This window comes from Streptomyces lanatus (assembly GCF_014655715.1).
Taxonomy (GTDB): Bacteria; Actinomycetota; Actinomycetes; order Streptomycetales; family Streptomycetaceae; genus Streptomyces; species Streptomyces lanatus.
The window spans coordinates 153241-210911 of record NZ_BNBM01000010.1 but is presented as its reverse complement, the minus strand read 5'-3'; the positions used below and the strand labels follow the sequence as shown (position 1 = coordinate 210911).

Annotated in this window: 50 protein-coding genes (2 of these 50 only partly in view); 28 read left to right on the top strand and 22 right to left on the bottom strand. The window is 69.9% G+C overall.

Annotated elements, in window-relative coordinates; genetic code table 11:
- Positions 1 to 759, bottom strand: partial view of a lipase family alpha/beta hydrolase gene (locus IE325_RS26170; RefSeq protein WP_190072501.1) — the 5' portion only. 114 nt of this gene lie to the left of the window's left edge; the window shows 759 of its 873 coding nt (coding positions 1–759); its start codon is at positions 757 to 759; its stop codon lies off the left edge, out of view.
- A 650-nt stretch (positions 760 to 1409) separates the two neighbouring features.
- Here IE325_RS26170 and icmB point away from each other — a divergent pair.
- On the top strand, positions 1410 to 1826 hold the full coding sequence (icmB, locus tag IE325_RS26165; protein WP_190072500.1) for a coenzyme B12-dependent isobutyryl CoA mutase small subunit: 417 nt from the start codon (positions 1410 to 1412) through the stop codon (positions 1824 to 1826).
- On the opposite strand, the gene IE325_RS26160 is transcribed toward icmB, so the two are convergent.
- Together IE325_RS26160 and IE325_RS26155 are read right to left on the bottom strand one after the other, a co-directional pair.
- Positions 1823 to 3490: a DUF5691 domain-containing protein gene (locus IE325_RS26160; protein ID WP_190072499.1), complete on the bottom strand. Its 1668-nt coding sequence runs from the start codon at positions 3488 to 3490 to the stop codon at positions 1823 to 1825. The two genes, icmB and IE325_RS26160, sit on opposite strands and share 4 nt — an antisense overlap.
- Positions 3491 to 3585: 95 nt before the next feature.
- Complete coding sequence (locus IE325_RS26155) at positions 3586 to 4941, bottom strand: SWIM zinc finger family protein (protein ID WP_190072498.1); 1356 nt, start codon at positions 4939 to 4941, stop codon at positions 3586 to 3588.
- Between the two features lie 154 nt (positions 4942 to 5095).
- Here IE325_RS26155 and IE325_RS26150 point away from each other — a divergent pair, with 154 nt between their 5' ends.
- The 8 genes from IE325_RS26150 (at position 5096) to sucD (ending at position 16595) form a co-directional block, all read left to right on the top strand.
- Positions 5096 to 6226, top strand: coding sequence for an ATP-binding protein (locus IE325_RS26150; protein WP_190072497.1), 1131 nt, complete (start codon positions 5096 to 5098; stop codon positions 6224 to 6226).
- 203 nt (positions 6227 to 6429) lie between these two features.
- Positions 6430 to 8970, top strand: a complete 2541-nt coding sequence (locus IE325_RS26145; protein WP_229912039.1) for a DUF5682 family protein — start codon at positions 6430 to 6432, stop codon at positions 8968 to 8970.
- Positions 8967 to 9131, top strand: coding sequence for a hypothetical protein (locus IE325_RS26140; RefSeq protein ID WP_190072496.1), 165 nt, complete (start codon positions 8967 to 8969; stop codon positions 9129 to 9131). Before IE325_RS26145 ends, IE325_RS26140 begins: the two co-directional genes overlap by 4 nt.
- On the top strand, positions 9128 to 10291 hold the full coding sequence (locus IE325_RS26135; protein ID WP_190072495.1) for a VWA domain-containing protein: 1164 nt from the start codon (positions 9128 to 9130) through the stop codon (positions 10289 to 10291). The genes IE325_RS26140 and IE325_RS26135 overlap by 4 nt, the downstream gene beginning before the upstream one ends.
- 233 nt (positions 10292 to 10524) lie before the next feature.
- On the top strand, positions 10525 to 11640 hold the full coding sequence (locus tag IE325_RS46685; RefSeq protein WP_190072494.1) for a hypothetical protein: 1116 nt from the start codon (positions 10525 to 10527) through the stop codon (positions 11638 to 11640).
- A 258-nt stretch (positions 11641 to 11898) separates the two neighbouring features.
- The gene (locus IE325_RS46220) at positions 11899 to 14037 is read left to right on the top strand and encodes a hypothetical protein (protein ID WP_229912037.1); all 2139 of its coding nucleotides are present in this window, start codon (positions 11899 to 11901) and stop codon (positions 14035 to 14037) included.
- A gap of 467 nt (positions 14038 to 14504) precedes the next feature.
- A complete protein-coding gene (gene sucC, locus IE325_RS26120; RefSeq protein ID WP_190072493.1) occupies positions 14505 to 15683 on the top strand; it encodes an ADP-forming succinate--CoA ligase subunit beta in 1179 nt (392 codons plus the stop codon).
- Positions 15684 to 15710: 27 nt separating this feature from the next.
- The gene (sucD, locus tag IE325_RS26115; RefSeq protein ID WP_190072492.1) at positions 15711 to 16595 is read left to right on the top strand and encodes a succinate--CoA ligase subunit alpha; all 885 of its coding nucleotides are present in this window, start codon (positions 15711 to 15713) and stop codon (positions 16593 to 16595) included.
- Positions 16596 to 16666: 71 nt separating this feature from the next.
- Here the strand turns inward: sucD and IE325_RS26110 are convergent, their stop codons facing one another.
- A complete protein-coding gene (locus IE325_RS26110) occupies positions 16667 to 17488 on the bottom strand; it encodes a SigE family RNA polymerase sigma factor (RefSeq protein WP_229912036.1) in 822 nt (273 codons plus the stop codon).
- Positions 17489 to 17649: 161 nt separating this feature from the next.
- Between IE325_RS26110 and IE325_RS26105 the strand changes: the two genes are divergently transcribed.
- Positions 17650 to 19350 carry a cell division protein PerM gene (locus IE325_RS26105; protein WP_190072491.1) on the top strand — a complete coding sequence of 567 codons (1701 nt, stop codon included), beginning with the start codon at positions 17650 to 17652 and terminating at the stop codon, positions 19348 to 19350.
- A gap of 7 nt (positions 19351 to 19357) precedes the next feature.
- Here the strand turns inward: IE325_RS26105 and IE325_RS26100 are convergent, their stop codons facing one another.
- Positions 19358 to 20137: a hypothetical protein gene (locus IE325_RS26100; protein ID WP_190072490.1), complete on the bottom strand. Its 780-nt coding sequence runs from the start codon at positions 20135 to 20137 to the stop codon at positions 19358 to 19360.
- Positions 20138 to 20403: 266 nt separating this feature from the next.
- Between IE325_RS26100 and purN the strand changes: the two genes are divergently transcribed.
- Entirely contained in the window at positions 20404 to 21039 is a 636-nt protein-coding gene (gene purN / locus IE325_RS26095) for a phosphoribosylglycinamide formyltransferase (RefSeq protein ID WP_190072489.1), read from the top strand.
- On the top strand, positions 21036 to 22604 hold the full coding sequence (gene purH, locus IE325_RS26090; protein ID WP_190072488.1) for a bifunctional phosphoribosylaminoimidazolecarboxamide formyltransferase/IMP cyclohydrolase: 1569 nt from the start codon (positions 21036 to 21038) through the stop codon (positions 22602 to 22604). Before purN ends, purH begins: the two co-directional genes overlap by 4 nt.
- An 18-nt stretch (positions 22605 to 22622) precedes the next feature.
- On the opposite strand, the gene IE325_RS26085 is transcribed toward purH, so the two are convergent.
- The 7 genes from IE325_RS26085 to IE325_RS26055 form a co-directional block, all read right to left on the bottom strand.
- Positions 22623 to 23186, bottom strand: a complete 564-nt coding sequence (locus tag IE325_RS26085) for a M23 family metallopeptidase (protein ID WP_190072487.1) — start codon at positions 23184 to 23186, stop codon at positions 22623 to 22625.
- Positions 23187 to 23274: 88 nt separating this feature from the next.
- Positions 23275 to 24630: a protein kinase domain-containing protein gene (locus tag IE325_RS26080; RefSeq protein ID WP_190072486.1), complete on the bottom strand. Its 1356-nt coding sequence runs from the start codon at positions 24628 to 24630 to the stop codon at positions 23275 to 23277.
- A complete protein-coding gene (locus IE325_RS26075) occupies positions 24627 to 25358 on the bottom strand; it encodes an FHA domain-containing protein (protein ID WP_190072485.1) in 732 nt (243 codons plus the stop codon). Before IE325_RS26075 ends, IE325_RS26080 begins: the two co-directional genes overlap by 4 nt.
- 94 nt (positions 25359 to 25452) lie before the next feature.
- On the bottom strand, positions 25453 to 27138 hold the full coding sequence (locus IE325_RS26070; RefSeq protein ID WP_190072484.1) for a protein kinase domain-containing protein: 1686 nt from the start codon (positions 27136 to 27138) through the stop codon (positions 25453 to 25455).
- 104 nt (positions 27139 to 27242) lie between these two features.
- Positions 27243 to 27599 carry a hypothetical protein gene (locus IE325_RS26065; RefSeq protein ID WP_190072483.1) on the bottom strand — a complete coding sequence of 119 codons (357 nt, stop codon included), beginning with the start codon at positions 27597 to 27599 and terminating at the stop codon, positions 27243 to 27245.
- Between the two features lie 71 nt (positions 27600 to 27670).
- On the bottom strand, positions 27671 to 28045 hold the full coding sequence (locus tag IE325_RS26060) for an ATP-binding protein (RefSeq protein WP_190072482.1): 375 nt from the start codon (positions 28043 to 28045) through the stop codon (positions 27671 to 27673).
- A complete protein-coding gene (locus IE325_RS26055) occupies positions 28042 to 28230 on the bottom strand; it encodes a hypothetical protein (protein WP_190072481.1) in 189 nt (62 codons plus the stop codon). Before IE325_RS26055 ends, IE325_RS26060 begins: the two co-directional genes overlap by 4 nt.
- 119 nt (positions 28231 to 28349) lie before the next feature.
- On the opposite strand from IE325_RS26055, the gene IE325_RS26050 reads away from it, so the two are divergent.
- The 3 genes from IE325_RS26050 (at position 28350) to IE325_RS26040 (ending at position 29899) form a co-directional block, all read left to right on the top strand.
- Positions 28350 to 29204 carry a helix-turn-helix domain-containing protein gene (locus IE325_RS26050; protein ID WP_190072480.1) on the top strand — a complete coding sequence of 285 codons (855 nt, stop codon included), beginning with the start codon at positions 28350 to 28352 and terminating at the stop codon, positions 29202 to 29204.
- Positions 29182 to 29379: a DUF397 domain-containing protein gene (locus IE325_RS26045; RefSeq protein ID WP_190072479.1), complete on the top strand. Its 198-nt coding sequence runs from the start codon at positions 29182 to 29184 to the stop codon at positions 29377 to 29379. Before IE325_RS26050 ends, IE325_RS26045 begins: the two co-directional genes overlap by 23 nt.
- A gap of 76 nt (positions 29380 to 29455) precedes the next feature.
- Positions 29456 to 29899 carry a peptidoglycan-binding domain-containing protein gene (locus tag IE325_RS26040; protein ID WP_190072478.1) on the top strand — a complete coding sequence of 148 codons (444 nt, stop codon included), beginning with the start codon at positions 29456 to 29458 and terminating at the stop codon, positions 29897 to 29899.
- Between the two features lie 72 nt (positions 29900 to 29971).
- On the opposite strand, the gene IE325_RS26035 is transcribed toward IE325_RS26040, so the two are convergent.
- Entirely contained in the window at positions 29972 to 30550 is a 579-nt protein-coding gene (locus IE325_RS26035) for an ALF repeat-containing protein (RefSeq protein WP_229912034.1), read from the bottom strand.
- Positions 30551 to 30810: 260 nt separating this feature from the next.
- On the opposite strand from IE325_RS26035, the gene IE325_RS26030 reads away from it, so the two are divergent.
- The 4 genes from IE325_RS26030 (at position 30811) to IE325_RS26015 (ending at position 43082) form a co-directional block, all read left to right on the top strand.
- Entirely contained in the window at positions 30811 to 34629 is a 3819-nt protein-coding gene (locus IE325_RS26030; protein WP_229912033.1) for a LamG-like jellyroll fold domain-containing protein, read from the top strand.
- Positions 34630 to 34752: 123 nt separating this feature from the next.
- Positions 34753 to 41751 carry a polymorphic toxin-type HINT domain-containing protein gene (locus IE325_RS26025; protein WP_190072476.1) on the top strand — a complete coding sequence of 2333 codons (6999 nt, stop codon included), beginning with the start codon at positions 34753 to 34755 and terminating at the stop codon, positions 41749 to 41751.
- Between the two features lie 54 nt (positions 41752 to 41805).
- A complete protein-coding gene (locus IE325_RS26020) occupies positions 41806 to 42462 on the top strand; it encodes a DUF6928 family protein (RefSeq protein ID WP_190072475.1) in 657 nt (218 codons plus the stop codon).
- 176 nt (positions 42463 to 42638) lie between these two features.
- Positions 42639 to 43082 carry a hypothetical protein gene (locus tag IE325_RS26015; protein WP_190072474.1) on the top strand — a complete coding sequence of 148 codons (444 nt, stop codon included), beginning with the start codon at positions 42639 to 42641 and terminating at the stop codon, positions 43080 to 43082.
- Between the two features lie 80 nt (positions 43083 to 43162).
- On the opposite strand, the gene IE325_RS26010 is transcribed toward IE325_RS26015, so the two are convergent.
- From IE325_RS26010 to IE325_RS25990, 5 genes are all read right to left on the bottom strand, one after another.
- The gene (locus tag IE325_RS26010) at positions 43163 to 44503 is read right to left on the bottom strand and encodes a serine/threonine-protein kinase (protein ID WP_190072473.1); all 1341 of its coding nucleotides are present in this window, start codon (positions 44501 to 44503) and stop codon (positions 43163 to 43165) included.
- On the bottom strand, positions 44500 to 45240 hold the full coding sequence (locus IE325_RS26005; RefSeq protein WP_190072472.1) for an FHA domain-containing protein: 741 nt from the start codon (positions 45238 to 45240) through the stop codon (positions 44500 to 44502). Before IE325_RS26005 ends, IE325_RS26010 begins: the two co-directional genes overlap by 4 nt.
- A gap of 107 nt (positions 45241 to 45347) precedes the next feature.
- Entirely contained in the window at positions 45348 to 46901 is a 1554-nt protein-coding gene (locus tag IE325_RS26000; protein WP_190072471.1) for a protein kinase domain-containing protein, read from the bottom strand.
- Entirely contained in the window at positions 46898 to 47656 is a 759-nt protein-coding gene (locus IE325_RS25995) for an FHA domain-containing protein (protein WP_190072470.1), read from the bottom strand. The genes IE325_RS26000 and IE325_RS25995 overlap by 4 nt, the downstream gene beginning before the upstream one ends.
- Before the next feature lie 151 nt (positions 47657 to 47807).
- Positions 47808 to 48434: a hypothetical protein gene (locus IE325_RS25990; RefSeq protein ID WP_190072469.1), complete on the bottom strand. Its 627-nt coding sequence runs from the start codon at positions 48432 to 48434 to the stop codon at positions 47808 to 47810.
- Between the two features lie 266 nt (positions 48435 to 48700).
- On the opposite strand from IE325_RS25990, the gene IE325_RS25985 reads away from it, so the two are divergent.
- The 5 genes from IE325_RS25985 (at position 48701) to IE325_RS25965 (ending at position 53884) form a co-directional block, all read left to right on the top strand.
- Positions 48701 to 49555, top strand: a complete 855-nt coding sequence (locus tag IE325_RS25985; protein WP_190072468.1) for a bifunctional methylenetetrahydrofolate dehydrogenase/methenyltetrahydrofolate cyclohydrolase — start codon at positions 48701 to 48703, stop codon at positions 49553 to 49555.
- Between the two features lie 10 nt (positions 49556 to 49565).
- Positions 49566 to 50048: a DUF3017 domain-containing protein gene (locus IE325_RS25980; protein WP_373315216.1), complete on the top strand. Its 483-nt coding sequence runs from the start codon at positions 49566 to 49568 to the stop codon at positions 50046 to 50048.
- A 208-nt stretch (positions 50049 to 50256) separates the two neighbouring features.
- The gene (locus tag IE325_RS25975; RefSeq protein WP_190072467.1) at positions 50257 to 50754 is read left to right on the top strand and encodes a helix-turn-helix domain-containing protein; all 498 of its coding nucleotides are present in this window, start codon (positions 50257 to 50259) and stop codon (positions 50752 to 50754) included.
- A gap of 387 nt (positions 50755 to 51141) precedes the next feature.
- Positions 51142 to 52452 carry a helix-turn-helix domain-containing protein gene (locus IE325_RS25970; protein WP_190072466.1) on the top strand — a complete coding sequence of 437 codons (1311 nt, stop codon included), beginning with the start codon at positions 51142 to 51144 and terminating at the stop codon, positions 52450 to 52452.
- A 442-nt stretch (positions 52453 to 52894) separates the two neighbouring features.
- Entirely contained in the window at positions 52895 to 53884 is a 990-nt protein-coding gene (locus tag IE325_RS25965) for a malate dehydrogenase (protein ID WP_190072465.1), read from the top strand.
- Between the two features lie 72 nt (positions 53885 to 53956).
- On the opposite strand, the gene IE325_RS25960 is transcribed toward IE325_RS25965, so the two are convergent.
- From IE325_RS25960 to IE325_RS25950, 3 genes are read right to left on the bottom strand one after another with little or no spacing between them, the layout of a single operon-like run.
- Positions 53957 to 54283: a DUF1048 domain-containing protein gene (locus tag IE325_RS25960; RefSeq protein ID WP_190072464.1), complete on the bottom strand. Its 327-nt coding sequence runs from the start codon at positions 54281 to 54283 to the stop codon at positions 53957 to 53959.
- Position 54284: 1 nt separating this feature from the next.
- Positions 54285 to 54644 carry a DUF1048 domain-containing protein gene (locus IE325_RS25955; protein ID WP_190072463.1) on the bottom strand — a complete coding sequence of 120 codons (360 nt, stop codon included), beginning with the start codon at positions 54642 to 54644 and terminating at the stop codon, positions 54285 to 54287.
- Positions 54641 to 54967, bottom strand: a complete 327-nt coding sequence (locus IE325_RS25950; protein ID WP_190072462.1) for a PadR family transcriptional regulator — start codon at positions 54965 to 54967, stop codon at positions 54641 to 54643. Before IE325_RS25950 ends, IE325_RS25955 begins: the two co-directional genes overlap by 4 nt.
- A 121-nt stretch (positions 54968 to 55088) precedes the next feature.
- Between IE325_RS25950 and IE325_RS25945 the strand changes: the two genes are divergently transcribed.
- Together IE325_RS25945 and IE325_RS47090 are read left to right on the top strand one after the other, a co-directional pair.
- Positions 55089 to 55412 carry a hypothetical protein gene (locus tag IE325_RS25945; RefSeq protein WP_229912032.1) on the top strand — a complete coding sequence of 108 codons (324 nt, stop codon included), beginning with the start codon at positions 55089 to 55091 and terminating at the stop codon, positions 55410 to 55412.
- 14 nt (positions 55413 to 55426) lie between these two features.
- A complete protein-coding gene (locus tag IE325_RS47090; protein ID WP_373315215.1) occupies positions 55427 to 55660 on the top strand; it encodes a hypothetical protein in 234 nt (77 codons plus the stop codon).
- Here IE325_RS47090 and IE325_RS25940 read toward each other — a convergent pair.
- Positions 55584 to 56459, bottom strand: coding sequence for a LysR family transcriptional regulator (locus tag IE325_RS25940; RefSeq protein ID WP_190072461.1), 876 nt, complete (start codon positions 56457 to 56459; stop codon positions 55584 to 55586). The two genes, IE325_RS47090 and IE325_RS25940, sit on opposite strands and share 77 nt — an antisense overlap.
- Positions 56460 to 56529: 70 nt before the next feature.
- On the opposite strand from IE325_RS25940, the gene IE325_RS25935 reads away from it, so the two are divergent.
- On the top strand, positions 56530 to 56898 hold the full coding sequence (locus IE325_RS25935) for a nuclear transport factor 2 family protein (protein ID WP_190072460.1): 369 nt from the start codon (positions 56530 to 56532) through the stop codon (positions 56896 to 56898).
- 497 nt (positions 56899 to 57395) lie between these two features.
- Positions 57396 to 57671: the 5' end (the start) of a Crp/Fnr family transcriptional regulator gene (locus IE325_RS25930; RefSeq protein WP_190072459.1), read on the top strand. The gene runs 411 nt beyond the window's last position; the window shows 276 of its 687 coding nt (coding positions 1–276); the start codon lies at positions 57396 to 57398; the stop codon falls past the right edge of the window.

The window sequence follows — 57671 nt, the reverse complement described above, 5'->3', positions numbered from 1 at the left end:
CAGGGCGAGATGGCCGACGCCGCTCACGCGGACGTTCTGCGCCAACAGGTCGGGGTGGTCGATACAGGCCGTCTCCAGCGGGTCCATCAGATGGTCGAGATCGCTCCAGAAGCTCACGAAGTGCGTACGGCAGCCGGGTGCGGGGCGGGACAGCTCCTCCAGGATCGGTGAGCCCGGGCGCATCTGGCGCACGATGGGGTGCGCGTTGGCCAGCGGGACGACTCGGGTGCCGGAGTGCGGTGTGCCGAGCGTGACAAGGGTGCGGACCCTGAGGTCGCCGCCGAGGCGCTGCACGTAATAGCGCGCTATCAGCCCGCCGAGGCTGTGTCCGACGATGTCGACCTGGGTGCTGCCGGTGCGCTCGCAGATCCCCTCGATGTGCCGGCCCAGCAGCTCGGCGGCGGTGCGGATGTCGCAGGTCAGCGGCGAGTAGTTGAGCGACTCGACCTGGTGCCTGCCGTGCTGGGCGAGGCTGCGGCGCAGCAGGACGAAGACCGAGCGGTTGTCGATGAAGCCGTGCAGCAGGACGACGGGGGGTTTGGTCTCCGTCGGCAGCCGGGCGGCGTCCGGCGGGGGGAGCGCGGGGGTGGTCCGGCGCTCCTGGGTGATGCCGGAGGGGTAGAGGAGCAGGTGTCCGGCCAGGATCGCGAGCTCCAGGGCGGTCGCCTTCAGCAGGGCCAGGGAGAGGCCGGCGAGCCTGCTCGGGAGCAGACGCCGGTAGAGAGGGAGAAAGGGGAGTGCTGCCCCGGTGACCTTCATGGCCGACCTCCTTGTGGCACGCGGGAGGACGGCTCCGGCCCCCGTGTGCCCTCGTGGGAGGTCGCGGCCGAGGTATCGGCGGGGGCATGAGGAGGGCGCGTGGGGCGGGCGAGGCGCGCGGTGTGTGAACCGGCCCTGGTGGCCGAGGTGCGCCGATGACCTGACGGGGCTCCCTGCCGGTGTGGCGACGAGGCTTCCCCGCTGTCGTGCCTTACCTGCCCTACGTGCCCTTCGTGCCACCGTCGATGCGCCGCACCTCCCCGTCGCGCGGCCCGGCGGCGCGGTGGTGCGGCGACCTCGTTGCGGCTCCCGTTGCGCTTGGTCCCGCTGCGACGCGTGCACCGCAGACTTCTGCGGCCCGTGTGCCGCAGTGATGTGGAACGGTGCGCGGCGAACGTGTCCCACCGTGTGATTTCCCCCTCGCTCTGCACCGCGAAACTGCCGGTTGCGGGATGCTGGCGATAACGTTCGTTCACTTCTCCGGGCGGCGTGGCCCGGGGCGTCCGTGCCGCGACGGCCCGTCCGGTGCGATGAGCAGCGGAGAGTGCGATACACGCACCATGTATGACATGTGCCGTGACTGCGGCATAACTCATAAATGAGCGGTGCTTTTCGGTACGGATGGATCTAGTCGCTTCATGGAGGCAGTGATGGGTGTGGCAGCCGGTCCGATCCGCGTGGTGGTGGCCAAGCCGGGACTCGACGGCCACGATCGCGGGGCCAAGGTGATCGCGCGGGCGCTGCGCGACGCCGGTATGGAGGTCATCTACACCGGCCTCCATCAGACTCCCGAGCAGATCGTCGACACCGCGATCCAGGAGGACGCCGACGCGATCGGCCTGTCCATCCTCTCCGGGGCCCACAACACCCTCTTCGCCGCGGTGATCGACCTCCTCAAGGAACGCGACGCGGAGGACATCCTCGTCTTCGGCGGCGGGATCATCCCCGAGGACGACATCGCCCCGCTGAAGGAGAAGGGCGTCGCGGAGATCTTCACGCCGGGGGCCACCACGCAGTCGATCGTGGACTGGGTGCGGGAGAACGTGCGTCAGCCGGCGGGGGCCTAGGTCGTTGTTAGGTGCGGGTGGGTGTCGTCGGCCTGTGTGGGGGCGGCTGATTCCAGTTCGCTGAGCATGGCCGCCCGCAGGCGCAGTGTCGTCACCAGCCGTTGGAACGCCTCCGCCCAGTACCCGCCCGCGCCGGGCGAGGCGTCCTCCGGCTCGTCCGGTACCGCGAGCAGTCCGTCGAGGCGGCTCGCCTCCGCCGGGTCGAGACAGCGCTCGGCCAGGCCCATCACTCCGCTGAAACTCCATGGATAACTCCCCGCGTCCCGCGCGATGTTGAGCGCGTCCACCACCGCCCGCCCGAGCGGCGCGGCCCACGGCACCGCGCACACTCCGAGCAGCTGAAACGCCTCCGACAGACCGTGTGTCGCGATGAACCCGGCGACCCACTCGGCCCGCTCGGCCGAGCCCAGCGTGCCCAGGAGCTTCGCCCGCTCGGCCAGCGACACCGCTCCCGGACCACCGGCCTCCGGGGCCGAGGGCGAACCGAGCAGTGCCCTGGCCCACTCGGCGTCCCGCTGCCGTACCGCCGCACGGCACCACGCGGCATGCAGCTCGGCCTGCCAGTCGTCCCTCACCGGCAACGCCACGATCTCCCGAGGCGTACGCCCGCCCAGCCGCCCCGGCCAGCTGCCGAGCGGTGCCGCCTCCACCAACTGGCCGAACCACCACGACCGTTCACCCCGACCCGCCGGAGCCTTGGCCACCACACCGTCGCGCTCCATGGGCGCGTCGCACTCGTGCGGTGCCTCGACGCCGATGGCCGGTCCGTCCCCCGTGTGATCCAGCGCCACACAGGCCCCGGCCCGCACCGCCATCCGCGCCGCCAGCGCCGAACCCGGCAGCGCCGACAGCAGCTCCGCCGCCGTCGCCCGGACATTGCGGCTCCGGTCGGCCAGCGCCTGCTCCAGGAACTGCTCGTCCCGCGGGCCGAGCCCCATGCGTAGCGAGTCGAGGAACATCAGCCGGTCCTCGGCACGCTCCGTCGCCCAGGTCGTGCTCAGCAGCTCGCGCGCGGCTTCGGGCTCACGCGCGCGTATCGCGGCGAGCAGGGCGACCCGCTCCGCGAACAGGCCCTCCTGCCACAGCTGTTGGATCTCGGCCGGGTCGTCGAGATGCGGCAGTGCCGCGCCGCCGCCCGGGGTCGCGCGCAGGGCGAAGCGCCAGTCCGGGTTCAGCCGGGCGAGCCACACCGCACGCGGGCCCGCGAACGTCAGCGCCGCCGGGCGCAGATCCGTACGCCCCCGCGCCGCGTCCAGCAGGGCGGGCAGTGCCTCGGGAGGTGGCGCGAAACCCCGGTCGTTCGCCCTCGCGAGCCACTCGGGCAACAGCTCCACGAGGTCGGGTGAGGTGCCCCTGCGGGCGCCGCCGGCCATGCCCGGACGGTCGGCCAGCAGCATCGCCATCCGCCGGGCCGCCGCCAGGGGCAGCGCCGGTCGCGTGTCTTCCGGGGCCGGCTCCGGACGCTGCGCCGCCAGCGCCGGACGCAGCCCGGCCCGCCGCCGTACGGTCTCCACGGCCGCCGCGTCCAGCAACGCCGCCGGCGCCTCCCGGCCCGGCGCGGAGCCCGGGGGTGTACGGCGGTCCGTCCCCAGCAGCGCCGCTGTGACGAGTTCCTCCCAGGCGTCCTGCGCCGGTGGATCCACGGGAACGGAGGGACTGTTCATGGGGTCGTTCCTCTCTGTTCTGTCTTCGTGCGGGGGGGGGGGGCTGGGGCGAGGCGAAGCTGGTCAATGCAGCGGCTGCTCAATACAGCGGCTGCTCAATACAGCTGTACGGCCTCGCCCGTGCCCCGCGGCCAGGCCGTCAGCGGCGTGAAGCCGCGGTGGCCGCATTCGCCGAACACCTTCACCGGTGCGCCGCCCGACAGGGCGACCAGACGCCACAGGCCCGGACGGGCGCGGGCGGCCGGGGTGAGCGGCAGGGCCGTGTCCGTGTCGGTGTCCGCGAGCTGCCATGAGTCGCCGTCCGGGGTGGGTATGACCCGGTCCAGGGTCACCGGGACGGAGTCCAGCCATGGATCGTCGCGGAGGGCCTCGCCGTAGCGGGCGGTCGCCTCGGTCGTCGTTATGCCCGGTGGGCGTATCGCCGCCGGAGCGGGCGGTGCGAACTGTTCGCCCAGGGACGCGCGCAATTGGCCAGCGCCCGGGTATGCCGTCAGCTCCGCCTCAAGGGCCAGGCCCACCGGTAGCGTCAGCTCGGGAGCGCGGCCCGCGGCGCCGTAGGAGAGGAGCAGCGCGGTGCGGCCCGAGTCGGCGCCGTGCAGCCAGATCCGGCGGGTCGTCAGTTTCACGTCGGCCGTGTCGTACTGGGCGAGGACCAGCCAGCGGTCCCGCAGGGGCGGGCCGTCCGCCGAGGCGGGCAGGCCGATGCGGGAGCGGACCGTGTCCGCCAGGCCGTCGGGCAGTGCCTCGCGGCGCAGCCAGCCCTGGTCGAGGAGATGGAGCAGGGCGCACTCCTCCAGCAGGCGCAGCGGCCAGCCGGGTCCGGAGGCCGGAATCGCCCCCAACTCCTGTACCCGCGCGGCCAGTCCGGGGGCCTGGGCGTCGACCATGCGGGCCGCCGTCTCCTCCCACAGTCCGTACCCCGCCTGTTCCGCACCGGCCAGACCGCCGCGCAGCAGGTCCGTCAGACGCTGCTCCAGCTCCGTGGCCCCCGCGGTGACCCGCACCGCCCGGCGCTCGGCCCTGCGCCGTGCCGCCTCCGGATCGGCGGAGCCCGGCGCGGAACCGGACGCGCCCGCCGTCCGCTTCTCCTCGGCGCGCTGCCTTCTCCCCTTTATCCACTGCTCCGCCCAGTCCGGCGGCTGCCCCGGCGGCACCGCGCCGTCGCCGCCGGCCCAGAGCAGCAGCAGCCCGAGCGCGTGTTTGCACGGGAACTTACGGCTGGGGCAACTGCACTTGTACGCGGGCCCGGCCGCGTCCGCGATGTCGATGACCGTCTGATACGGCTTGCTGCCACTTCCCTTGCACAGCCCCCACACCGTCCCTTCGTCCGCACTCCCCGACTCGGACCACGGCCCCGCCGCACCGAGTTTGCTTCCCGCTTTGCGTGACGCTGCGTCAGGCGCCAGTGCCAGCACCTGATCCGCAGTCCAGCGCACCCCCTGCTGAGTCATGTCATCGAAGGTAGATCCCACCACTGACAATCGGTCCGGCGAGCGGTCCCGTTTTGCCGTTTGCGCAGGTCGGAACGCGTTGTCAGTGGCGTGGTGCACGGTTGGTGCCAGATCCGAAACGGCTGAACCGGCCGAGCTGGAGGGGGACTTTGCCATGTCTGTTTCCGTAGCACCGAAGCCCGTCGAGACGGACGGGACGGAATCGACCGAGGCGTTGCGGCCGCATGCCGAGGACGCCTTCGCCGAGGAACTCGCGGCGCTGGCGGCGCAGGACGACCGGCCGCGACCGGCCCGCTGGAAGCTGTCGCCGTGGGCCGTGGCCACCTATCTGCTCGGCGGCACGCTGCCGGACGGCACGGTGATCACACCGAAGTACGTGGGCCCGCGCCGCATCGTCGAGGTCGCCGTCACCACGCTCGCCACCGACCGCGCCCTGCTTCTGCTGGGAGTGCCCGGCACCGCCAAGACCTGGGTGTCCGAGCATCTGGCCGCAGCGGTCAGCGGCGACTCGACGCTGCTGGTGCAGGGCACCGCCGGCACACCGGAGGAGGCGATCCGGTACGGCTGGAACTACGCGCAATTGCTGGCCAACGGCCCGAGCCGGGACGCCCTGGTGCCCAGCCCGGTCATGCGGGCCATGGCGGAGGGAATGACGGCGCGGGTGGAGGAGCTGACCCGTATCCCGGCGGACGTGCAGGACACGCTGATCACGATCCTGTCGGAGAAGACGCTGCCGATACCGGAGTTGGGGCAGGAGGTGCAGGCGGTCCGGGGGTTCAACCTCATCGCCACGGCCAACGACCGCGACCGGGGTGTCAACGATCTCTCCAGCGCTCTGCGCCGCCGCTTCAACACGGTCGTGCTGCCGCTGCCGGCGAGTGTCGAGGCCGAGGTGGACATCGTCTCCCGCCGCGTCGACCAGATCGGCCGCTCCCTCGACCTGCCTGCCGTTCCGGAGGGCATCGACGAGATCCGCCGGGTCGTCACCGTCTTCCGTGAGCTGCGCGACGGGGTCACCTCCGACGGCCGTACGAAGCTGAAGTCGCCGAGCGGCACGCTGTCGACGGCGGAGGCGATCTCCGTGGTCACCAGCGGCCTCGCGCTGGCCGCCCACTTCGGCGACGGAGTGCTGCGGCCCGGCGACATCGCCGCGGGCATCCTCGGCGCCGTCGTCCGCGACCCGGCGGCCGACCGCGTCGTCTGGCAGGAGTACCTGGAGGCGGTCGTGCGCGAGCGGGACGGCTGGACGGACTTCTACCGCGCCTGCCGAGAGGTGAGCGCGTGAACGACGAGGACGACCTGGGGTGGGGCCGCCCGAGCGGTGGATCGAAGTCCGGTGGCTCTGTGGTCGAGGCGCCATGACCTCGGGGTGAGGGCGGCGGCGTGATCGACGGTGGCAGCGGACGGTCGGGATCGAAACAGTCGGGATCGGGTCAGTCGGGATCGGGTCAGTCGGGTTCGAGGGGGACGGTGGTCGGGGTGACGGGGATGGACAGGACGGGGAGCGGCGGCCCGGAGGCGGGCGTCCAGGTGGCGGGCGAGGGGCCCGCGGAGGGGACGGACAGCGTGATCGCATCCGCATCCGCATCCGCATCCGCATCCGCATCCGTACCCGCACCGGCGGTGCGGGCCTCGGGGCCGCTGCTGCTCGGCGTGCGGCACCACGGGCCCGGGTCGGCGCGGGCCGTGCGGGCGGCGTTGGACTCGGCCAGGCCGCGGACCGTGCTGATCGAGGGGCCGCCCGAGGCCGATGCCCTGGTCCCGCTCGCCGGTGACGAGGCCATGCGGCCACCGGTCGCCCTCCTCGCCCACGCCGTGGACGAGCCCGGCCGCTCGGCCTTCTGGCCGCTGGCCGAGTTCTCCCCGGAATGGGTCGCGATCCGCTGGGCCGTGGAACACCACGTCCCGGCCCGCTTCATCGACCTGCCTGCCACGCACACGCTGGCCTGGGGGAAGGAGGACGAGGGCCGGCTCGATGCGGGTGGGGCCGAGGCGAGTGGGTCGCCTGTCGATGTCCGGGTCGATCCCCTCGCCGTCCTTGCCGAGGTCGCCGGTTATGACGATCCCGAGCGGTGGTGGGAGGACGTCGTCGAGCACCGGGGAGTGGGAGACGGGGACGCGTTCGCGCCGTTTCTCGGGCTCGAAGAGGCCATGGGGGCGCTGCGGGAGGCGTATGGCAGCGGGGGACATGAGCGGGATCTCGTCCGTGAGGCCCATATGAGGCTTCAGGTGCGGGCCGCGCAGCGGGAGTTCGGCGACGAGGTGGCCGTGGTGTGCGGGGCGTGGCATGTGCCCGCGCTGCGGCAGAAGAGCACCGTGGCCGCCGACAAGGCGCTGCTGAAGGGGCTGGCCAAGGTCAAGGCCGACATGACCTGGGTGCCATGGACGCATCGCAGGCTGGCGCGGGTCAGCGGGTACGGGGCGGGGATCGACTCGCCGGGGTGGTACGGGCATCTGTTCGGCGCGCCGGACCGGCCCGTCGAGCGGTGGCTGACCAAGGTGGCCGGGCTGCTGCGGGACGAGGACCGGATCGTGTCCTCGGCGCATGTCATCGAGGCGGTACGGCTGGCGGAGACGCTCGCGGCGATGCGCGGGCGCCCGTTGCCGGGGCTGAGCGAGACGACCGACGCGGTGCGGGCGGTGATGTGCGACGGCTCGGACGTGCCGTTGGCGCTCGTGCACGACCGGCTGGTCGTCGGGGACGTACTGGGGGAGGTGCCGCGGTCGGCGCCGGCGGTGCCGTTGCAGCGGGACCTCGACCGGATCCAGCGTCGGCTGCGGATCAAACCGGAGGCGCTGGAGCGGGAGTTGGAGCTCGATCTGCGCAAGGAGAACGACGCCGAGCGGAGCAGGCTGCTGCACCGGCTGCGGCTGCTCCGCGTGGAGTGGGGCGAGCCGGTCGCGTCGCGGGGGAGCACGGGCACGTTCCGGGAGACATGGCGGCTGCGGTGGGAGCCCGAGCTGTCCGTGCGGGTCGCGGAGGCCGGGGTGTGGGGGACCACCGTGTACGCGGCGGCGACCGCCAAGGCGGAGGGGGACGCCGTGGCCGCGCAGGGCCTCTCCGACGTCACCGCCCTCGCCGAGCGCTGCCTGCTCGCCGAACTGCCGGACGCCCTGCCCACGGTGATGCGGATCCTCGCCGACCGGGCCGCCCTCGACGCCGACGTCGGCCACCTCGCCCAGGCACTGCCCGCGCTGGTCCGCTCCCAGCGGTACGGCGATGTGCGCGGCACGGACATCGGGGCGCTCGCGGAGGTCGCCGCGGGGCTCGCCGAGCGCGTCTTCGTCGGCCTGCCCCCGGCCTGTGCCTCGCTAGACGCGGACGCGGCGGACGAGATGCGGCGCCATGTGGACGCGGTGCACGGGGCGGTGGGGATGCTGGGCGAGGCGGTGGATACGGGGGCCGCACCCGGGCAGGACGCCCCCGGAAACCCCGCCGCCACACCCGGGCACGGTGATCTGCGTGAGCGTTGGCACGGGGTGCTTCGGGTGTTGTCCGTGCGGGACCGCGTGCCCGGTGTCATCAGGGGCCGGGGCGTGCGGCTGCTGCTGGACGACGGGGAGGCGGCGCAGGACGAGGCGGCGCGGCTGATGGGGCTCGCGTTGTCGCCGGGCACGCCTCCGGCGGACGCGGCCGCGTGGATCGAGGGGTTCGTCGGGGGCGGATCGGGCGGCGGGATGCTGCTCGTGCACGACGAGCGGCTGCTCGGGTTGGTCGACGCATGGCTGACGGGGGTGTCGGCGGAGGCGTTCACGGATGTGCTGCCGCTGCTGCGGCGGACCTTCTCGGCGTATGAGCCGGGGGTGCGGCGGACCCTGGGGGAACTGGTCCGGCGTGGGCCGGGGGAGCGGGGCGGCGCGGGGATCGGGGGATCCGGGATACCCGGATTCGCGGCCGAGTTCGATGTCGGGCGGGCGGACGCCGTGGTGCCGGTGGTGCGGCTGCTGCTGGGGCTGGACCAGGTGGAGACGGGCGGGGGCGCCGACGGCGGCCCCGGGGACAACGACCTTGTGGGGGCGACGGGATGACGACCGATGTGGTGACGGAGCCGGGGGAGCGGGCAGTGGCGGTGGGCTGCGGGAGGCAGCAGCCGTACGGGTTCGCGGCGGCGCAGGGCGGCCGGCCGCTGACGACGACCGTGCCGGTGCTGCCGCTGTGGGAGCGGCCTCGCGAAGGAGTGTGCCGATGACGACCGAGGCGATGGACCAGGCCGGGGAGCGGCTGCGGCGCTGGCGGATGGTGCTGGGCGGGGAAGACGCCGACGGCACCGGGTGCGCGCTCTCCGGGAAGGACGCGGCGATGGACGGGGCGTTGACCTCGCTGTACGGAAAGGGGGACAAGTCGCGGTCGGGCAAGGACCGTTCGGCGGGACTCGGGGCCTCGGCGCCGTCCGTTGCGCGGTGGCTCGGGGACATCCGGACGTACTTCCCGTCCTCCGTCGTCCAGGTCATGCAGCGGGACGCCATCGACCGGCTCGGGCTGAACACGCTGTTGCTGGAGCCGGAGATGCTGGAGGCCGTGGAAGCGGACGTCCATCTCGTCGGCACACTGCTCTCGCTCAACAAGGCGATGCCGGAGGGCACGAAGGAGACGGCGCGTGCCGTCGTGCGCAAGGTCGTCGAGGACCTGGAGAAGCGGCTCGCCACCCGCACCCGGGCCACCCTCACCGGCGCCCTCGACCGCAGTGCCCGGATCAACCGGCCGCGCCACCACGACATCGACTGGAACCGCACCATCGCGGCCAACCTCAAGCACTATCTGCCGGAGTACCGCACGATCGTGCCGGAGCGGCTCATCGGGTACGGGCGGGCCTCGCAGTCGGTGAAGAAGGAAGTCGTCCTCTGCATCGACCAGTCGGGGTCGATGGCGGCGTCGGTGGTGTACGCGTCGGTGTTCGGGGCCGTGCTGGCGTCCATGCGGTCCATCGACACACGGCTCGTCGTCTTCGACACATCGGTCGTCGATCTCACCGACCAGCTCGACGATCCGGTCGACGTCCTGTTCGGCACACAGCTCGGCGGCGGCACGGACATCAATCGGGCGCTCGCCTACTGCCAGTCGCAGATCACCCGGCCCGCGGAGACGGTGGTCGTGCTGATCAGCGACCTGTACGAGGGAGGGATACGGAACGAGATGCTCAAGCGGGTGGCCGCGATGAAGGCATCGGGGGTGCAGTTCGTGGCGCTGCTGGCGCTGTCGGACGAGGGGGCGCCGGCGTACGACCGGGACCATGCCGCCGCGCTCGCCGCGCTGGGGGCACCGGCCTTCGCCTGTACGCCCGATCTGTTCCCGGAGGTGATGGCGGCGGCCATCGAGAAGCGGCCGATTCCGGTGCCGGACGCGGGGTGAGGGGCCGTGCGAATGGCGAGGAAATACCGGTGATTTGTCGACGTGGTGACGACCGACTTCGGCCAGCAAAACGGACATGAGTGCCCATCGGTAGCGGGGGGCTTGCGCGACCGCAGGAGGGGCGTGCAAGGATCGAACTCTCCTCAGCGGTGCGCCGTGGCGCCGCCCATCCGTACCGCGTTCGTCTGCTTCTTCGCCCACCTCGTTCCGTCGCACGGGAGGACCACTCCGTCTTGACCTGGCCAGCCACCTTGCCCGGTGCCGCCGTGCGCGTCCTGCGCGTCGCGGCTGGGCGGCGTGCGCTGCGACTGGCGCTGGTGGTGGGTGGTCTCTTCGCGATCGGGTTGCTCTGCGGGGAGCGGGCGTATGCGGCGGACGGGTTGTCGGTGGGGTCGTCCGTGGGATCGGTGGAGTCGGCGGGGGCTTCGGCCGCGACCGGCGCGACCGAGGGCGCGGAGCGTACGGAGGGTGTGGTCGAGGGGCTGCTGAGCCCGCGCACCAAGCCCGCCACGCAGGCCAAGCCCGCCACGCCCGTTGAGCACGCTCCCACGCCCGTTAAGCCCACCACGCCCGTTGAGCCCGCCAAGCCGGTCAAGCCCGGTGTGCGCGATGAGTCGGGGGTGCCGTCTGTCGAGGCGACGGTTCCTCAGGGCTCGGATCGTCGGCATCCCGTGGCGGATGACAGGGAGCCCCGGCATCCTCAACCCCTCACCCCCGTCGGTGCCCAAGTGGTGCGGCCGGTCGGTGATGTGGTGCGGACGGTGACCCAGGGGCTCGCCGAGGGGCTGGCCGATGTGCGGGCGAAGGTGCCGCCGCTGGCGGTGTTGCCTGTGCTGCCGGCAGCGCCCGAGTCGCCGAGTTGGCCGGGCTGGCCGGGGTTCGAGCTGCCCGCTCTTCCTGACGTCCCGGACCTTCCGGGGGCCGGGCTCCCGGTGCTGCCGGGGAATACGTTGCCGGCTCCCGTCACCGGGACGCCGCAGCCGGGGTCGGACACGCCCGGGGCCAGTGACGGACCCGCCGCCAAGGGACGTACCGGCAAGGAAATACCTCTCGGATACGGCCCCCACCTCGGCGCCGACGTCGCCGTGGCCCATGCCCCGGCGGTCGCCGTTGGGCACGGTATGGGGCCGTCCGGTCATGCCCCCGTTCACCAGGCGCCGGCCGATCACCCGGGTGGTGTGCTGGGCAGTCATGCGGCGGGTGACAGTGGTTCGCCGCGGCACGGGGACGCGCAGGCGGTCTCGTTGAGCCGGAGGGTGGCGTTGGGGCTGACGCCCGGTGCCGCCGTGCGAGTCGAAGCGGACGAGATCAAGGACAGGCACCGGGACATTCCGGTTTCCCCCGCATAGGGCAGTAGGCCTTCGGCCAACAGGTCTGCCCGTCCGTCCGGACACTCCCCAATTCCCGGATGTCCCTGGTGTCCCCGGACATCGGACATCCCCCGGATGGAAGCCACGGGGCCGTTTCCCGGCCCGCGGTCCTCAACTCCCCGGACCGCGACCGGAACGGCGCCGGAATGTCCCCAAACCGTCCGAAGCCCCGGAGTTTTCCTTCTCCGATACTCCGGGGGTCTTCGGAGCCCCAAGATCTAGGGATCCGACGCACGTATGAACAAGAACATCCGCCGTTCGATCGTCATAGCCGCCGGTGTCACCGGCGCGTGGGCGCTCGGTTCGGCCGCCGCCAGCGCGGACGAACTGCCCGCCTCCACCCTCTCCGCACCCGACCAGGCCACCGACACGGCCGACAGCGCCGATGCCTCCGGCCTGCTCGGCGGCGTCACCGACACCGTCAACGGCGTCGTCTCCGGGGTGACGGACACCGTCTCCGGAGCCACCGCAGGTGCCACGGCCGAGGCCGACGACACGGTCACCGACACCGCCGGTACGGCTCAGTCGGCGCCCGTGACGACCGTCGACCAGGCCCGCCGCTACGTCGACGCCAAGGTCACCGTCCCCTCCGCCACCCAGGCCATCCAGGGCGCGAAGGCCGCCCGCGCGGACAAGGTCGTGGCCCATGCCGGGGCCGACGTCAGGCACACGACTCGGCACGTCGAGAACGCCCCGGGTGTCCCGGGTGCCGTGGACGCTCATGACACCCCCCGCGCCCCGGAGCGTCCCGACCCCGTCGACTACCTCTTCGGCCCCCTCGCCGCATTCGCCCCCGAACTGGAGCAGGCGCTCGCCGCCGCGCAGACCAAGTTGCAGGGGACGCAGGCCGCGGCGCGCTCGCAGGTGCAGGGCGTCGAGGGCGTCGTGCGGACGAAGGCGCAGTACGCCGTGGCCGGTGCGGGGCGTACCGGGGCGGGTGTGGGGGATGTCGCGCACGGCGCCGTCGCCCACGTCGACGGCAGGACCGCGCACACGGCGACGAACGCCCAGGCCCTCGCCACCGGCCGGGCCACCGCCGTCACCGCGGCCGCCGAGGCCTCCGTCGCCGCCGTCCCGAGCCACGTCACCGGCACGGTGGGCGGCGTGGAGCAGCGGGTCGTCGGCACGGTCGGCACGATCCCCGGCACAGTCACCCCGGTCGTCGAGCAGACCGCCGACGCGGTCGTCCCGCCGGTCGCCACCGAGGCCGTGCACGGCGTGACCCCGGTCGCCGGCCGGGCCGTCGGGGGCGTCGTCCCCGCCGCCACCGGCACCGTGGGCGGGGTGACCCCGGTCGCCGGGAACGCCGTGGACAGCGTCCAGTCGGTGGCCGGCGGTGCCGTGGCCGGTGTCCAGCCTGTCGTCGGGCAGACGGTGGATGGCGTGATTCCGGTCGCCCAGGGTGCGGTGGACGGCGTGGTCCCGGTCGCCCAGGGTGCCGTGGGCGGGGTCGCCCAGACCGCCGGCTACACGGTCGGCGCCGCGAGCGCGCTGGCGTACGGCGTCGTCGCCGAGGCCCAGCCGGTGGCCTCCGGCGCCGTCGCGGGGGTTCAGCCGGTCGCCGGTGGAGCCGTCCAGGGCGTTCACTGGACCGCGCACAGCGCTGTCGCCGACGTACATGGAACCGCGTACAGCGCTGTCGCCGACGTGGACCACGCGGCCCACGGCACCTTCGCCGACGTGGACCACGCGGCCCACGGCACCGTCGCCCAAGTCCTGCCCGTCGCCTCGGGTGCTGTCGCTGACGTGCCGCCGTACGCCACGGGCCTCGTCGGCCATGTCGGCGCGGATGGGACCGGATCCGTCCTGCCGCCCGTCGCGGACGCGGCCGTGCACGGTGTCGTGCCGGTTGCCGGGCAGGCGGTCGGGGACGCGGGTGGGCTGGCGTATGGCGTGGTCGGCGATGTCCAGCCGTTCGCGGGGGGTGTCGTCGGTGAGGTCGGCCCCCTGGCGCACGGGGTGCCCGGGCAGGCCGTTCCCTTCGCCGAGGGTGTCGCCGAGCAGGTGCCGCCGTTCGCCTACGGGGTCACCGGTGCGGTGTGGCCCGTCGTCGACGAGGTCGTGGACACCGTCCGGCCGGTCGTGGACGGCGTCGGAGGCAGCGCCACCCATCTGGCGTACGGCGTCACGGATGACGTCCGGCCGTTCGCGGGCGGTGTCGTCGGTGAGGTCGGTCCCTTCGCGTACGGGGTGGCCGGGCAGGTCGCGCCCTTCGCCGACGACCTGAACGGAACAGTCCAGGGCTCGGCCGGTCCGCTGGCCGGCCACGCCGTCACCGGCGTTCACGACGTCGCCGGGTCGGTCACCCCGGGTTACGCGCAGGACCTGCACCAGGACCTGCAGCAGGACTGGCGGGGCGGCGCGTACCGCGTCTGATCCGCCACCGACGACTCCGCAGGGCAGACGCCCCCGGACGGCCGAAAACCGTCGGTCCGTCCGGACGGAACCCCGCGGACGGGCCGGTGCTCCCCATTGGGGTGGGGAGCACCGGCCCATGGCCCACAGGGGCGGCCCATTCGTGCCCCTTCGGGCTGTTCAAGGGACCTCACCGGGTCAACCCCAGCCCGGTGAGGTCCTGTCCCGACAGGTTCCCGGAACCTCACATTCGGCACCCCGTGCCAGTGATCCCCCCAGTTCCCGGCATCATGTGACAGGTATCACCGCTCAGGTGTGACCCGCGATTTAGAGGCCCCCCGCAAGCAGCGATAGCCTGCGATACGGACATGCCGCGCGCTCGGACACCGTGTGCGCCTCCCCTGTGACAGACGGCGGACGTCACGTTGCCCTCGCGGCACGCCCACGCATCCAACGAACCGCGAGATCACTGATAGGGACGGAAGCGCGTGGACCTGTTCGAGTACCAGGCGAGGGACCTCTTCGCCAAGCACGATGTACCGGTGCTGGCCGGTGAAGTCATCGACACGCCTGAGGCGGCCCGCGCAGCCACTGAGCGCCTCGGTGGCAAGTCCGTCGTCAAGGCCCAGGTGAAGGTCGGCGGCCGTGGCAAGGCCGGTGGCGTGAAGCTCGCCGCGACCGCGGACGAGGCGGTCGCCCGGGCGACCGACATCCTCGGCATGGACATCAAGGGCCACACGGTCCACAAGGTGATGATCGCCGAGACGGCCCCGGAGATCCTGGAGGAGTACTACGTCTCCTTCCTCCTCGACCGCGCCAACCGCACCTTCCTCTCCATCGCCTCCGTCGAGGGCGGCATGGAGATCGAGGAGGTGGCGGCCACCCGCCCGGACGCCGTCGCGAAGATCGCGATCGACGCGATCGACGGTGTGGACGAGGCCAAGGCCCGCGAGATCGTCGAGGCCGCGAAGTTCCCGGCCGAGGTCGCCGACAGGGTCGTGAACGTCCTTGTCACGCTGTGGGACACCTTCATCAAGTCGGACGCCCTCCTCGTCGAGGTCAACCCGCTCGCGAAGGTCGCCTCCGGTGACGTCATCGCCCTGGACGGCAAGGTGTCGCTCGACGACAACGCCGAGTTCCGTCACGACTGGGACGAGCTGCACGACAAGGCCGCGGCCAACCCGCTCGAGGCCGCCGCCAAGGAGAAGAACCTCAACTACGTCAAGCTCGACGGTGAGGTCGGCATCATCGGTAACGGTGCCGGTCTGGTCATGTCGACCCTCGACGTCGTCGCCTACGCCGGTGAGAACCACGGTGGCGTCAAGCCGGCCAACTTCCTGGACATCGGCGGTGGCGCCTCCGCCCAGGTGATGGCCAACGGCCTGGAGATCATCCTCGGCGACCCGGACGTCAAGTCCGTCTTCGTCAACGTCTTCGGTGGCATCACCGCCTGCGACGAGGTCGCCAACGGCATCGTCCAGGCCCTGCAGCTGCTTGAGGACCGTGGCGAGAACGTCTCGAAGCCGCTCGTCGTCCGCCTCGACGGCAACAACGCCGAGCTCGGCCGGCAGATCCTCACCGACGCCAACCACCCGCTGGTCCAGCGCGTCGACACCATGGACGGCGCGGCCGACAAGGCCGCCGAACTGGCTCACGCCGCCAAGTAAGCACTCAGGACGAGGACACAACACACCATGGCTATCTGGCTCAACAAGGACAGCAAGGTCATCGTCCAGGGCATGACCGGCGCCACGGGCATGAAGCACACCAAGCTCATGCTCGGTGACGGCACCGAGGTCGTGGGCGGCGTGAACCCGCGCAAGGCGGGGCAGACCGTGGACTTCGACGGCACCGAGGTACCCGTTTTCGGGACCGTCAAGGAGGCCATCGAGAAGACCGGCGCCAACGTCTCCGTCATCTTCGTGCCGGAGAAGTTCACCAAGGACGCGGTCATCGAGGCCATCGACGCCGAGATCCCGCTGGCCGTCGTGATCACCGAGGGCATCGCGGTGCACGACTCCGCGAACTTCTGGGCGTACGCGGGCAAGAAGGGCAACAAGACCCGCATCATCGGCCCGAACTGCCCCGGCATCATCACCCCGGGCCAGTCGAACGTCGGCATCATCCCGGGCGACATCACCAAGCCGGGCCGTATCGGTCTGGTCTCGAAGTCCGGCACGCTGACGTACCAGATGATGTACGAGCTGCGTGACATCGGCTTCTCGACCGCCGTCGGCATCGGTGGTGACCCGATCATCGGCACCACGCACATCGACGCGCTCGCCGCGTTCCAGGCCGACCCCGACACCGACCTGATCGTGATGATCGGTGAGATCGGTGGCGACGCCGAGGAGCGGGCCGCGGCCTTCATCAAGGAGAACGTGACGAAGCCGGTCGTCGGCTATGTCGCGGGCTTCACCGCGCCCGAGGGCAAGACCATGGGCCACGCCGGCGCCATCGTCTCCGGTTCGTCCGGCACCGCCCAGGCGAAGAAGGAGGCCCTTGAGGCCGCCGGCGTCAAGGTCGGCAAGACGCCGACCGAGACGGCGAAGCTCGCCCGCGAGATCCTGGGCGGCTGAAGGTACGCCGTTAAGGCACCTGGCTGAACCTTGGTGGGCCCGTTCCCTGCGTGGGGGCGGGCCCTCCGGCATTACGTGGACTGGGGCGCCAGTCGCTCCGGGCCCGCCTGTAGCTGTGAGCGCAGTTTCTCCCTCAGTTCCAGTTCCTTCTCCGACAACGGCCCCGGCGCCATCCTCGGCGGCACCCCGCGCACCGTCGCCCCCGGCGGCACCGGAGGCTCGTAGCGGGTGGGGGCGGTTCGCAGTGTCAGGGCCGTCGTGCCGATGAGGGTCACCGTGAAGGCGATCGCGGCCCGGGTCCAGAAGCGTGCCCGGCGTTCGCTGCCGCTGCGCACCGTCAGGGGTTTGGGGGCCCGCAGGCGCTCCGTGGAGGCCAGTTCCGCCAGTCGGCGGTGCAGTTCCGTGGGGTCGGAGAGGTCCGGGAGGCGGGCGGCGACCGCGGTGCGGGCGTGCAGCAGTCGGTTGGCGGTGGCCGGAGTGCTCGCCTCCGTCTCGGCCGCCGTCTCGGGCAGGTCGAGGCCCACACCGTCGTAGAGGACGAGCGTGCGGCGCTGAGGCGGCGGCAGTTGGAGGAGTACGTCCAGCAGGGCGCGGTCGAACGCGTCCGAGGGCGGCGGTTCGGGGTGCCGGTAGCGGGGGCGGAACCGGTGCCAGGGGGAGAGCGCGAAGTCGTACGCCGTCGCCCGCACCCAGCCCGCCGGATCCCGGTCCCTGGCCACTTCCGGCCAGCGCTGCCAGGCGGCCTGGAAGGCCCGCTCGACCGATTCGCGGGCGAGTTCGCGGCGCCCGCTGAGCAGATAGGTCTGCCGTACGAGGGCGGGGGCGCAGAAGGCGTAGAGCGCGTCGAAGGCCTGGGCCGGGGTCAAGGGCTGATGTGCCTGATGTGCCGTCACCTCATGCACTTCCTCGGGTTTCTGAAGCTCCGTCTGCTCACCGGGTATGCACTCCTACGTACTCTTACGCACTCCTTCGTACGAAAAAGTACATAAACATATATTGAGCGACACGTCCTGGGTTCGCCTGTTACGGGGCAAAAGCGCGTGTCGTTGGGACCATGGCGGGCGTGATCGAGATGACCGCTCGTCGAACGCCCCTGCTCACGCGCCTGCGCCGGCGCACGCCCGGCCTGGGCGCCAGCCTCTTCAGCGGTGCGGTGGCGGCCGGGCTGGGGCTCGGTGTGTTCGCCGTGGTGGTGATCGCGCTGTGGATCAGCTCGCCGTATCCGGACGGCGGTCCGGGCAGCGCGCTGCGGATCGCCTCCGTGCTGTGGCTGCTGGCGCACGGCGCCGAACTGGTCCGCACCGACACGCTCTCCGGCGTCCCCGTGCCGGTCGGGGTCACCCCGCTGCTGCTGCTCGCGCTGCCGGTGTGGCTGGTGCACCGGGCGGCGCGGGACGCGGCGGCGGACGGGGGCGAGGGGGTGCCGCTGGCGTCGATCGGTACGGCGTGGGCGGGCGTCGTACTCGGCTATCTCGGGGTCGGCACGGCCGCCGCGATCTACGCGACCGGCGGTGAACTGCGGCCGTCGTGGCTGTGGACGGTGATGTGGTTGCCGCTGGTCGTGACGGGCGCGGCCGGGGTGGGGGTGTGGGCGGCGTGCGAACGGCGGCCCGAAGTGGTGGACGGCCTGCTGCTGGTACTCCCGGCGCGGGTACGGCGGCTGGTGCCCGGCGCGGCGGGGCGCGCCCGCGTCGGTGCGGCGGCGCGGGCGGCGGGGGCCGGGGTGGCGGTGCTCGCCGGGGGCGGGGCGTTGCTGGTGGCCGGGTCGCTGGTGTGGCACGGCGGGGCGGTACGGACGTCCTTCCTGGACCTGACCCAGGGGTGGTCGGGGCGGTTCGGGGTGCTGCTGCTGTGCATGGCGCTCGTGCCGAACGCGGCGATGTGGGCGGCGTCCTACGCCCTCGGCCCCGGCTTCGTATTCGGCGCGGGCCATGTCGTGGGGCCACTGTCCGCGGCCCCGGCGCCCCTGCTGCCGCCGTTCCCGCTGCTGGAGGCCGTGCCGGAGGCGGGGGTCGAGGGGCCGTTGCGGTGGGTGGTGGGACTGCTGCCTGTGGTGGTGGGGATGGTGGTGGGGTCGTTCGCGGCGAGGTGGAGGGACGGGGCGGGGAGCGGGGAGGCGTCCACGGTCGGGCGGGCCCGGCAGCAGGAGCCGGCGCCTGCCCTGACCTGGTCACCCGGGCTGACGGCCCTGACCGCCGTGCTGGCCGCCGTGTTCTGCGCGGTCCTCGTCGCCGTGCTGACCACGCTGTCCGGGGGGCCGTTGGGGGTGGGCGTGCTCGCGCGGTTCGGGCCGGTGTGGTGGCAGACCGGGGCGGCGACGCTGGGGTGGGTCGCGTGTGTCGCGGTCCCCGTGGCGGTGGTGGTGCGGGGAGTGCGGTGCTGGGTGAGCGGGCGTCGGGGGGAGCCGGTGAGTGATACGCAGGGGGCGCGGATCGGCAAGCCCCGGGCGGCGGAGGTGGGTGACGGTGGGTCGACGGACTCGAAGGCGAAGCTCCCGGTGCAGACCGAGGAGGCGCCGGTCGAAGCGACGGCCGAGGCGCCCGTGCCCGACCAGGCCGTTCCGTACCCGACCTTCGACCACGACACGACCTTCGAGCCGGACGACTTCCAGCCCGCGGAACCGCTCCCGAACGAGCCGAGCGAACCGAGTCAGCCGAAGGAACAGAGCGAACAGAGCGAGCCGAGCGACCCCACCGAGCCGACCCAGCCGAACGCCCCGGACCCCCTAAGCCCGAACGCCCCCCAGAACCCCTGACCCCCTCCTACTCCCCAGCCCCCAGCACCCCCCGCAACTCCTCCGGCAGATGCCGCTCGCAGGACTGCTTGGCCGCGTTGGTCAACGCGTCGTCGCGGCACGTGTAGTACTCGCTGTAGACCATCTGCGCCGCGAACCCGGCGGCGACCACCGCGATGGCGAGGGACGCCGTGACCAGCCCGCTCACCGCCGCCGTCGTCTGGGGGCGGCCGGAGTTCTGCGGGGCCGGGTTGTCGGGGTCGGGGGTGCGGGGCTTGGTGCGGAGGCTGCTGATGCCCCAGTAGAGGGCCAGCGCGCCGAGCAGCAGAGCCACGTACGGCCAGCTGAAGAGGGCGAAGAAGAAGGCCCACATGCCGGACAGCAGGGCGTAGCGCGCCCGGCGTTGGGCGGGGTCGGTCGGGTCCCAGCGCATGCCCGAGCCGGAGCCGCCGGTCCCGGGACCCTCCTGGCCGCCGCCCCGGGGATTGTCACCGAAGCCGCCGCCCGAGCGGCCCGGCTGGCGGTCGCTCCACTGGTTGCCCCACGGGGTCTGGTCGCCGCCCTGGTCGGAATCCTGGGAGCTGTCGTCGCCCGACGACGGGCGCCGGGGCTGCCACGGGCGGTCGGGGGTGCCCTCCGGCGGCGGGGCGAAGGGGTTGTCCTGCTGGTCGCCGTCCTGCCCGCCCGAGGGGGCGTCCGGCGGTGACGCGGGGCGTTCCCGCAGCAGCACGCCGCTGTGCTCCCCTCCCCGCAGGGACTGCACGGACTGCTGGGGGAGTGTGAGGAGTCGCAAGCTGCGGTCCGACATCAAGTGAGCGTCTTTCCCCTTGGTTGTACGGGCTGGTTGGACGGGCTTGGGCAATGAACTGTCACTTCAAGAACGTGTCGCACAGCAACCGCGTTCCCGAGTCCGCCCGCCCAGACGCTACCTCCCGGCCACGCCCCCGTCCCGTGGGGGCCTTCCGAAGTGCCGGTATCGTTGCTGACGGTCGGCCGCTTCGTAGACTTCCCCGTATCCGGGGGCGCGAAGCATTCGTACGACCATACAAACGCAACCCCGAGAAAGGCCCCGCCGTGGCCGCTAAGCCCGTGGCCCCCATCAAGCGCCTCGTCGTGCTGGTCTCCGGATCCGGCACCAACCTCCAGGCGCTCCTCGACGAGATCGCCGCCGTCGGTGCCGAGGCGTACGGCGCCGAGATCGTGGCCGTGGGCGCCGACCGCGAGCACATCGAGGGGCTGGCGCGGGCCGAGCGCGCCGGGCTGCCGACCTTCGTGCGGAAGGTCAAGGACTACGACAGCCGGGACGAGTGGGACGCCGCCCTCGCCGAGACCGTGTCCGCCCATGAGCCGGACCTCGTCGTCTCCGCGGGGTTCATGAAGATCGTCGGGAAGGAATTCCTGTCCCGGTTCGGCGGGCGGTTCGTGAACACCCACCCCGCCCTGCTCCCCAGTTTTCCCGGCGCCCATGGCGTCCGTGACGCCCTCGCGTACGGCGCCAAGGTCACCGGCTGCACCGTCCACTTCGTTGACGACGGCGTCGACACCGGGCCGATCATCGCGCAGGGCGTGGTCGAGGTCCGGGACGAGGACGACGAGAGCGCTCTGCACGAGCGCATCAAGGAAATCGAGCGAAGGCTGCTCGTGGAAGTCGTGGGGCGGATCGCCCGTAGCGGCTATCGCATTGAGGGACGAAAGGTAGTTATCCAGTGACCGCCGAGAGCAACGCCAAGCGGGCCATCCGCCGTGCGCTTGTCAGCGTCTACGACAAGACCGGACTGGAGGAGCTGGCCCGCGGGCTGCACGAAGCCGGTGTGGAACTCGTCTCCACCGGCTCCACGGCCGGCCGTATCGCCGCCGCCGGCGTCCCCGTCACCAAGGTCGAGGAGCTCACCGGCTTCCCCGAGTGCCTGGACGGCCGCGTGAAGACGCTGCACCCGCGCGTGCACGCCGGAATCCTCGCCGACCTGCGGCTCCCCGACCACCAGCGCCAGCTGGAAGAGCTCGGTGTCGAGCCCTTCGACCTCGTCGTCGTCAACCTCTACCCGTTCCGCGAGACCGTCGCCTCCGGCGCCACCCCCGACGAGTGCGTGGAGCAGATCGACATCGGCGGCCCGTCCATGGTGCGCGCCGCCGCCAAGAACCACCCGTCCGTGGCGGTCGTCACCAGCCCGGCCCGTTACGCCGATGTCCTCGGGGCGGTCCGCGACGGCGGCTTCGACCTCACCACCCGCAAGCGGCTCGCGGCGGAGGCCTTCCAGCACACGGCGGCGTACGACGTGGCGGTCGCCAGCTGGTTCGCGAGTTCGTACGCCCCGGTCGACGACTCCCAGTTCCCCGACTTCCTCGGCGCCACCTGGGAGCGCGAGAACACCCTCCGCTACGGCGAGAACCCGCACCAGCCCGCCGCGCTCTACGTCGACGGCAGCGGGAGCGGTCTCGCGCAGGCCGAGCAGCTGCACGGCAAGGAGATGTCGTACAACAACTACACGGACACGGACGCCGCCCGCCGTGCCGCGTACGACCACGACGGGCCGGCCGTCGCGATCATCAAGCACGCCAACCCCTGCGGCATCGCGACCGGCGCGGACGTCGCCGAGGCGCACCGCAAGGCACACGCGTGTGACCCGCTGTCGGCGTTCGGCGGTGTGATCGCCGTGAACCGGCCGGTCAGCAAGGAGATGGCGGAGCAGGTCGCCGAGATCTTCACCGAGGTCATCGTCGCGCCGGACTACGAGGACGGCGCGCTGGAGGCCCTGGCCAAGAAGAAGAACATCCGCGTCCTCAAGGCGCCCGCCGCGCCCGCCAACCCCGTCGAGATCAAGCCCATCGACGGCGGCGCCCTCCTCCAGGTCACCGACCGCCTCCAGGCCGACGGCGACGACCCCGCCAACTGGACCCTGGCGACCGGCGAGGCGCTCTCCGCCGAGGAGCTGGCCGAGCTCGCCTTCGCCTGGAAGGCCTGCCGGGCCGTCAAGTCCAACGCGATCCTGCTCGCCAAGGACGGCGCCTCGGTGGGCGTCGGCATGGGCCAGGTCAACCGGGTCGACTCCTGCAAGCTCGCCGTGGAGCGGGCCGGCGAGGAGCGCGCGCGGGGCTCGTACGTCGCCTCGGACGCCTTCTTCCCGTTCCCGGACAACATCGACGTCCTGAGCGAGGCCGGGGTCAAGGCGATCGTCCAGCCCGGCGGTTCGGTCCGTGACGAGCTGGTGGTCGAGGCGGCGAAGAAGGCCGGCGTGACGATGTACTTCACCGGGACGCGGCACTTCTTCCACTGACACTGATGACACCGAGCCTCAGCAGTTCTTGCTCTTGACGTCCTTCCAGGTCTGACCCGAGCCCGTGTACTTCTTGCCGTTGAAGTGCACGGGCTTTCGGTCGCTCTGGCCGGGGACGCCGTTCGCCTTGTACCGCTGCTCGTAGTGCAGATGCGCCCAGTCGCCGCTGTTGCTGCCGGTGGCGCCGATGTGGCCGATCAGGGTCTTGGCGGTGACGCGGTCGCCCTTCTGGACGTACTTGTCGTGCTTCTCCTTGAGGTGGTAGTACGCCGTGTACCAGCCGCCGCCGTGGCCGATGACGATGACGTTCCCGGCTCCCCGGTCCCAGAAGGTCTGGGCGACCTTGCCCTTGTAGCCCGGGTAGACCGAACGGCCGCTGGACCCGGGGTTGTTCTTCACCACCATGTCCACCGCAGGGCTGTGGCCCCAGGTGTCGATGCGCCAGTGCGTGTCGCACTTGAACGGCATCTGGAACCGGGGCTTTGCGGCCGCCGCAACGTCGTCCCCCGAGGCGTACGACGTTCCTGTGCCGAGGCTGACCCCGATCGCCAGCGCGGTGGCCGCGAACGCACGTGTCTTCATGATGGATTCCCCCGTGTGCTGTTCGTATACGGACACATCGAGCATCCGCCTGACCACGAGGCACGGGAACCTCTCAACTTGTAGGGCGTCAGCAGTCCGGCACCCAGTTGTGGGAGCGGACGGGCAGGCCGGCGTCGGAGAAGTCGACCGTCTTGTTGGCCTGGATGCAGCCGATCGGTTTCCGCTTGCCGGTGTTGGCGAAGAGCTGGACGTCGTCGAGTGGATCGCCGTCGTAGCCGTTGTTGAAGGCGGACTTCGGCGTCGTGCCCTTCGCCCAGTCGCAGGTGATGATCCCGCCGAGCCAGTCGTCGTCGTACTCGTACCACGCACACATCTCGCCCTGTCCGCCCGCCTCCGTGAAGAAGCAGACGTCACCGCGGTCGCAGCGGGCGTACCCCTGGGGCGCGGGTTCGCGCAGGGCGAGGACGCCCGCCGTGGCCAGCGCCCCGGCCGCGACGGCGGCGAGGGAGCCGAGGGCGACCGGATGCGGGCCGCGCCGAGGCTTCAGGCGGGGGAGCCGGGGTGAGCGGGTCTTGCCCGCCGCCTTCTCGACGCGGCGCAGCAGGGACCGGGCCGTGTGCGGGGCGCGGGCCGTGTGGGTCGGGGCGAGGCAGTCGGTGAGGATCTGGCGCCAGGGGGCCGGGAGTCCGGGTGAGAGGCGCAGGTCCGCGCGGCCGTCGGCGTAGCGCAGTGCCGCGTCCCGGCGGGCGCCGACCGTGGCGCCGGGCAGGGGTGGGGCGCCGGTCAGGACGAGGTGGGCGAGGACCCCGAAGGCCCAGATGTCGGCGGTGGGCCGGATGCAGTGGCCCTGCTCGCCGACCTCGGCCCACAGCAGTTCCGGCGGGGAGTAGTCGGTGCTCGCGAACGCGGGTGCGTAGGCGTGGGTGCCCTGCAGTTCGGAGGCCATGTTGAAGTCGGCGAGCCGGACCGAACCGTCCGCCATCAGCAGGACGTTGGCCGGTTTGAGGTCGCCGTGGATCCACCCGGCGTGATGGAGATGGGCGATGCCCTCGCAGATCTGAGCCAGAAGCGAGGGTCCGCCCGGTACCGCTGCGGCCCGCCGCCCGCCCTGCCGTTCCAGCAGCTGCTCCAGGGATCCCTCGGCACGCTCCAGTACGAGGACGGTGGCGCCGTCGAGGTGGGGACGGTCCGGGTCGTCCACGGTGAGGGTGTCGTACATGCGGATGAGGCGCGGGCGTCGCAGGCGGCGCAGCAACTCGGTCTCGCGTCGGCAGAGTTCCTGGAGGTGGCGGAGCTGGCGCGGGGTGCGGGTGCCGGTCGGCAGGAACTTCAGGGCGGCCTCCGCGGGAGAACCCCCCACCCGCCGCGCGGCGTACACGCTCGCGAAGGAGCCGCAGGCGAGGGGCTCGCGCACCTCCCAGTCGCCGACCCGGTACCCCTTCGGCACGGCGACGGTGAACGGCGTGGCGGCGTCCGCGGTCATCGCCCGGCACCTTCCTTCAGCAGCGCCAGGTCGTCCTCGCGCACCAGGTCGAAGCGCAGGGCGAGCGAGACGAGCCGTTCCTTGCGGCCGTTGAGGCGGGTGGCGCCGTCGGCGGCCACGGTGTCCGGGGCAGGCTTCAGGCGCAGCTTGACCGACAGGTAGTCGATGTTCCACTGCACCGAAGTGCACGACACAGACGCCCAGTTGGGGCGCAGCATGGCCGTCAGTTCCTCGGCGGTGGGCAGCGGGGCGTGCGGTTCGCCGCGCAGCCGGGTGGCGCACAGGGCGACCAGGACCTGGAAGTACCGCTTGTCCCGGTCGAGCGGGAACGCCGACGCGGTGGGCGGACCGGCCAGCGGGCCCGGCCGCTCGGCGTAGTCGTGACGCGGCGCCCATACGTCGAAGCTGATCAGGTCGCCCCCGGCGGGCAGCACGACCCGCGAGAACTCGAACGGAATCGGCGCGTCGAGCCGCCCCGGCGCGACCTTGACGTGCTCGCCGGCGCCTTCCGGGTTCTCCACGACGTACGTCTGTGTGCCGCTGAGGTTGCTGAGGGTCCAGTGCGCCTCTACGGCGGTGATCTGTCCGGCGTCGCGGGAGACGCCGTCGTGGGTGATGGTCAGGCCGCTGTGGTCATGGCGGCCGAAGGACAGGGTCTCGCCGGGCGCGAGATGGAACTGGTCACCCGGACAGGAGCCGCCGCCGGGCACGACGATGATGCTGTGCATGTGTGTCATTCCTCCCCCGTGGACGAACTAGCCGCAGGCTAGGAGGAATCGGGGCGGGCCCCGGGCACATTGCGCGAGAACGCAAGGAGGTCCGCTACTTCGCCCGGCGCAGCGCCGTCCACGTCATGGGCCCCACCTGGCCGTCCACCTCAAGCCCCTTCGCCCGCTGGAACTTCTTCACGGCCGTCTCCGTGGCCTCGCCGAACTGCCCGTCCACGCCCGAGGCGCCGACGCCGAAGCCGCGCTTGGTGAGCATGCACTGCACCTGGACGACGCGCTGGCCCCTGTCGCCGCGGACGGTGAGTTCGTTGCCGGAGTAGTAGGTGCACTGGGAGATCCAGGGCGGGGTGGTCTTGGTGGGCGTGGGGGTCGGGGTGGGCGTGGGCGAGGCCGTAGGGGTGGGGGTGGGCGTCGGTGTCGGTGTCGGGGTAGGAGTCGGGTCCGAGGTCTGGGTCGGCGGCTTGGTGTCCGACGCGCTGGGGGAGGGCTCCTTCTCCTTCTTGCTGGAGGTGGGCGAGGGCGAGGGTGAGGAAGGCGCGTCGTCGGTGCCGTTGTCGCCGCTGCTCGCGGATGCCGTGGGCGTCGCCGAGGCCGTCTCGTCCAGCGGCGGGCGGGTGAGGAAGAAGGCACCCGCGGCGACGGTGCACACGGCGAGACCGGCGGCGACGGCGAGGTAGACCTTCCGCCTGCTACGGACCGGCACGGGGGCCGTGACCGGGGCCGGCGTCGGCTGCTGCCAGGACGGCGGTGCGGGCGGCGTGAACGCCGGACCGGAGGGCGCGGGCGGCGCGGGCGCCACCGCGCGCAGCTGGACGGTCTCCTGGACGGCGACCTGTTCCAGCGCGTCGCAGGCCTGGCGCCGGGTGAGCAGATACGCCCCCAGCGGCTCGTGCCAGGTCACCGCCTGCCCTTGGCGGTATCCGGCGGCCGTGGCGGCCTCCAGGAGCTGTCGCGGGGTGGGCCGCCCGGCGGGGTCCTTGGACAGGCAGGCCCCGAGCAGCGAGGCCAACGCCTGGTCCATGGCCGCGAGTTCGGCCATGATCTCCTGCTTGGGCTCCTCGAAGGCGACCCGGTGCATCACATCGACGCCCGTGCCGTCGCCGAACGGGGCGTGCCCTGTGGCCGCGTAGATCAGGCTCCCGGCGAGCGAGAAGACGTCGGAGGCGGTGTCGCAGGTGCCCTCGCGCAGATACTCGGGCGCCATGTAGGCGGGCGTGCCGACGCGGCTGCCGGTCGAGGTGATCGCGCTGCCGTCGGCGGCCTGGGCGATGCCGAAGTCGATGACGTGCACGCCCTGGAGGGACAGGATCACGTTGGACGGCTTGAGATCGCGGTGTACGACATCGGCGGCGGCCAGCGCGGACAGGGCCTGCCCCAGTTCGGCGACCAGCCGCCACACCCCGGCGCGCTCCAGCCTGCCGCACTCGCGGACCGCCTCGGCGAGGTTCAGCCCCGGCAGGTACTGCGTCGCCATCCACAGCAGCGAGTCGTCGAACCCGGTGCCGAGCAGATCCGGCGTACGCGGCGTGTGCACCCTGCCGTGCACCGACGCCTCCCGCTCGAAGCGCCGCCGGAAACGGGCGTCCTCGGCGTACTCGGGCCGGATCACCTTGACGGCCGCGAGACCCCGGCTGCCGTCGGCGGGGCGGGCGAGATAGACGTGGCCCATACCGCCGCTGCCGAGGAGGCCGAGCGGGGCGTACGGTCCCATACGCCCAGGATCACTCGGCCTCAGCGGTTGCGCACCGGCCTGCCGCAGGACGGCGTCAGCGTCTGTCATCGATCCCCCGAGGGCAGCTCTTCCCAACGGTCGCTTGAGTCACGACGGTTGGAGCGAGGCTATCGCGTGGGCCTGGGGGAGCTGCCCGAGGCTGGTGGGACCGTTCAGGTGTTCTTCGGGTACACGGTGTGCGCGTCACAGTCGGCACATGACTTGACCAGCGCCTTGTCGAACTTGCCGTGAGGGCTGTTGAGGGTGACCTGGTGCTTGTCGTGGTGCCAGTCTCCCCAGCCGTTCCCGTGGACCCGCACCCATACGTGGCCCTGGCAGCCGGTGTTGTACTTGATGCCGGTGGCCTTGACGGTGCTGAGGTCGAGAGAGTAGACGGACCCGCACGAGCGGGTGAACATGAGCCATCCCTTCTCCTTTTCGAGGATCGAGTCCGCGGCGGAGGCGGGGGTGGTGGCGAGCATGAAAGCCGCGGCGATCGTGCCGAGGACGGTGAAGGTGCGCTTGCCCATGAGGGTTCCTCCCGTTGTCGAAGCAGTCAGCAGTGTCGGACGGCCGGGGGCCACGCGGTACCTCGAACGTTTCAGGGTCCGGACAGCTCGCACCACACCGTCTTGCCCGCCGGCGTCAGCCACACCCCCCAGCGCCGCGCCACCGCGTCGAGCAGCAGCAGGCCGCGGCCGCTCTCGTCGTCGGCGTCGGGCCTACGGGCGATCAGCCAGGCGTGCGGGTCGGGATCGGTGACCTCCAGTCGGATACGGCCGTCCGGGGTGCGGAAGAGGCGGACGGTGACCGGGGTGGCCTCGCCGACGTGGGCGATGACATTGGTCAGTAACTCGCTCGCGCACAGCTGCGCCTCGGGGCACGGCGTGCCCAAGTAGTCGCGCACCGCCTGACGTACCTCCGGTACGGCCTTGGGGAGCGCGAGCAGTTCCAGGACGAGGGCTGGTCGACTCACCGTTCGGCCGCCCTGCGGAGCGCGTCGGTCAGCGCCTCGGCCGTGGCGAGATTGCAGTTCCCGAGCGCGATGAGGGGGCGTGCGGGCAGCGCGGTGCAGGAGGGCAGGTCGACACCGAGGGAGGGGAGGGTGATGCCGTTCGCTGCGAGGGCGGTGCGGAGTTCTTCGAGGTGGGTGTCGGGCATGGGGGGGGGAGCCTCCGTGTGCGGTGTGTGAGGAATCGCTCACAGAGTGACGTTGAGTTGCGTACCGTGAAAGGGGTTTCGGCTGTGCATGAGCAAGTGAGAAACGGCGGTGGTGGGTTGTGCCCGCGAAGAAGGACCCGGACGCGTCGACGAGTGTTCCCTGCTTCTACGGCGCCGAGTTGCGCTGGAAGAGGGAGCAAGCGGGGCTGACGCTGGAGCAGTTGGTGGAGGGAAGCTTCCGGGGGATCTCGTTCCTGAGTCAGATCGAGCGGGGTGAGCGCGGGATGCCGCTGGACTTCGCCCGGCATGCGGATGAGCGGCTGGGGACGGACGGGTTTTTCCAGCGGCGGTGTGAAGACGCGGCCAAGGCGCGGCGGGCGGGGCACGACTGGTACTCCGCAGACATTCCGGATCTGGAGAAGCAGGCGCAGACACTGGAAGAGTGGGCGCCCGTGAACGTCCCGGGGCTTCTGCAGACCGCAGCGTACTTCCGAGGACAGATTCAGTACGGGGATCCGGAGACGCAGCAGGAGGAGATCGAACAGCGTATCCGCGCACGGTTGGCACGTGCGGAGTTGTGGAAACGCGAGGACCGGCCCACCTACTGGGGGATCCTGAGCGAGTCGGTCATCCGGAGAACGCCGCTTCCCCCGGCGGTGCTGGCCGACCAGGTGGAGCACATCCTCAACGTGATCCGGTCCACACGGAGCGTTCTTCAGATCGTTCCGGAAACAACCCCCTGGCACACGCTCAGGAATGGCATGGCCAAGATCATGACCTTCGCCGACGCCCCACCGCTGGTGTACACCGAGGGTGATTTCACCGGGCAGATCGTCGACTATCCGGCCCGAGTGCAGCAGTACCGTCGTAGATACGATTTGCTGAGGGCCGTCGCGCTGTCACCCGAGGCGTCCCTGGCCTTGATGGACGAGCTGGCAAGGACCTACAGAGATGAAGCGCAGCAAGGGGATTGACCTGGACTCCGCCGCCTGGCGCAGGAGCAGTTACAGCAACTCCCAGGCTGGCGAGTGCGTCGAAGTAGCCCACCTCCCCGGCGCTGCCGTCCCCGTCCGAGACTCCAAAAACCCCGACGGCCCCGCCCTCCTGTTCCCCACCCCCGCATGGGACGCCTTCATCCGGTCCCTATAACTGTCGAGGTACCGCTGCCGCGCCCGCCCCCTAAGACTCATCGGCGTAACGACCCACGAGTCAAAGGGGGAAGCACATGCGCTCGCGCATCCTGGCACGGACCCTCGTCAGTGCCGTCACCGTCCTCGGTATCGCCGCAGGGACCGCCGGTACCAGCATCGCCGCGTCCGAGCCGGTCGCGAAGCCGGCGGGTTCCGGGGAGATCAGCCTGCTCGCGACGCAGAACTTCGGCCTGAGCTCCGCGCAGGCGAAGAACGTCCAGCGCTGGCTGAAGGAGCACTGGAACTACAACGCCGGTATCGACGGCCAGCTCGGCACCAACAGCTGGAAGGCGTACCAGCGTTGCCTCCAGAAGTACTGGGGGTACGAGGGCAACATCGACGGTGACCCCGGGACCGGCACGGTGAAGGCGCTGCAGAGGCAGCTGAAGGCGACCAGCGGCTACGACGGCGAGATCGACGGTGACGCCGGACCCAAGACCCGGGCCGCATTCAAGCGGTTCGCCGACGCGCACGCGTAATGCGCGTGAGCTGACCGCAGCCGAGTGGCGCGTCCCTGGGGGGAGTCGCGTCACTCGGCTGTCGGTCAGCCGTCACACCTCGTACTGCCCCACCTCGATGAAGTACCGCAGTTCCTCCGGCGTCCCGTCGATCACGGCCTCCGCTGCGGCCCGCAGCGCCTCGCTGATCGTCGGGTCGGCGAGGATGCGGGCCACGCGTACGCGGTCGTCCTCGGCGACGGCGAGGCGGTAGCCGGTCTCCAGGAAGGCGCGCAGGGCTTCCGGGGTGTCGGCGTCGAGGGTCTCGTTCACCTCTCGGATGACCGCCTTGTCGGTCTTCGGGTCGGCCGTGGCGAGGATGCGGAAGATACGGACGCGGTCGTCCTCGGCGACGGCGAGGCGGTAGCCGGTCTTCAGGAAGGCACGTAGCGCTTCCGGGGTGTTGGCGTCGAGGGCCTCGTTGGCCTCTCGGATGACCGCCTTGTCGGTCTTCGGATCGGCGGCGGCGAGGATGCGGGCGATCGCGACGCGGAGGTCGTCGTCGGACATGTCAGCCGTCGACGTGGTCGACACGGTGGTCGCGGCCGACGCGGCGACCGCCGGGGTCGTCAGCAGCAGCGCCGGGGCCAGGGCGGTGGCCACGAGGGCCAGGACGACACGGGTGGGTCTCACAGGCGAACCTCTCATCCCAGGTCTATCGGTGTACGTATGTTCCCTTATCTTGCACCGGAGTTCATTGCCGAGAGTAAGCAGTTTTCAACCGCCTGTTGCTGCCTGGGTGTTGCCGGCCGGTGCTGGCGTCCTCGCGATCATCTGCGGAAACCTCGGCCAAGTTCTTGACATGCACAGATATGGCGTAAGTAAAGTGCCTCCACTTTGATCAGCTTGTGACTCCCGGGTGGGGACTTCGTGGAGTCGGGGGAGGCATTGGGATGAGCATGTCTGCGTGGCGTCACAGTGCCGGCAAGGCATTCGCGGCCGCGGTCACGGCGGCGGTCATGGGGGGCGTGCTGCCGTCCACGGCTGCGGCTCACGCCGTAACTGCCGACGCCGCAGCCGCATCGCCCGCTGCGCAGGCTGCAAATGCCATTCCCGCAGAGGCCGAAGCCGCGTCCACGCTTGCTGCCCAGGCCGGGGAGCCGGTGGAGGTGCTGTTCGAGCGCACCGAGTACTCCGAGGTGTTCGCTCAGCCGGACGGCAGTTTCAAGCTGACGCAGTCGACCACGCCGCAGCGGGCCAGGGCATCCGACGGGTCGTGGAAGCAGGTTGATGTCAAGCTGGCCAAGCGGGCCGATGGTCGCATCGCGCCGAAGGGCGCTGTGGTGGACCTTTCCTTCTCCGGCAAGGGCACCGGTGCCGACCTGATCCGGATCGGGGACCGGAACGGCCACGCACTCACCCTGGGATGGGGCCGTTCATTGCCCGAGCCGGTTCTGGAAGGTGACACGGCCACCTACCGCGAGGTGCTTCCTGGTGTTGATCTGCGCCTGACCGCCACGGCGGAGTCCTATCGCGAGGTTCTTGTGGTCAAGACTCCTCAGGCGGCTGCCAGCCCGGAGTTGGACAAGGTGCTCTTCAGCGTCGACAGCGACGGCCTGGAGGTCAGTCCCACCACCAACGGCGGCCTGGTGGCGGCGAACGACGACGGGGTGGAGATATTCACCGGACCGCCCGGTCGGATGTGGGACTCCGCAGGCGAGGTCCAGGCTTCGGGCGCCCAGCCCATGGTTGCGCTCACCGCTGAAGACGAGACTCAGAGTGCGGCCGGGGGAGGGGCCGAGGAGACCGACCCGGCCGCCGGCCCCGGCGACGGCGACGCCTCTGCGGTGATGCCCGTACAGGTTGCCGACGACAGCATCGCCGTCGTGCCGGACACCGAGGTGCTGGAAGGCGACGCGACGGTCTACCCGGTCTACATCGACCCCGCAGTCGGGATCGGGCACACGTACCGCACGGTGCTGTCGTCCGACGGTGACGACTTCTGGATGTTCGACGGGGCCGGGTACGGCATCGGCCGGTGCGGCTACAACTCTCAGGGCGCCTGTACCACCGGCTCCTGGTACACGAACCGGATGTACTTCCAGTTCAACTCCGCCAGTGCCCTGCGCGGCAAGTACGTGATCGACGCGACCTTCCGGGCCTATGAGACATGGTCGTTCGACTGCAATCCGGCGTGGGTGGATCTGGAGCGCACGGATGGGATCTCGTCGGGCAGCAAGTGGCCTGGTCCGGGCGGACCCAAAGCGGACAACAGCTGGGACCAGATGGGTGACCGCTACGTCTCGGCGGGCCGGGGCACCGCGTGCTCTCCGGAGCAGCCGAATGCGTGGATCGAGTTCAACGACAACCCGGACGAGCCGGACGAGAACTTGAAGTCCACGGTGCGGAACTTCGCCGACGGCAAGATCGACAATCTGACGCTGATGCTGAAGGCGAAGGACGAGTCGGATGTCACCGCCTGGAAGCGTTTCGACGACAACGCCGAATTGCAGGTGGACTTCGCCTACCAGCCCGGGGTGCCGACCCGTTATGGCCTGTGGCCGGGCAACCCCGGCGGCGACCCGGACGATGTGCAGTGCGCCACCTCGTCATCGAATCCCATCATCGTGACCCGGGCTGAGCCATGGGTGCAGGCGTCGGTGCAGACCAAGGTCGAGCACAGCGCGGGAGCATCTGAAGGGTCGCTTCAGGCCGAGTGGGTGATGGAGCGCCGGCAGTCCGACGGCACCTGGGTGGGTAGCTGGACCGATTACAAGCCCGACTCCGGCTGGGACCCCGACGGCACCGTGGAGACGGCGAAGGTCTCACCGAGAACCGACAAGACGCTGTACCGGGTCAAGGCACGTACCCAGTCGCACTGGACCTACGACGGTAAGTCCGGGGACCTGTTCTCCTCCTACACGCCCTGGTGCTACTTCAAGGTCGACCTCGAGCGGCCGAAGCCACCCGTGGTCACCGCCGTGACGGGCGGCATCTACACCCTGTGCGTCACTGAGGACTGCGCCGCGCAGGGAGGGCCCGGCATCAAGGGCACGTTGCATTTCGCGCAGAACGCTGCGGACACCGACGTCGTCAAGTACGAGTGGCTCCTGCCCGGCATGACCAAAACCGACTTCGCCACCGGGGCGAGTGTGGATGAACCGGTCACTCCCTTGGTAGCGGGCCGCCAGACCCTGCAGGTCCGCGGCTGGGACTCGGGCGGCTCAGGCGAATGGGCCTACGTCAAAGTGAAGGTGGCAGCCGGGCAGGGCGCGCTCGGGCGGTGGCACTTCGACGACTCTCCCGCTGGGTCGACGGAAAAGCTCGCACGGGACACCGCGGTCGAAGGCACCCTGCGGCACAACGCGACCATGTACACCGATGGGACCGGGTTTTCCTCGCTGGCCCGCCGCGGCGATGCCGACCAGTCGCTGTGGCTCGACAGCACCGACCCGGCCAAGCAGCAAGGCTACGCAGCCACGTCCACACCGCCGATCAACACCAGCGACTCCTTCACCGTCTCGACGTGGGCGTATCTCACCGACACCTCCGTCAACCGAGTGGTCCTGGCCCAGCCCGGCAGCAACGCCAACGCGTTCGCCCTCTACTACTCGACTGCCTACAACGCCTGGGTGTTCAACCGAACCGACCAGGACAAGGCCAGCCCGGTGTTCATCCGCTCCACGGCCGAGCAGAAACCTCAGCTGAAGGTCTGGACGCACCTGGCCGGCGTATTCAAAACCGAAGGCGATGACGGCCTTCCGGACACCGATCCGACCAACGACACCATTCAGCTCTTCGTCAACGGCCGGCCCCAGGGCCAGCCGGTCAATCTGGCGAGTGCCGCTTCCACCTACCAGCCCTGGTCAGCAACCGGAGGCTTGCAGTGGGCCCGTTCGGTCAAGTCCGGTGTCGGAGGGGAGTTCTTCCGCGGACGGCTCGATGAGACAGCCGTATGGCAGCGGGCGTTGACCGAGCCCGAGATACGCATCGAAGGCGAACTGAAGGAGAACGAGGCCGCCGCCACCGAGCTGATGGCGGGCTGGGACGCCTCCACCTCCACAGGCAGCACGCTGACGGAGACGTCCGGTTACCCCTTTGCCGGAATGGCCCTGGCCGCAGACGCGAAACTCGCAGAGACGCCACAGGTGCTCACGCTCAAGGGCACCGCCACCAGTTACGCCTCCACCAGCGGTCCGGCCATCGACGAGACCGGTTCGTTCACCGTCAGCGCCCTGGCCCGTGTGGACTCGGCCCAGCTGGTCGGCAAGGCAGACGGCCACACCGTGACGGTCGCCAAGCAGAGGATCGGCAATGAGGCCTCCTGGGCCCTGAAACTGGTCAAGCTGGCCGATGACATAGACGGCGACAACAAACCGGAATGTCTGTGGCGCTTCGAACGCACCAGGGTCGATGGAGCCGGCAACAAGGTTTCCACGACACAGGTCTCGGCCATTGCGGTGGCGGTGCTGGACGAACTGGTGCACATCACCGGCGTGTACAACGCCGCGGATCCATTTCCCGACGGCGATGCGACCCGGTTCGGCAAGCTGCACCTGTTCGTCGGCGCGGATGAGCAAGCAGATGACGCCACCGAGCCCAACTTCGCCGATCCACAGCAGGGCACCGGTGAGCTCGCCATCGGCCGCGGTCACACCAACGGGGCGCCCGGCGAGTACCTGCCCGGCGCCGTACAGCAACTGCGGATCTGGGCCGGTGCGATGGAAAGCCGCCAGATCGCCGAGCGGGTTCTCGGCGAAGCGGCCGGCTAGCCGGAGATTCAGGGGCGAACGCCGAGGCCGGCACGTCGCCCACGTCAGCAAGCAGGGCAACGACGCGGATTCAGAGCTGCACCGTGGTGCGGGTCAGACGATGACGATGGGCGGAAAAAGGCCATGAGGGCTGCACACCGAGCAGGGCGGCGACGCTGGATAGGGCGGGCGGCTGCGGTACTGGCGCTGGCCATGGTGCCCAGCCTGCTGGGGCCCACCGAGTTCAAAGCTGAGGCCAAGGACAAGGCGCTCGGCCGGCCCGAACTGCCCGCGCCGCGCGAAGCCGATCTGCGCCCCTTCAAGGCCGAGCCGGACAAGAAGAGCGCTGCGGCCTTGAAGAAGGCGGAGGCCGCCGACAAGGCCGCGGCACGGCGAGCCCGTGAGGAGCAGGCCGCCAGGCCAGTGTGGCCCAAGCCGGGCTCCGCCACGGTGGACGTGCCCGCCACCGGCACGGCCCGTGCCACGGCAGGTTCCCTGCCGGTCACCATCGCAGCCCCCAAGACGAAGCGTGCCAAGGCAGCCGACGAGGTAACCGTCACCGTCCTGGACCGCAAGAAAGCCAAGGCAGTTGGCGTCGACGGGGTGCTGCTCACCGTCACCGGCAACGATACGGGCCGCGTCCAACTGGCCGTGGACTACCGCAAGTTCGCGGTCGGTGGCGCAGACTTCGCCGGTCGGCTCCGCCTGGTCGAACTGCCCGCCTGCGCCCTCACCACGCCCCACAAGCCCACCTGCCGCAAGCAGAGGGAACTGCCCTCCACGAACAACCGTCGTGCTGCCGAGGTGACCGGCGACATCGCACTGCCCAAGCCGACCGCCCCCGCCGCCCCGAGTGCACCGGCGCTTCAGATGACCTTGCTGGCCGTTACCGCGGGCGCCAGCTCCGGTCTGGGCAACTACGAGGCCACTCCGCTCGCGGCATCATCCACGTGGCAGGCCGGCGGCTCCTCCGGCTCGTTCTCCTGGAGCTACCCGCTCACTGTCCCTGCCCCCGCGGCCGGCCCGGCGCCGGATCTGGCCATCTCCTACGACTCCGGCAGCGTGGACGGGCGGACCGCCAACACCAACAACCAAGGCTCCATGGTCGGTGAAGGCTTCGACATCACCTCCTCGTACATCGAGCGCAAATACCACTCCTGTGACGACGACGGTCAGAGCGGCAAGTACGACCTGTGCTGGAAGTACACCAACGCCTCCCTCGTGCTCAACGGCCAAGCCTCGGAACTGGTCAAGGACGACACCAGCGGCGAATGGCGGCTGAAGAACGACGACGCCTCCAAGGTCGAGCACCTGACTGACACCAGCCTCGGCAACGGCGACAGCAGCGGCGAGTACTGGCGCGTGACGACCGGTGACGGCACCGCCTACACCTTTGGCCTGCACAAGCTGCCCGGTGCCCCGACCGGCGAACGTACCAACTCGGTGTGGACCGTGCCCGTCTTCGGCGACGACGAGGACGAGCCCGGCTATTCCGGCGGCACAAGCTTCGCCGACCGGTGGGACATCCAGGCGTGGCGATGGAACCTCGACATGGTCGAGGACACCCACGGCAACGCAATGACCTACTGGTACGCCCAGGAGAAGAACCGGTATGCCAAGAACGGCGTCGACACCCCCGGCACGGAATATGTCCGCGGCGGCTACCTGAAGGAAATCCGCTACGGCCAGCGCGCCGACGCCCTGTTCACCGGCACTCCGGCGGCCTCGAACAAGGTCACCTTCAACGTCGCCGAACGCTGCCTGGCCGCCTCACCCGGCTGCGACACCCTGGACGAGGCGCACCGCACCAACTGGCCCGACGTGCCCTATGACGCCATCTGCAAGGACGGCGACGCCTGCACCGGCCAGTCCAGTCCCACCTTCTTCACCCGCAAGCGACTCACCAGCGTCGACACCTACTTCTGGAACACCAAACTCACCACCGCCGCTTTCGACCAGGTCGACTCCTACCGGCTCAAGCACCTCTACCTCGACCCCGGTGAGGTCGGCGACTCCTCGGACCAGTCGCTGTGGCTGGACGAACTGCAGCGTGTCGGCACCTACGGCACCGACATCACGCTCCCGGCCATGAAGTTCGGCCACCAGATGTTCACCAACCGCGTCGATGGCACGGCAGACAACATCCTGCCGCTGGGCAGGCCACGCCTGTCCACCATCGTCTCCGAGACTGGCCAGCAGACCACCATCAACTATCTGCCGGCCGAGTGCACCGCCGGCATGACCAAACCGGCCGAGGACAACAACACCAAGCGCTGCTACCCGATCTACTGGTCCCCCAACGGCGGCTCCGTCCCTCAGCTCGACTGGTTCCAGAAGTACCCCGTCTCCGACGTCCGCCTTACCTCCGCCTATGGCGGCACCCTGGCCGTCAACCACCACTACGACTACTCCGGCGGCGGCGCCTGGCACTACAACGACGACCCCATGACGCCGCAGAAGGAACGCACATGGTCCATCTGGCGCGGTTATGGAGAGGTCACCCACACCGTCGGCGACGACACCGGACCCAAGTCCAAGGACGTCACCGTCTATCTGCGTGGCATGCACGCCGACAGACAGAAGGACGGCTCCACACGCACGGTCGAGGTCCCGGGGATCAAGGCCGCACCGATCACCGACCTCGATCAGTACGCCGGCTTCACCCGTGAACAGGCCACCTACAACGGTGCCGACGAAATCTCCGGAAAGATCAACGACCCCTGGTCGAAGAAGACCGCCACGCAGCACAAGTCGTACGCCGACACCGAGGCCTACTACGTCCGCACCGAAGCCGGCCACACCCGCACCCGGGTGACCTCCGGTATCAGCGCCACCGACAAAACCCGCACCACCAAGACGACGTACGACGACTACGGCATGCCCGTGACGGTGGAGGACTCCGGCACCGAGGCCTCGGGCGACGAGGTCTGCACCCGCACCTGGTACGCCCGCAACACCACCGCCGGACTTACCGCCCTGGTCTCCCGCCAGCAGGTCGTCGCAAAGAAATGCAGCGTGCCGACCGACCAGCTGGATCTGCCGGCCAACGACGTCCGCCCCGGGGACGTGATCGGCGACACCGCCACCGCCTACGACACGGCCACCTGGTCGGCGGGTCAGGTGCCGACCAAGGGCGCGGTCCGCTGGATCGGCCGCGCCAACGGTTACGACGCCTCTGACAACCCGATCTGGCAGAAGGTCACCCAGACCACGTACGACACCCTCGGGCGCGCAACCGCTGTCTCGAACAACAGCGGCCAAACCACCAGCACCACGTACACACCAGCTGCCGCCGGCCCGTTGACGCAGATGGACGTCACCAACGCCAAGAGCCACAAGACCGTCACGGTCATGGACGCCGGCCGCGGCCTCCCCCTGAAGACCACCGACCCCAACAACAGGATCACTGAACAGGCCTACGACAGCCTCGGCCGACTGACCGAGGTCTGGCTGGCCAACCGCTCCCGCGTCCTGGGCCAGGGCGGCAACTACAAGTTCGGCTACAGCATCTCCAAGACCGCACCCTCGTGGATCTCCACCTCGGTCCTCGGCAAGACCCAGTACAACACCAGCTACGAGATCTACGACGCACTCCAGCGACCACGCCAGACACAGGCGCCATCCCCACGCGGCGGCCGGATCGTCAACGAGACCCTCTACGACGACCGCGGCCTGGCGGTCGAGTCCAACGCGGACCTGTGGGAGAGCGCCACCGCCCCCTCCGGCACGCTGGTCGCAACCGCGGGCGGCTCCGCCCCGCTGCACACTGCCACCAGCTACGACGCGATCGGCCGCCCGACCCAGGTGGTGACCAAGACCTACAGCACCACCCGCTGGACCACGACCACCAGCTACACCGGAGACTCCGTAACCACCACCGCGCCCGCCGGCGGCAAGGCCGTCACCCTCGTGAGCAACCTCCTCGGACAGGTCACCGAGCGCCGCGAGTACCCCAACCCCACACCGACCGGCACACCGGCCGTCACCGCCTTCGCCTACGCTCCCGGCGGCCAGACCAAGACCATCACCGGCCCGGACAACGAGCAGTGGTCCTACGACTACGACCTCCAGGGCCGCCGCATCGCCGCCGACGACCCAGACAGTGGCACGACCACGTCGACCTACACCAGCCTGGACCAACTGGACACGACCACCGACGCCGAGAACAGGAAACTGCTCTACGGCTACGACGACCTCGGCCGTAAAACGGGCCTATGGCAGACGGACAGGACCGACGCCAACAAACTGGCTGCCTGGACCTTTGACACGGTAGCCAATGGCAAGGGCTACCTGGACGCCGCCACCCGCTATGCCGGGGGCGTGGCCGGCAAGGCCTACACCCAGAAGGTCACCTCCTACAACAGCCTCTACCAGCCCCTGTCCACCCAGCTGCAGCTGCCCGCATCCGCCGACGAACCACTCGTCGCCGCCGGCGTGCCGCAGACCCTGAACTTCTCCACGGCCTACAACGTCGACGGCACCATCCAGTACAGCCGGGAACCCGCCGTCGCAGGACTGCCCGCCACCGGCACCCAGACCTACGAGCAGATCGACTACACCTACAACCCCCTGGGCATGCTCAACACGGCCAAGGGCGCCACCGGTTACCTGCTCGGCACCACATACACCCCGGTCGGACTCCTGGAGCAGCAGACTCTCGGCAGTGACTCCGCCGGCAAGAAGGTGTACGTCGCGAATCAGTACGAAGACGGCACTCGCCGCCTGAAAGAGTCGGACGTAACCACCGACACCCACAGCTACATGCTGCAGGACCTCAAGTACACCTACGACGACGCCGGCAACATCACCGCCATCTCCGACGCGGCCACCTGGCAGAGCACCTCCCAGGCCGACCACCAGTGCTTCGCCTACGACGGCCACCGCCGCCTCACTGAAGCCTGGACCCCCAAGACCGCGGACTGCTCCATCACCGGCCGAACCATGTCCAACCTGGGCGGCGCCGCCCCGTACTGGTACAGCTACACCTACAACAGCGCCGGTCAGCGCAAGACCCAGACCCAGCACGGTGCTTCCGGAAACACCGACGTCACCTACACCCACGGCACGACGACCGGACAACCACATCCGCTGACCAAGACCGAGACGACCGTCCCGGGAAGCTCAACACCGACCACCGCTACTTACGCGTATGACAAGGCCGGCAACACCACCACCCGGCCCGGTACCCAAGCCACCCAGACACTGAGCTGGAACAGCGAAGGCAAACTCGCCCAAGCCGACGAGCCCGCCGCCGGCACCAAGCCCGCCACCAAGACGCAGTACGTCTACGGCGCGGACGGAGAGCTTCTGATCCGCCGAGCCGCCACCATCGACGGTGAGACCGTCCTGTATCTCGGCAGCACCGAGGTGAGACTCACCGTCTCCAACAGCGGTGCGAACAAAGCCCTCTCGGGCACCCGCTACTACGCGGGCGGCGCTGTACGAACGGCCGAGGCCGGAACCAGCAGCCTCTCCTTCCAGGCCGGCGACCACCACGGCACCATGAGCCTGACCGTCAAGGACAACACGGCCCAGGCCGCCACCCGCCGCTACCTCAGCCCCTTCGGGGCACCTCGCGGCAGCGAACCGTCCACCTGGCCCGACGACAAGGCATTCCTTGGAATGCCCGCCGACGACACAACCGGACTGACCCACATAGGGGCCCGCGAATACGACCCTGCCACCGGACAGTTCGTCAGCGTCGACCCCGTCCTCGACACCAACAACGCACTGTCGCTCAACGGCTACAGCTACGCCAACAACAGTCCCGTCACACACTCCGACCCGACAGGGCTCTTCTGCGACGGCTGCAGCCTGAACAACCCTGACAGCGTCTGGACAGCGGACAACGGACCGGGCTGCACGCATTACAACTGCTACGACAAAGACGGCAACGTCGAATCCGTGGTCACCGAAAGCAGCTGGTCCAGCAGCAACAACAGCAACAGCAGCAACAAAAGCGGCGCGGGTAGCACAAAGCAGCCCGAGATCGTTCCCGGCGTGGAGATCCCCAGCGAGGAATCCCTCCGCAACCGCGGTTACGACCCGTTCGGCAACCAGACCTACACCCAGCTCCTCGTCCAGTGGGCCGAAAACCTGTGCATGCAGGGACCAGGAAGCCCGGAGTGCGACGCAGCCCACCAACTCGGCTGGATCAGGCCTTCAGGCGACTTCCTCGAACTCATCGGCGTGCGCGATGCCATTCGGTGCGCGAAGGGGAGCGTCAGCGGTTGTGTATGGACGGTGGCCGGACTCCTGCCACTAGGGAAACTCAGCAAAGCGGCAAACCTTATCAAGAAAGGCGACAAGGAGGCCGCCCGAGCGCTGGCCTGCCTCAGACCGAGTAGCTTCCTCCCAGGCACCCAGGTACTCATGGCCGACGGCACCGCCAAAGACATTGAGGACCTGAGAGTCGGTGATGAGGTCCTGGCGACAGATCCCTGGACCGGGAAAACATCACTGCAGAAGGTGACCGCTGAAATCCTCAGCGAGGGCTTCAAAAACCTAGTAAGGATCACTGTTCAGGAAGGGGCGGACGGCAAGGAGACGCTTACCTCCACAGACAACCATCCCTTCTGGGTCGCTAACGCGGGCCAGTGGGTCGACGCTGGTGACCTGAAGGTCGGACAGTGGCTTCGCACCTCAGCCGGCACCCTTGTCCAGATCAAGGCCGTCCAACGCTGGACCCAGAGCGCCCGCGTACACAACTTGACCATCACTGGCCCGCATACGTACCACGTACTCGTGGGGTCCCACCCCGTCCTGGTACACAATGCAGGAAGCGTTGGGGCCTGCCCGGCTACAGGAATTGACCACGGAGGTCTGGGGGCGTTTGCGACGGCGGACAGGCTGGCTGCCGAGGGATACCAAAACATCACAAAAGAGGTGCGATTCCTTGACAGTAATAACGATGTCTTCATCGCTGACTTCATTGCAAGGCGACCGGACGGCGCGTGGGTAGCGATCGAGGTAAAGACCAATACCGGTCCGCTCACGCCCAACCAAGCGACCGGATACCCCGAACTTACGACTACCGGTGCAGTGCTCCAGTCGAGCAAGTTGAAGCCATACGGCTTCAAGAAGGGTGATACGGTCCGGATGGAAACCGTGGAAATCGATCATTGGCTCTGCCCGGACTGCTGATGAGTCGTGTGCCCTGCGGATGTGCGTCGAAGAGATGGCGAGAGAGGTTGACGGATGGGCTCGAAGGTATCGGTACTTGCTTTCGCCCGCCAGGCGCCCCGCGAGATGCTTCACCCCGAACTCGTTGACGATGCACCGTCCTCGCGGCGTCTAGTTGAACGCATCCTGCCGGACCAGGGCATGGAACCAGTGGGGCCGGTGACCCTCGATGAGGCGCTTTGGCCCCTCCCGGGAATTGCTTGCGCTGGCAGTTTCGAGGGCCTAGAGCTCATCACCTCACTGGATCTCCGTGAGCGTCGGCCCAGCGACTTGTCCGAGGGCATACACAGATGGGGAGTCGACCGCAACGCCTTCGCTGTTTTCATGGACAGCATCGTGGGATGGGCGGCCTTCGCGATGTGGGACCGCGGCCGCCTGAGGAGATCTGTGAGTATCTCGCTTGAGGAAGGGGTCATCGAGGATGAAGGCGTGCGATTCGAATTTGAGCATGCTTATTGGAGCCGCCCCGTGGGTGCCGGTCTCGGATTTCATCCAATAGAGCTCGGAAACGAGGCTCTTCGGGAATTCTTTGGATTTGTTCTGGAAGGTCGCTGGGATCAACACTGCATCGATCCGGAGGAGATTTCGGTAACCCAGTACAGTGCCCAGAATGCGGCATATCGTCAAGAACTCATGCGAGAGCGGGCAACTCGGATGATTCGGCGGGTGTGACCCTCAAAATGGCTACTTCAGCTTCCCCAAAGCAGCTGACTGCGCCAGCCGTGTTGCGTGCTGCGACGCAGCTGGGTGTTGTCCCTTCCGGGGCTGACGTATCACGGCGGGGCGAGGTGCGCTGGCAGGCTGAGGGGCTGGCGTACCTCGGGTGGATCTCCAAGGATGCTGCAGGAATGCTGGCCTGGCACCTGAACGTAGGCGACGCCAAGTTTGGCTCGGCGCTGGAGAAATACGGGCGTATGTCTGTTCCTGTTCGCAGCGCTACCAACGAGATGTCATGGCCTCAGGCCGTTGATGACTCGCTGGAAGAGTTCCTCCGGGAGGGGCTGGGGCGAGCGGCGCATTTCGTAGCCGACCGCACCGACCTATGTGAACTGCTTTCTTCATCTGAAGATGTGCACCAGGGTAATCTCTATGCATGGCTTCCTGTAGCCAACTATCCAGCTCGTCTGGTGCAGTCTTTGGTGCTGGCGCGCGATACCGGCTCATCTGCGCTGGAATCCAGGATTCGTGGGCAACTGGCACAAGAACCGATTCGTTTGTCGAACGGAAGGTTCATGGACGTTATGGTCGGCCAAGGGGTGGGCGAGTCGATATTCAAAAGCGCTAGGGTTTGACATTCCGATCTAATCGATCAGGTGGAGAAGGTAGAAGCCGCCCTCGAAGCGGCTCCCGTCTCCTGACCGAGAACCTCGGCTCAGACCTCCCCCGCCTTCCGCAACGCGCTCCACGTCCCCGCCCCCACCACCCCGTTCGCCTTCAGCCCCGCCCGCTTCTGGAACTTGACCACGGCGTCGTGCGTCAGCGGGCCGAAGATGCCGTCCGCCTCGCCGACTTCCGTGATGCCGTGCAGATGGCGCAGCAGGCACTGCGCCTCGCGGACCTGGCTGCCGCCCTCGCCCTGTTTGATGGTGAAGTCCCAGGTGCCGTTCCAACCGGCGGTGTAGCCGCGGCCGTACTCCTCGTCCTCGAAGATCGTCGGCTTCTCGCAGGTGGGCGGTGCCGTGTTGGTGGGGGGTTCCGAGTCACGCAGTGCGTAAGTCACGGCCGTACTGCCGCCGAGCACCGCCAGCGCCGTGATCGCCGCGATCAGGACCGGACGCCGCCACCGTCGCGGCCGTAGCCTCGGCAGCCGGGCCGAGCGGGAGGCGCCCGCCGCCTCCTCCACCCGGCGCAGGAGCGACGCCGTGTCGTGTGTGACGCGGTCGGGGTGGGTGGGGGAGAGGCAGTCGGTCACGATCTGCCGCCAGGGCTCGGGGAGTCCGGGGGACAGGCGGAGTTCCTCGGTGCCCCTGGCGTAGCGCATCGCGGCGTCCACGCGGGCCTGCGTCGAGCTGCCCGGGAGGGGGAAGGTGCCCGCGAGGACGACGTGGGCGAGGACGCCGAAGGCCCAGATGTCGGCGGTCGGGCGGATCCGTGTGCCCCGCTCGTCGACCTCCGGCCACAGCAGCTCCGGCGGGGTGTAGTCGGGCGTGGCGAAGGCGGGGGCGTAGGCGTGCGTGCCCTCCAGCTCCGCGGCCATGTTGAAGTCGGCCAGCCGTACCGAACCGTCCGCCATCAGCAGCACATTGGCCGGTTTGAGATCGCCGTGCACCCAGCCCGCGTGGTGCAGCTGGTGCAGGCCCTCGCAGATCTGGGCGAGGAGGGCGGGACCGGCGGTCGGCCTCGGGTCGAGTTCCAGCGCGGTGTCCAGGGAGCCCTCGGCCCGTTCGAGGACGAGGACGGTGGCGCCGTCGAGTTCGGGGTGGTCGGGGTCGTCGACCGTGAGGGTCTCGTACATCCGGATCAGGCGCGGGGCGCGGAGCCGGCTCAGCAACTCCGTCTCCCGCTCGGCCAGATCGCGCAGGTGGTGCAGCTGGCGGGGAGTGCGGGTGCCGGTGGCCAGGAACTTGAGCGCGGCCGTGCGGGGCTGGCCGTCGCCGCGCCGGGCCGCGTAGACCGTGGCGAAGGCGCCGGAACCGAGCGGGTCGCGCACCTCCCACGGGCCGATCCGGTAGCCCTTCGGGACGGGGACGGCGTACGGCGTGCGCGCGGTCACCGCACTGCCTCGCCCGCCGTCGCCGCCAGCACGGTCAGGTCGTCCTCGCGGACCAGGTCGAAGCGGAGCGCGAACGAGACCAGCGACTCCTTCTTGCCGTTGACGCGCAGACCGGGCTCGGCGGTGTCCGGGCCGGGGCGCAGCCGGAGTTTGAGGGCCAGGTAGTCGATGTTCCAGTAGACGGACGAGCGGCTGACCGTCGGCCAGACCGGGCGCAGCCGCTCCACCAGTTGCTCCACCGCTGGCAGCGGGGCGTGCGGTTCGCCGCGCAGGCGGGGCTCGCACAGGGCGGCCAGTACCGCGAAGTAGCGGCTGGTGCGGTCCAGGGCGAACGCCGGGGTCGTGGCGGGGCCGGGCAGTCCCTGGCGGGCCGCGCTGCGGAAGGCGTGGCGCGGGGCCCAGACGTCGAAGGTGAGCAGATCCCCCGCGGCGGGCAGCACCACCCGCGCGAACTCGAAGGGCACCGGCGCCTCCAGACGGCCCGGCGCGATCTTGAGGTGTTCGCCCGCGCCCTCCGGGTTCTCCACCACATAGGTCTGGTCCTCGCTGAAGTTGCTCAGCAGCCAGAAGGAGCGGTGCGCCGTGATCTCCCCGGCGGAACGGGGCACTCCTTCATGGGCGATGGTCAGTTCGTTCCTCCCCGCGTCCCTGCCGAAGGAGAGCCGCTCACCGGCGGCGATCCGCACCTGGTCGTTGACATTGCCGCAGGTCGGCGGCACGACGATGACGCTGTACATGGTCCGTCCCCCTGTTCCCTCAAGAGAATGGTAAGGAAGCCCTTACTACGGCTTCGAGGCTTTGCCGCCCGAGGGCGCGTCGCCGCGGTACCTCAGAAGTCTCAGGGTCACTTCTTCTCCGGCGGCGTGTACTCCTTGAGGTAGTGGGCGACGCGGGCGGCGTAGTCGCGGTACTTCGGGGGAACTCCGCCCGCGTTGTTCACGACCTTGGTCGAGGTGCGGTAGGCGGCCGCCAGCAGCACCTGGCGGTCACCGGAAAGCCCCTGCTCCAGCAGGCGCGGCTCCATGTAGCAGAGGTAGCGGCTCACGGCCGGGATGGAGTCGGCCGGTGTGATGGGCGGCTTCGGCGTCTCCTTGGCGGGGACACCGTCGGCGCGGATCCACCAGCGCAGCAGGCTCGGCGTCCAGCGGGCGATGCCGTACTCGCCCTCCTTGCCCACGGAAGGGTCGGAGAGGTCCGGGTCGAAGTTGCTCTCCGACTTCAGCAGGGCGGCGATCAGCGCGGGCGTGACCTCCCGCTGCACACAGTTGTGCGCGGAGTCGACGATGAGGCGGCGGTAGGCCACCGGGATGCCCTTGTCGGTACGCAGCTCGGCGGCGCCGTAGTTCGCGGGCGTCACCTTCTCGGTCCCGCCGCCCTCGCCACGCGTGTCGACCCAGCTGCTGATGCCGTAGCCGAGCGCCGACACCGCCACCACGGCGGCCACGGTGGCCGCGATCGCCGTACGGCGGGAGCGGCGGCGGGGCAGCAGCGCCCGCGGCAGCCGCGGCGAACGGCCCGTCCCCGCCGCGGCCTCCACCCGGCGCAGCAGATCCTGGGTGCCGACACGGTCCGCGTGCGTGCGGGTCAGACAGTCCCGGACGATCTCCCGCCAGACGTCCGGGAGTTCGGGCGACAGCCGCAGCTCGTCGGTGCCGCGGGCGTAGGCGGCGGCCGCGTCACGACGGGCCGTCGATGTGGCGCCGGGCAGCGGGAAGGAGCCGCTCAGCAGCAGATGCGCGAGCACCCCGAACGCCCACACGTCCGCCGACGGGCGGATACGGCGCCCCCGTTCACCGATCTCCGACCACAGCAGCTCCGGCGGGGTGTAGTCGGGCGTGGAGAACGCGGGCGTGTACGCGTGTGTGCCCTCCAGCTCCGCCGCCATGTTGAAGTCCGCCAGCCGCGCCGAACCGTCCGCCATCAGCAGCACATTGGCCGGTTTGAGATCGCCGTGCACCCAGCCCGAGTGATGCAACTGGGCCAGCCCCTCGCAGATCTGCGCGAGCAGGGCGGGCCCGGCGTCGGGGCGCGGATCCGCCGCCAGCAGCTTGGCGAGCGACCCCTCCGCCTTCTCCAGCACCAGGACGGTGGCGCCGTCGAGCTCGGGATGGGCCGGGTCGTCGACGACGACGGTGTCGTACATCCGGATCAGCCGCGGCTGCTTCAGCCGGCGGTGCAACTCCACCTCGCGCTCGATGAGTTCGCGCAGGTGCGTGAGCTGGCGGGGGGTTCCGGTGCCGGTGGGCAGGAACTTCAGGGCGGCGGTCCTCGGAGAGCCCTCGCCGCCGCGTCTGGCCTCGTACACACTCCCGAACGCCCCCGTGGCGATCGGCTCCCGCACCTCCCAGACGCCCACCCGGTACCCCTTGGGCACCGGCACGGCGTAGGGCTCGGTCACCGGGTCACCCGGCCGGGGGCCGACTCCCGGAGCACGAACAGATCGTCCTCCCGTACGAGATCGAACCGCAGCGCCAGCGACACCAGCGACTCCTTCTTGCCGTTCAGGCGCGGGCCGGTGTCGGCCGTCTCAGGGCCGGGCTTGAGGCGCAGCTTCACGGCGAGGTAGTCGATGTTCCACTGCACCGAAGTGCGCGAGGCGGCGGGCCAGTTGGGGCGCAGCCGGTCCACGACCTGGTCGACGGTCGGCAGTGCGGCGTGCGGCTCACCGCGCAGCCGGGGCTCGCACAGCGCGGCGAGGACCGCGAAGTACCGCTTCGTACGGTCCACCGAGAAGGCCGGCGCGGTGGTCGCCCCGTCCAGGCCCCCCTCGGAACTGAGGTAGTCATGGCGCGGCGCCCACACCTCGATCGCCAGCAGATCGCCGGCCGCGGGCAGCACGATCCGCGAGAACTCGAACGGGATCGGCGCGTCCAGCCGCCCCGGCCCCACCTTGATGTGCTCGCCCGCCCCCTCCGGGTTCTCGACGACGTACGTCTGCTCCCGGCTGAGGTTGCTCAATATCCAGAAGGCGCCCTGCGCGGTGATCTCACCGGCTCTGCGGGACACCCCGTCGTGCACGATCGCGAGGTCGTTGTCGGAAACGGATCGCCCGAAGCCCAGCCGCTCGCCCGGCGCGAGCCGGTGCTGGACGGGCTGGTTGGGCTGGTTCTCGTCCTCCGTGGTCGGCGGAGGTACCACGATGATGCTGTACAAGGTGCGTCTCCCCGTGCCTGACGGCTACCCACGTCAGAGTAGGGCGACGCAGCCGGGCCGTGCCCCCCTCGAACAGGTGAGACACGGCCCTCGGCTGTTATTGGCGTGAACCGAACCCTGACTGCGCGTACCCCTGAGGGTCAGGCGTGCGTCAGTAGCGCGGGCGGTTGAACCAGGCGGACGCCGCGCCGTTCACCATCGAGGCGAGGATGATGCCGGCGATGGCGAGGGAGATCAGACCGCCGAAGGTGGCCGAGCCGTTGGCGCCGTTCACCATGTTCACGATGCCGCCGAGGATCATCAGCGACGCGTACACGATCGTCGTGATGCGGATGCCGCTGCCGCCGTTCTTGAACTTCACGCCCAGGAAGATCGACAGCGCGCCCAGGGCCAGGAAGAGACCCGCGACCAGGAAGCCGATACCGGCCAGGGTGCCGGTGTCGTCACCGGAACCGATGCCGTTGGACGCGTCCTGGAGGGCGCCGATGGCGATACCGGCGATGAGGCCGCCCAGGATCTGGAAGCCGGCGAGGATGAAGAGGAAGACGCGAGCGGTCTTCATCAGGCCGGGCATCTGCATCGGCATCATGTTGCCGCCCGGGTAACCGGGGTAGGCGGGCTGGCCCTGCGGGTAGCTGTAGCCGGGCTGGCCCGGAGGCTGCTGCGGGGCGCCCTGCGGGTAGCCGTAACCGGGCTGGCCGGGCGGCTGCTGGGGCGGGTAGCCGGGCTGGCCCTGGGGAGGGGGGCCGTAGGGGTTGTTCGGGTCGCCGAAACTCATGGCGGTCTTTCCTCCGTTGTCCGAGTGCGGGGACGCGCGGCACGGTGCGGAGGAGATTGACTGATGCGGTTGTCCCCCCGGTACTGCCCGCGGCACTGCCGTCACATGGTTCTTTAATCGGCTCTTACTTGTCCAGCCGCATTCCCTATGTGTTGTGCAAGTGCAACATCCCTGATCATGGTCGGATACGGGCGGAGATGGGGAGGGGGCGGCAGTTGTGGACCCGGATTGGAACCGTGAGGGCGTCATCCAGGAAGATGGGGACCATGACCGCCCAGATTCTCGATGGCAAGGCCACCGCAGCCGCGATCAAGTCCGACCTGACCGCCCGCGTGGCGGCCCTGAAGGAGAAGGGCGTCACGCCCGGCCTCGGCACCGTCCTCGTCGGGGACGACCCCGGCAGCCAGAAGTACGTCGCCGGCAAGCACCGCGACTGCGCCCAGGTGGGCATCGCCTCCATCCAGCGCGAACTGCCCGCCACCGCGACCCAGGAGGAGATCGAGGCCGTCGTCCGCGAGCTGAACGCCGACCCGGCCTGCACCGGCTACATCGTCCAGCTGCCGCTGCCCAAGGGCATCGACGAGAACCGCATCCTGGAACTGATGGACCCGGACAAGGACGCGGACGGCCTGCACCCGATGAACCTCGGGCGGCTGGTGCTCAACGAGCCCGCCCCGCTGCCCTGCACCCCCAACGGCGTCCTCACCCTGCTCCGCCGCTACGGCGTCGAGATCAAGGGCGCCGAGGTCGTCGTCGTCGGCCGCGGTGTCACCATCGGCCGGCCGATGCCGCTGCTGCTGACCCGGCGCAGCGAGAACGCGACGGTCACGCAGTGCCACACCGGCACCCGCGACCTCGCCTCGCATCTGCGCCGCGCCGACATCATCGTCGCCGCCGCGGGCTCCGCCCATCTGGTCCGCCCCGAGGACGTGAAGCCGGGCGCCGCCGTCCTCGACGTCGGTGTCTCGCGCGGCGCCGACGGCAAGATCGTGGGCGACGTCCACCCCGGCGTCGCCGAGGTGGCCGGCTTCATCTCCCCGAACCCCGGCGGCGTGGGCCCGATGACCCGGGCGCAGCTGCTGGTCAACGTGGTCGAGGCGGCGGAGCGCAGTGTCGGCTGAGGGGAGCGCCGTGTCGGCTGAGGAGAAGGACGAGCAGGGCGAGAGGGACGAGATGGAGGTCCGGGATCCGGTGAGCGCGCCGGACTCGGAGGGGGTGCCCCGGCGCACCACCCGCCGCTTCCCGCTGTTCACCCGGGACACGGCCCGCCCCGAGGGCGGCGGCCGCGCGGCGTCCGGCGACCTTCCGGCGCCCGCCCGGCAGTGGCCGGTTCTCGTGGTCCTCGGGCTGGTCGGGGTCGGGCTGCTGATCACCGCGCTCGACGAGTTCCGCGTCGGCACCCTGTTCATCGGCGGTGCCCTGCTGGCCGGTGCGGTGATGCGCTGGATGCGGCCGAGCGTCGGCATGCTCGCGGTGCGCTCCCGCTTCACCGACATCGTGACGTACGGCGTGCTGGGCCTCACGATCGTGCTGCTGGCGCTGATGGCACAGCCGAAGCCGTGGCTGCAGGTGCCGTTCCTGAAGGACGCGCTGCACTTCACGGTGGAGAACTAGTCGTACACGGCATGACGGCGGGCCGTCCTCTCCCCCGAGGAAGGACGGACCGCCGCCCGCGTCAAGCCTCGGGCACGCCGAAGGCACCCTTCAACGGCTGTCCGTGCGCTGTGGCACGGAAGTGACCGTTCCGCTACGTCCCGTCCGTCGGGGAACCAACGCGCCCCGTCAGGTCGTCACCCGATCGGGTTCGGTTCGGAGGTGAGCGATGAGTGCGTGGCAGCCACTGCCCGACGATCTGCCGCCGGAGGTGCGGCACTTCGTGGAGCAGTTGCGGCAGCTCAAGGACCGTACGGGCCTGAGCCTGGTCTCCCTGGGGGCGCGCACCGCGTACAGCAAGTCCTCCTGGCAGCGGTACCTCAACGCCACCCAGCCCCCGCCCCGGCAGGCGGTCATCGCCCTGTGCCGGGTCGCGGAGGTCGAGAAGGAGGAGGCCGAGCGGTTCGGGGTGCGGTGGGAACTGGCGGTGGGGGTGTGGCCGAAGGCGGTGGCGGGGTCGGGCTCCGGGAGTGGGTCGGGGTCGGGGCCGTCCGAGGCCGAGGCCGAGGTCGTCGGTGACGAGTACGAGGACGATCCGACGTTGCCCTGGTGGGACGCGCCGCCCGGGAAGTCCGGGCCGTCCACGGGGCGGTTGCTGGTCGTCGCCGTGGCGCTGGCCACCGTACTGGCGGTGGCCGTGGTGATCGGGGCCGTTGTGCTGGGTTGAGCGCGACGGGGAGGAAGTGTCCGAGTCGCCCGAATGCGGTGTGTGTGATCTGAGTTTCGTTCTATGTGCGTTCTGTGTGTCGATGTGTTGACAAGTTCGCGGAATTGCAAGGAAGTCATTCGGTAAGCGGGCTAGCGTGGTCGATCGGGGCGTCCGGGGCGTCCCGCTTTTCTGTAAGGGCTTACTGCCAGGGTTGTGTCGGCTGTGGAGGGAAGCTGGTGGAACACTGGACGCGGCCTCGATGCTCCCGTGCGCCCCCACCCCGGGAACTGAGATCCTTATGTGGCGCATCCCTGTGGGTAGCCACATCGGGGACTCGGCAGAGGGCACCACGCGCGGGGAACGCGAGAAACACCAGCACCAACCGGGGGGAAGAGGGGGGAAGCAATGCCTCGTTGGAGGGCCTTGCCGGATGAACTCGATCCGCAGGTCAGGGAGTTCGCGAGCCAGTTGCGTCGGCTCGTGGACCGCAGCGGCCTGAGCGTCGCGGCGCTGGCCGACCGCACGGGATACAGCAAGACGTCCTGGGAGCGGTATCTGAACGGGCGGCTGCTCGCGCCCAAGGGTGCGATCGTCGCGCTCGCGGAGGTCACGGGCACCAATCCGGTCCACCTGACGACCATGTGGGAGCTCGCCGAACGTGCCTGGAGCCGTTCGGAGATGCGCCACGACATGACCATGGAGGCGATCCGGATCTCGCAGGCCCGCGCGGCCCTGAGCGAGTTCGGCGCGCCGCCGGCCAATGCCAAGGGGAACGGCGCGAACGGTGCGAAGGCGGGCAAGTCCTCGCGGCGCGGCGGAAGCGCCACGGCGGCGCCGACGCCCGGTGTCGCGGGGCCGGCGGGTGTGGCACCGACCGTGCCGCCGTCTGTGCCGGTCCAGCCGACTGCGCCCGAGGTACGGGACTCGGTGCAGGACGCTCCGGTGCGGGGGGTCGGTGCCGGTGCGGGTGATGTGCGGGACAGTGGGGCGGCCGAGGGCAACTCGTGGGGGCTGGCCGGGTATCGGGGGCCTTCGCAGTCGGCGGGGCGGACGGGAGGTACGCCGCCTGGTGGGGTTGCGCGTGCGTCCGGTGCGTCTGGTGCGTCCGGTGTTTCCGCGCCTTCCGGGGCGCAGTCGGGGGCGACGTGGTCGCCCGGGACGCCGAATCCGTACGGGGAGCCTCCGCAGGGGGGTCGGCCGGGTGCCGGTGTCGGTGGTGGCGGTGGGAAGCGGCGGCTGACGATGTTCCTCGCGGGGGTCGTCGGTGTGCTCGTCGTCATCGCGGCGGTGTTCTTCCTCACCGATCGCGGTAACGGCAAGAAGGGCGAGGACGCCGTCAAGTCGCCCTCGCCGACCGCGTCCGCCGACACCGATCTGCCGCCCGGTGTGAAGTGCAGCGGTGACTCCTGCACCGGCAAGGACGCGGAGGCCATGGGGTGCAGTGGTGACCTCGTGACGACTGCCGCGACCGCGACCGTCGGTACCGCGGTGGTCGAGGTGCGGTACAGCGAGACCTGTGGGGCCGCGTGGGGGCGTGTCACGCAGGCCGCGCAGGGGGACGAGGTCGTCGTGACGGTCGGGAAGACCAAGGAGTCCGGGTCGATCACCGCGGCCGGTGACACCATCGCCTACACGCCGATGGTGGCCGTGAAGGACGCGGGCGATGCCGTCGCGTGCGCGACGCTGGGTACGGGTGTGGAGGGGTGCACGAAGTAGGCCGACGGTGGCCGAGGGGGTGACGCCCCCTCGGCCCCCCGGTTTCCTCGCGGGGGCGAGGAGAAGCATGGACCCGAGCGCCGGACGGGCCGAGAGATTGCGGGCCGGTGTTGAGGAGCGACCGGTCGTCGAAAGAAATTCGGGCCGTAGGCATGGGGCGCCCCAAAGTGGGCACGCGCACCGTACCCCCACGGGAGTCCGGCATCGGTACCCCCACCCGGCGGCCGCCCAGTTCCCCTCTCCCGGACCGGGCGGCCGCCCCTTTTGAGGGCTGTGGGGTGGGCCACAGGGGGGCTGGCCGTGCGAGATCCCGGATGCGCGATAGCCTGACCGGTGGATCTCTCGACGCCAAGAGATCGATCATCTCTAGGCTGACAGGGCCTAGGTCCCGCACCCCGGGGGCATCGAACGCCCCACCGCCAGCTGTCATACGGAGAACGCCATGACCCGCACTCCCGTGAACGTCACCGTCACCGGCGCGGCCGGCCAGATCGGTTACGCCCTGCTCTTCCGCATCGCCTCCGGCCAGCTGCTCGGCGCGGACGTGCCGGTCAAGCTGCGTCTCCTGGAGATCACGCCGGCGCTGAAGGCCGCCGAGGGTACGGCCATGGAGCTGGACGACTGCGCGTTCCCGCTGCTCCAGGGCATCGACATCTCCGATGACCCGAACGTCGCCTTCGACGGTGCCAACGTCGCGCTGCTCGTCGGCGCCCGCCCCCGTACCAAGGGCATGGAGCGCGGTGACCTCCTGGAGGCCAACGGCGGCATCTTCAAGCCGCAGGGCCAGGCCATCAACGCCCACGCCGCCGACGACATCAAGGTCCTCGTCGTCGGCAACCCGGCCAATACCAACGCCCTCATCGCCCAGGCCGCCGCGCCCGACGTACCGGCCGCGCGCTTCACCGCGATGACCCGCCTCGACCACAACCGCGCGCTGACCCAGCTCGCGAAGAAGACCGGGTCGGCCGTCGCCGACATCAAGCGGCTGACCATCTGGGGCAACCACTCCGCCACCCAGTACCCGGACATCTTCCACGCCACCGTCGCCGGCAAGAACGCCGCCGAGGTCGTCAACGACGAGAAGTGGCTCGCCGAGGACTTCATCCCGACCGTCGCCAAGCGCGGCGCGGCGATCATCGAGGCCCGCGGCGCCTCCTCCGCGGCCTCCGCCGCCAACGCCGCCATCGACCACGTCCACACCTGGGTCAACGGCACCGCCGATGGTGACTGGGTGTCCATGGGCATTCCGTCCGACGGGTCGTACGGGGTTCCCGAGGGGCTCATCTCCTCCTTCCCCGTCACCACCAAGGACGGCCAGTACGAGATCGTCCAGGGGCTCGACATCAACGAGTTCTCCCGTGCCCGTATCGACGCCTCCGTCAAGGAGCTCGAAGAGGAGCGCGAGGCGGTGCGCTCGCTCGGCCTCATCTGAGCCGGCGCCCACAGCACGTACGTCAGCGACGGGCCCCGCACCGGTTTCCTTCGGTGCGGGGCCCGCGGTGTGTCAATTCTCGGCCGTGCCGGGTTCCCCGCTGATGGATTCCTGGTAGACGTCCGCGTAGGTGGGAGAGTCCTTGATCAGGCCGTCGCAGAACGCGGCGACGTCGCTGCCGATGAGTTCCAGGACGCCCTTGCCCGTGGCGGCTCCCTCCTCGAAGAAGTCGACGATGCCGGGGAGCAGTGGGCCGTCGGGCAGGTCGATCGGTCCGACCTTGAACAGGTACCTCTGCATCTCCTTGTAGACGATCTGGTAGTCCGGCGGGAGTGCCTTGACCCGGGCCTTGTGTGCCCGCCACTGCTTCTTGCCCTCGATGATGTCGTGGATGCTCACGTCAGCCTCCCAGCCGGCTCAGTTTCCTCGCGACGTTCCTGTTCAACTGCTCGCGCCAACGGTCGCGGTAAGTTCGCGCCCCTTCTCCGCCGGCCAGCGCGCTGCAGAAGCCTCGGATGTCGTCGCCGAGCACCTCGTGCACGCTCTGCCCGTCCGCCGCGGCTTCTTCGAGCAGCCCGAGGGCCGCGTCGAGGATCGGCATCAGGTTGCGGCCGGTGAAGTCCCCGTACGGGAAGAGGTGGGTGACGATCTGTCCCCACGCCGTCCGGTAGTCGTCGTCCGGCAGGGCCTCCGCCCGGGCTTCGAACGCCTTCCATTCCCTGGTGAGATCGCTGCCCGTGATGGTTTGCCAGAAGTTCATCCCCGGCCCTCCTTGAGCCTGTCGATGCGTGATGAGACGTACTGCCATTTCGCCCAGAACTTCGCGAGTTCCTCGCGTCCGGCTTCGTTGAGTTCGTAGAACTTGCGTGGCGGGCCGACGCCGGACGGCCGCTTCGTCACCTGGACGAGCCCGTTCCGCTCCAGCCGCAGCAGGATGGTGTACACCGTCCCCTCGATGACGTCGGCGAAGCCGAGGTCGTTGAGCCGGCGGGTGATGGCGTATCCGTAGGTTTCCTCGCTGCCGATGATTTCGAGCACACACCCTTCGAGCGTGCCCTTCAGCATCTCCGTCAGGTCGTCCATCGCGGTTCCTTCCCAGCCCCCAAGCGGTACTGTGTGATACCGAGTACCACTATACGGTATCACCGAGTAGTAGGGTCGCGCCGGTGCCCGCTCCCTGCGCGGGCTCGCTCACCCGCTGCGCATGCAGTTGCTGGACGCCCTGCTCACGGACTCGAATCCGGACGTACGTGGGACGGCCGAGGCGTACCTTCACGAGGTCGCGACCACTCAGACGCGGGATCTGTCGACCTGGCTCGGCAACCGCCACGCATGGCCGGAAGAGTGGAACCGCACCTGGGACATGAGCAGTGCGACGTTGCGGCTGACGCCCGAACTCACCCGAGAACTCGTAGAGAAGATGCACGCGCTGGTCGACACCTACCGCGACCGGGCCACCGACGAGGACGACGCCGAAACCGCGCAGGTGCGCATCCACACCCACGCGTTCCCCCTCACCACGGAATGAGAGGCCCCGGCCCGATGCACCCCGAGACCCACCTCGCCCTGCATCACCTCCGCGCCGCCGACCTCCGTGCCGAAGCCGACGCGTACCGCCTCGCCGCCGCGGCCCGACGCCCCCGGGACCTCCGTGCCCGTCTCGGCTGCGTTCGGGGAGCCCTGGCCCGCGCCTGCCTACCTAGTCGGTTTGCAGGGCGGCGAGGAGCCTGGTTCGCAGTAGCTGTACGGCTGGGGAGTGCTGGCCTCGGCGGGTGATCAGTCCGAGCCGGGCGGGCGTCGCGGCGTCGGTGAGCGGGACGGTTCGCAGGCCCGTGCCCTGTGTGGAGGACGTACTGAGGACGGCGGCGCCGGCGCCGCGCTCGGCGAGGCGGAGCAGGGTGGCCGGGGAACTGGCGTCGATGTCCACGCGTGGGTGGAGGCCGATCCGGTGGCAGGAGTCCTCGTAGGCGGCGCGAATGCCGGTACCCGGGGAGAGGCAGAGGATCTTCTCGCCCACGAGGTCGGCGAGGCGCAGTTCCGCCCGGTCGAGAGGGTGCCCGGCCGGGACGACGGCGGTGATCGGCTCGTCGACCACGATGCCCACCTCCAGGCCCGGGGCGACGTCGCCCGCGTAGCCGATCAGAGCCAGGTCGAGAGAGCCGGCGAGGACTTGGGCCTGGAGGTCGTCGGAGTAGCCCTCGTGAAGGCTGAGTTCGATGCCGGGGTGGGTGCGTCCCAGGTCGGCGACGGTGTCGAGGAAAGCCGGGATCGAGCAGCCCATGATCATGCCGAGCCGGACCCGGCCGCGCACGGCGTCGGCGAACTCGGCGACGGTGTGCTGGATTGCCTCGATGGTGGCGAGGGCGTTCTTCGCCAGAGGGAGAACTGCCTCGCTGACCGAGGTGAGGCGGATCTGACGGCCGGAGCGGTCGAGCAGTTGCTGGCCCAGTTCCAACTCCAGCTTGGCCACTTGGGTGCTGATGCCGGATTGACTGACGTGCAGGCGATGGGCGGCGGCGGTGAAGGTGCCCTCGTCCATGATCGCGGCGAAGTAGCGCAGCTGGTGTAGCTCCATACTCACTGATGATAGATGCCATCTTATCTATCTGTTGGACGGATGGGTGAGGTGGTTGGAGGGTGGAGGCATGACGACGACGAAGACTGCGCGAGAGCTTGCCGAGACCTACTTCACCGCCTGGGAGGCGGGCGACTTCGAGGCCCTACGGGGATTGCTGGCCGACGATGTCGACTTCGTCGGAGCGCTGGGAACGGCGTCGGGGGTGGAGGAGGCGCTCGCCGGGCTGCAGGGGCTCGGTCAGGTGCTGGAGAAGATCGACGTGAAGGTGCGGGTGGCGGAAGGCGATGACGTGATCACCTGGTTCGACCTGCACACAAGCGTCGCGCCGCCTGCGCCGACGGCGAACTGGATGCACGTGGAGGACGGGAAGGTCTCCCGGATCCGGGTGACCTTCGATCCTCGCGGACTGCTGGCGGGATTCGAGAGCCGGAACTGACTTGGGGCGAGGATGAGCCCGTCGAGCTCGATGAGCGGCAGTTGGAGCTGAAACGGCTCTGGGATGCCGAGGAGGAGCGGCGGCGGGCCGTGCTTCGTAAGCGAGGAAAATGAGGGGCTCGGCGGTTGCGATTCGTGGCCTTCCGCCGCCACACCAACCCCTCACCTTGCCGCCACCACCCCATCACCTCCCTCGGCACCCAAACCCGAGTTCTCGCCAACTCTCCCTCCCTCGGCCGGATCCGGCGGGGGAGGGGTGGGCCACTCCGGTGGTGTGGCTGACCTCACCCTCGATCCTCGGCGTGTGCGTGTGGTGCAGACCACTGGGGCCGGTCAGCGGGGGTGGGTGAGAGTGGGCACCTGGCCACCAACCTGGCAATCCGTAACTACCGGCCAGTACCCCTGGTATGGCGCAATCCGCTCGGCGCGGACCTTCGCCCTGTCACCATCGACACCCATCGAAAATCCAGGCGTCCGGACTGCGGCGGGGGACCGGCCATGGGGCTGCTCGGAAATGAGCTGGCGTTCGCGCACACTCTGACTCCCCAGGAACACGAGAGCGTCATGGCCCTCGGCAATCGGAAGAGCTATCCGGCCGATGCCCATCTGCTCACCGAGGGAGACCGCTCCAGTCACGTCGTGATCATCATTCAGGGGTGGGTGACCGTTTCCGTGGTGACCGACCGTGGGGCGACGCGGCTGATACTCGGCCTGCGCGGTCCCGGCGAACTGCTCGGCGAGATGGCCGCGCTGGACCAGCATCCGCGCAGCGCC

Coding starts and splice junctions, on each gene's coding strand:
- icmB (WP_190072500.1), top strand. CDS start 1,410: ATGGGTGTGGCAGCCGGTCCGATCCGCGTGGTGGTGGCCAAGCCGGGA.
- IE325_RS26160 (WP_190072499.1), bottom strand. CDS start 3,490: ATGAACAGTCCCTCCGTTCCCGTGGATCCACCGGCGCAGGACGCCTGG.
- IE325_RS26155 (WP_190072498.1), bottom strand. CDS start 4,941: ATGACTCAGCAGGGGGTGCGCTGGACTGCGGATCAGGTGCTGGCACTG.
- IE325_RS26150 (WP_190072497.1), top strand. CDS start 5,096: ATGTCTGTTTCCGTAGCACCGAAGCCCGTCGAGACGGACGGGACGGAA.
- IE325_RS26145 (WP_229912039.1), top strand. CDS start 6,430: ATGGACAGGACGGGGAGCGGCGGCCCGGAGGCGGGCGTCCAGGTGGCG.
- IE325_RS26140 (WP_190072496.1), top strand. CDS start 8,967: ATGACGACCGATGTGGTGACGGAGCCGGGGGAGCGGGCAGTGGCGGTG.
- IE325_RS26135 (WP_190072495.1), top strand. CDS start 9,128: ATGACGACCGAGGCGATGGACCAGGCCGGGGAGCGGCTGCGGCGCTGG.
- IE325_RS46220 (WP_229912037.1), top strand. CDS start 11,899: ATGAACAAGAACATCCGCCGTTCGATCGTCATAGCCGCCGGTGTCACC.
- sucD (WP_190072492.1), top strand. CDS start 15,711: ATGGCTATCTGGCTCAACAAGGACAGCAAGGTCATCGTCCAGGGCATG.
- IE325_RS26105 (WP_190072491.1), top strand. CDS start 17,650: ATGGCGGGCGTGATCGAGATGACCGCTCGTCGAACGCCCCTGCTCACG.
- IE325_RS26100 (WP_190072490.1), bottom strand. CDS start 20,137: ATGTCGGACCGCAGCTTGCGACTCCTCACACTCCCCCAGCAGTCCGTG.
- IE325_RS26085 (WP_190072487.1), bottom strand. CDS start 23,186: ATGAAGACACGTGCGTTCGCGGCCACCGCGCTGGCGATCGGGGTCAGC.
- IE325_RS26080 (WP_190072486.1), bottom strand. CDS start 24,630: ATGACCGCGGACGCCGCCACGCCGTTCACCGTCGCCGTGCCGAAGGGG.
- IE325_RS26075 (WP_190072485.1), bottom strand. CDS start 25,358: ATGCACAGCATCATCGTCGTGCCCGGCGGCGGCTCCTGTCCGGGTGAC.
- IE325_RS26070 (WP_190072484.1), bottom strand. CDS start 27,138: ATGACAGACGCTGACGCCGTCCTGCGGCAGGCCGGTGCGCAACCGCTG.
- IE325_RS26065 (WP_190072483.1), bottom strand. CDS start 27,599: ATGGGCAAGCGCACCTTCACCGTCCTCGGCACGATCGCCGCGGCTTTC.
- IE325_RS26055 (WP_190072481.1), bottom strand. CDS start 28,230: ATGCCCGACACCCACCTCGAAGAACTCCGCACCGCCCTCGCAGCGAAC.
- IE325_RS26045 (WP_190072479.1), top strand. CDS start 29,182: ATGAAGCGCAGCAAGGGGATTGACCTGGACTCCGCCGCCTGGCGCAGG.
- IE325_RS26040 (WP_190072478.1), top strand. CDS start 29,456: ATGCGCTCGCGCATCCTGGCACGGACCCTCGTCAGTGCCGTCACCGTC.
- IE325_RS26030 (WP_229912033.1), top strand. CDS start 30,811: ATGAGCATGTCTGCGTGGCGTCACAGTGCCGGCAAGGCATTCGCGGCC.
- IE325_RS26025 (WP_190072476.1), top strand. CDS start 34,753: ATGAGGGCTGCACACCGAGCAGGGCGGCGACGCTGGATAGGGCGGGCG.
- IE325_RS26020 (WP_190072475.1), top strand. CDS start 41,806: ATGGGCTCGAAGGTATCGGTACTTGCTTTCGCCCGCCAGGCGCCCCGC.
- IE325_RS26015 (WP_190072474.1), top strand. CDS start 42,639: ATGCTGGCCTGGCACCTGAACGTAGGCGACGCCAAGTTTGGCTCGGCG.
- IE325_RS26005 (WP_190072472.1), bottom strand. CDS start 45,240: ATGTACAGCGTCATCGTCGTGCCGCCGACCTGCGGCAATGTCAACGAC.
- IE325_RS25990 (WP_190072469.1), bottom strand. CDS start 48,434: ATGAGTTTCGGCGACCCGAACAACCCCTACGGCCCCCCTCCCCAGGGC.
- IE325_RS25985 (WP_190072468.1), top strand. CDS start 48,701: ATGACCGCCCAGATTCTCGATGGCAAGGCCACCGCAGCCGCGATCAAG.
- IE325_RS25975 (WP_190072467.1), top strand. CDS start 50,257: ATGAGTGCGTGGCAGCCACTGCCCGACGATCTGCCGCCGGAGGTGCGG.
- IE325_RS25970 (WP_190072466.1), top strand. CDS start 51,142: ATGCCTCGTTGGAGGGCCTTGCCGGATGAACTCGATCCGCAGGTCAGG.
- IE325_RS25965 (WP_190072465.1), top strand. CDS start 52,895: ATGACCCGCACTCCCGTGAACGTCACCGTCACCGGCGCGGCCGGCCAG.
- IE325_RS25955 (WP_190072463.1), bottom strand. CDS start 54,644: ATGAACTTCTGGCAAACCATCACGGGCAGCGATCTCACCAGGGAATGG.
- IE325_RS25950 (WP_190072462.1), bottom strand. CDS start 54,967: ATGGACGACCTGACGGAGATGCTGAAGGGCACGCTCGAAGGGTGTGTG.
- IE325_RS25945 (WP_229912032.1), top strand. CDS start 55,089: ATGCAGTTGCTGGACGCCCTGCTCACGGACTCGAATCCGGACGTACGT.
- IE325_RS47090 (WP_373315215.1), top strand. CDS start 55,427: ATGCACCCCGAGACCCACCTCGCCCTGCATCACCTCCGCGCCGCCGAC.
- IE325_RS25940 (WP_190072461.1), bottom strand. CDS start 56,459: ATGGAGCTACACCAGCTGCGCTACTTCGCCGCGATCATGGACGAGGGC.
- IE325_RS25935 (WP_190072460.1), top strand. CDS start 56,530: ATGACGACGACGAAGACTGCGCGAGAGCTTGCCGAGACCTACTTCACC.